Below are 54,196 nucleotides of genomic sequence, written 5' to 3'. Positions count from 1 at the left end.
GGCGCGGCGCGAAGGCCGGGCGCGACGGTGCAGCGGTCACCTTGCCCGGATTGGTCAGCAGGACGACGATAGCCCCAGCGTCACCGGGCAGGGTCGTCATCGAGTGGATCTGCCAGCCGGCTTTGACGAGGCTCTCGACGTGCGCCTGGCCCGCCAGGCGCAGCAGCGAGTCGGTCGGGTTCAATGTGATGAAGCGCACAACGTCGCTTTCGGGAGTGGGGTCCGGGGGGTTCGCGGGCAGCAGACGCTGGATCTTGCGCGACTGATCCAGGATGACGCGGCGCGCATTGACGAGTAACTGCTGCGTGTTGTACAGCTCGCGTTTCGTGGCCGCCAGCTCATGCTCCAGCTTGGCGAGACGATCATCATGCGCGATATCGGCCATCTCTTCGGCGCAGCTCGCACACAGGATGTCGGGCTCGTCCAGCTCATCATCACAGGCGGCGCACCTGACTGCCGGCTCGCCGAGTCCAGATGGACCGGATAGAGGTTCGACTGGCAACTTATTTCCAGTCACCGCAGCGAGCGACGTCGCGCACCGGGCGGGCAGAAGGAGAACTTCAGTCGGATAGTCCATGTGCGGGAATCCTTTCGTAGGCTCGATTACCCGTAAGGTACAGCGCGGTGGGTGCAATATCGGGCGCAGGGTGACCGTAACCGCCCTGCCCCCGATCGTTCGTCAGCTCTCAAAACGAGCCCGGGCAGCCAGCGCCGGTGGACACGGGTAGTGATCTTCAGCCCAGTACGCGCCACCGGCGGCCTCGACCGCGGCCAGGGCCTCCAGTTCCAGCGCTTCCCAGTTCGACGCAATCTCGACGTCGAACGTGCCGTGCGCACCGATCCGGCGATAGCGCGCCACCTTCGCGCGCAGATCCGCAACCAGGATGAAGACACCGCGCTCCTCAGGAACGGGCGGCTCGCCGGGTTCCCAGGCGGGCGATGGTGGTTGATCGGAGGGCGGCGTGCCGGAGGCAGAGACCCATACGACCAGGGCGCGGGAGGGCGGGATGCGCGAGCGCGCAAAGTCATCGATGAGCGCCCAGGCGCGACGGCTGTAGTAGTACGACGCACGCTGCACCGCGTCGGCGATGCGCGGGTCGCTGATCACCGGATTGTTGCCGACGGGGTCGCGGGTGATCTTCGCCTGCAGGCGCTCGGAGCGACTCATGAGGCGGCGCGCGGACTCGAAGGGCATGCCGGCATGGGTGCGCTGGGTGCGCAGCCGGATCTCCTGGCGATTGCGCTGATCAGCCAGATGCTGCTCACGCAAGATCGCACGGTGACGGGGATCGGTGGGGGGCGCGGCGTTGAACGCGTCCACGAGGCGAGCAGAATTCCAATCGACGTATGTCATGAGGTCACCACCTGACTGGTCCCCGCCTCATCATCGATACGATTCATGCTAGAGCATGTGCTCGCCGGTATCGGGCAGTCCGCCTTCGGGCGCTTCCACAATGTGTCGTGTCCGACGGTCGCCGGATTCGCGGCCACCAGGGTCCACCCGCCCAGCGCCATCCAGCGCCGCTCGGCGTGCATCATGCTGTACACCCACTGGTACTCGTACTTGCATGGCTTGTTGATCGGCTGGCCCGTAAGGTCCGGACCAGCCTTTTCGGAGTGAATACCGATGAGCGAGGCAGTCACGAGGCCACCCCCTGAAGGAGAGAAGGCTGGTTGCGCAGCTTCCAGCGGGGCGGCAGCGCGCGGATGCAGCGATCCAGGTAGATCGAGTCCGAATGCCGGAAACCCAAGATGCGCGCAGCATAGTCGGCCTCCGCGGCCAGGACGGTCCACTCGTCGGTGCGCTGCACCGCGGTGAGCGCGTTCACGTAGTAGACGTCCCAGTTCACTTTGAAGAACAGTCCGAAGGAGACACGCGTCACAGCCGTGACACCGGGCAGCGCGGCCAACACCGGCTGGTACTGCTTGGCCAGGGCGCAGGCCTCGTCGAAGGGCGTGTCGGCGTCGAGCGCGAAGGACGCGCTCTCTTCGTCGCCCGTCCAGTGATTGGCCTGGGCGGGGATGCCGTGACGGTCCAGCAAGCGCTGGACAATCACGACCGGTCCACACTGCGTGTCGCGGAAGGCGGCGGTCATGAGGCCACCGCCTGTTTGACCGGCCACGCACGTTCGGCGAAGGAGTAGCGCTCAAGTGCATGGACGAGCGTGCCATCGGTCCAGAGCGTGACGCTGTACCGGGTGTCCGGTACACCGACCGTCAGCCAGCCTTCCATCTGTCCCGCGGCGACGATGTTGTTGTGGAATGTGATCATGCGGGTGAAGCCATCGCGCAAGGAATCCGGCGCGCCCAGGTAGAGCATGCAGGCCTCGACGAGGCCCGCTGTATCGAGGGCGTGCACCCGGTCAGCGCTGACGATCTCGACGCCGCGTGTCAGCGTGACCTCGCGTAGGCGGACCATCTCGCCCATGCCGGGGATGATGCTCGAGGTGGACACTACGGCGAAGTAGTCTCCATCATCGTTGGTCACGCGAACGAGCTGGCCGGAGGCGAAGCGACCGGGAGTCACGTTGGGGACGAGCGTGGTGGGGCGCGTCTGTCGCGGCAGACCGTGAACCTTACGGCTGCGGTGGCGACGGCGACGCCCGCGGGGTAGAATCGAAGGAGACACGTGGATACCCTCCATTTTGTCTATGAACGGCCCACCCGCGCCCTCGGAAGCTACGGTGGGTCGTTCGCTTTATTTATAGCCTCATCTTAGTACTTTCCGTGTAGATTGTCAACACTATCGTGCATATTATATTGACAACAGGATAGGCAAAGTGTAGTATGGTGTACGAAAGGAAGGTGAGAATGAAGAAACCGTCCCGCACCTATGAAACCGGGCTGGAGCAGTGGAAGCGGGAGCTGTCCGCCGAGCTGGGGCAAGATGTGACTTATGAGCAAATCGCCGCGGAAACCGAACTCTCCTACAGCACGCTCATGAAACACGCCCGCGCTCAGTTCCGGCGACCAGACTACGCGACGGCAGCCCGCATCTGCGAGTTTTTCAACAAGCGCTCAAAGAAACAGCGGACGCCGCTCGAATATTTTGTTGAGGTTGAGCCGGGGCAGTTGATGGAGCTGGCGGCGGTCTAACCACCACCAGCTCCTGGCGTGCTCGTGTCCAAGGCACGGGCAGCCACACATCATTGTACGCGCCTTTGAAGGTGCGCGCACCTTAACAACCAAACACTCTTCACGAAAAATTCAGGTTGCGCAAGTTGCCTGCGGGCTTCACCATGTTATGCTACTGATACCTGTGAAAGCGGCATAGTATGGAGGGGTGACATGGAAGATCCTGCAGTGGTTGAGGCCAAGCGACTGTGGGCGCAGAAGCAACCGGGCGAGGCAGTGCGAGTACTAGTAACTCGCATCAACGAATTGAACGCAGCTGTGCCTAAGAGGCAAGCTTTCCCATTCATGTTGGCTGGCCTACTGGGTGGCATCATTATCACAGTACTCGTCGGAGGAATCCTACTGGTTGCGTTCGATCTCCTTGGTGAAAATAACGATCAACCCGGGGCAGCCATTGCATCCAATGTCACCGAAACTTTCACTCCGATATCGCCTACCCGGACCCTTATACCGACCTGGACCCCAGTCCCAACCATCACCACCATTCCATCAAGTACCCCAGCACCGGCGAGAGACACTAGCGATATCTTCGATGCACAAATGACACAACTGTTGGAGAAAGGCTCTTTGCTGGGTGCAATGACTTCACAGGGTGTCAATTACATCAATTACGAACGGCAGCTTGTAGAAGTGAAAGGAACGTATGATTTCATCTCTACCATCTGGCCGTCTGGTTTTGCCCTTGGTGCACAAGAGCAGTTCGACAAAGCTTTCGAAGGCTGGGACTTGGCACTTGAGCTGTGGGGCCTGAAGCTCGACGATATGGACAACCCGGTCGAACCTAACATCAATGGATATCTACGGTACACTGACTATGCGGGTGACGAGTTGTACATAGCCGTTCACCCCTCGAATTTCATCGTGCCGGAGTATCGCGATAAACAGTACCTCCCCTTCGATGAGAATATCGGCATTCTGTTCAGTCTGGGCAGTGAGTATTTCGAAGCTGGTCAGAAAACCGTGTTGACCGAATGGCCGTAGCCCGAGTTTCGAGTACCTCGCTAGCTATGCCATTACTGGCGAACATTAGCAGTCACCATTAAAAACCACTTCCAGTGGTGTTCCCAGCTAAGAACGAATGTGCTAAAGTGAAGAGCGAAGCAAACGGCCCGCCTGGATCTGGACCCAGGCGGGCCGCACGCACCTTAACAACTTCATACTCTCTCGGTCAAGCAAGCGCCTCGGTGCACTATAGCGTTCGGAAATTGCTACCTGTGCGCTATACTCCTAAGATATATGAAAGAATTGATCGGGACTGTTACCAGGCACGCTGAACATCCCTTATAGGGTCAGTGCTAAGAAACTTAAGCGTTGTGTTCGAGGGCACCCACTTTCAGCGCCGGGATATGGTGCGCGATCGCGCTCAGCCCTTGGGCCATCACTGCCCGGTTTCATCCGACACGGTTTCGTTGGCCGCGCGCTACGCATCCCACCCATCGACCGCCCTGGTGAACATCGCAGCATCCCGGCCCGGCACGCACGCTGGCGGCTCTGTATATCGAACGTTTGGCGCGGCGGGATCGCCCCGAAGCGCATTTCCGGCCTTTTCGATGACGCGTTATTTCAGTGAGGCAGCTTGCCTGATTCTATGAATCTTCACGGTCACTCCAACGGCACATCCCCCGATCAGCAAATCAACGTTTTGCTGATCGAAGACAGCTCGGGTGATGCGGCCCTCATCCGTGCGTACTTGCAACGCAACACGTCCCAGGTGTTCAACCTGACCGTCGCCAACCGCGTGAGCAGCGGCATGGCGCTGCTGGCAGGCGGGAATGTGGATATCGTGCTGCTCGACCTGTCCCTGCCCGACAGCGAAGGGCTGGACAGCATGTCGAAGCTGCTCGAAATCGCGCCCACCGTCCCCCTGCTGGTTCTGACGGGCCTGGACGACGACGAGGTAGGTCTTGAGGCCGTCACGCGCGGCGCGCAGGACTATCTGGTGAAGGGCAAGATCAAGGTCGAAAGCCTGCTCCGTTCGCTGCGTTATGCCATCGAGCGCAAGCGCACCGAAGACGCGCTGCGCCGCGCCAACCGCGCCTATCGCGTGCTGGCGGGCGGCAACCAGGCCGTCGCGCGCTCGTCGGACGAATACGAGCTGATGGACCAGATCTGCCACCTCGCGGTACGTACCGGCGGGTACAGGCTCGCCTGGGTCGGGTATGCCCGCGACGACGAGCATAAATCGGTGGAGCTGGTCGCGTGGGCGGGCCACGGAGATGCCTACATCGCGCAGCTTAACGTGACCTGGAGCGACAGCGAGCGCGGGCGCGGCCCCGCGGGCACCGCCATCCGCACGCAGCAAACGGTCATCTGTAAAGATGTCCTGAACGATCCGGCCTTCAAGCCCTGGCAGATCGACGCGCAAACCCACGGGTACAAATCGCTGTTGTCGCTGCCGCTGTCCGATGGCAGGCGTGTCTTCGCGGTGCTGACCGTCTACGCCGAAGAACCGGACGCGTTCAACGACCAGGAAATCGCCCTGCTGGAAGAACTGTCGATCGAGATCGCCCAGCGTGTCATCGCGCTGCGCGAGCGTGCCGAGCGCCAGCGGGCCGAGCTGGCCCTGCGCGAAAGCGAAGAGCGCTTCCGCCGCCTGATCGAGCAGTCGCCGGACATCATCTTCCGCTACCAGATCCAGCCCCACCGCGAGCTGGACTACATCAGCCCGGTTGCCAGCAAGATCCTGGGCTATCCCGCCGAAGTCCTGTACGAACACCTCCCGAACCAGATGGCCGCCGTGCTGCACCCGCCCATGACGCCCGCGGGAACGGTGGATATCGTGCAGGTGGAGGCCCAGGACGGTCGCCCGGTCTGGCTGGAAATGCGGCAGGTCCCCATTTATGACGAGCAGGGGGAACTCGTCGCGGTGGAAGGCATCGCGCAGGACGTCACCGAGCGCAAGCTGGCCGAGGACGCCGAGCGCGAGCAGCGCGCGCTGGCCGAAGCGCTGACCAGCACGGCGGCGGCGCTGAGCAGCACGCTCGACCTGGACGAAGTGATGAAGCGCATCCTGGACAGCGTGGGGCGCGTCGCGCCGCACGATGCGGCCACCATCATGCTGATCGAAGGGGATGAGGTGCGGCTGGCGTATTGGCGCGGTTATCCCGACGATGACCTGAAGCCGTTCGAAACGGTCCGCTTCCCGATCTCGCTGTCGCCGTTCCGCAGCATGATCGAAACGCGGCAGCCGCTGTTGATCCCCGACACGGCGGAAGAATCGGAGTGGGTCCGCCTCCCTGAGACGTCGTATATCCGCTCGTACGTCGCGGTCCCGATCCTGACGCAAAACCGCGTGATCGGCTTCCTCGGCCTGGACAGCCGCACGCCGTGCTTTTTCACGCCGGTCCATGCCGAGCGGCTGCAAGCCTTCGCCAATCAGGTTGCCATCGCCAGCGAAAACGCGCAGCTTTACGACCAGATCCGGCGCTATTCCGCCGAGCTGGAACAGCGCGTCGCGCAGCGCACGCTCGATCTCAGCATGCGCAACGCGGCGATCGAAAAACTGAGCCGCACGCTCGACATCGGCCAGATGCTCAACAGCGTGATCCAGATCATCCTCGACAACATGCCGGTGCGCGGCGCGGGCCTGTACCTCATCAACGAGGAGCAAACCTCGCTCGATCTGGTCGCATACGACGGCCTGCCCCGCGACGCCCTGCTGGACGCGACGGGCATCCCCACCGGCGCGCGCTATGCCGGGTGGGTCGAGGCGCTGCCCCGGCCCGACGCGCAGCCCGACGCGCCCGTTCCGGCGATAGACGGGCCGGAGCCTGACGCGCTGAGCATCCCCTTCTGGCAGCGCAGCCAGATCCAGGGTGTGCTGTCGGTCGTGCACGAAGATGCGCTGCCGTGGCAGGAAGGCGAGCTGCGCATGTTCGACGCCATCGCGCGGCAGATCGGCATCGCCGTATCGAACGCCCGATCCTATCAGGCCGCCGTGCGCGGCGAGGCGCAAATCCGTGCGATTCTGCACAACGTGGCGGACGGCCTGCTGGTGTTCGATCACAGCGGCGAGCTGCTGCTGATGAACCCGGCGGCGGAAGCCCTGTTCGAGTTTTACCCGCCCAGTTTGGGCGGTCCCAGGCACGTCAGCAGCATTCTGTGGCAGTGGCTCCGTGGCGAGGCGAAAAATGGCGATCTGCCGCCCTCGATCGAGTTCATCATGCCTGCGGGCGGCCTCAACGGCGAAGAAGTGCACGAGGCCGTGTACGAATGCGAAGTCCGGCAGTGCCCCAATTATTCCGACGACAAATCCATGCCGTGCTGGCTGTTCGTGCCCAACCAGCCCTTCGGCGCGATCGAGCGCACCTGCCCGATCTACCGCCGTGTGCCGCGCCGGGCCGTGCGCTCGCACATCGCGGAAGTCCGCGACGACACCGGGCAGTTCCTGGGCACGGTGATCGGCATGCACGACGTCACCTATTACCGCGACCTGGAGGAACTCAAAAACCAGTTCGTGTCCACCGTCTCGCACGAGATGCGCACGCCGCTGTCGACGGTCGTGCTGGAGATCGGCACGCTGCTGGCCTACTACGACCGTCTCACCGACGCGGAACGGCGCGAGATGCTCCAGCAGATCCAGGAGCAGTCGCACGTCCTGCGCGACCTGATCGAAGACATCCTGGGCGTGTCCAGACTGGACGCGCACCGCGAGCACCCGAACAAGCAGCGGTTCGATCTGGCGGCACGCTGCCGGATGCTGACCGCCGCGCTGCGCAGCGAGATCCAGCAGAAGCAGCTCCGGGTGGAGCTGGAAGGGTGCGGCAGCGCCTTCGAGGTCAACGCCGACATCGACCAGATCGAGCGCGTCTTCCGCAACCTGATGAGCAACGCCATCAAATACACGCGTCCGGGCGGCGAAATCGTGGTGCGGCTGGCGCGGAGCAGCCACGAAGCGCACCTCAGTATCTCCGATACCGGGATCGGCATCCCGCCGGAAGATCAGTTGTACGTCTTCGACCGCTTCTACCGCGCCGATCAGGCCGCGCTGATGGCCCACGGGACCGGGCTGGGGCTGTCGATCTGCAAAGAACTGATCGAGCTGCACGGCGGGCGTATGGAACTGCAAAGCGAGCCGGGCAAAGGTAGCACCTTCACCATCCACCTGCCGCTGAACTGATTCCCCGCGACGTGTGCTGCACGCAACAACGCGGGCGGTGCATCAGCATCGCCCGCGTTGGTTTTTCCGTCTGCGAAGACCGCGATCCTATTCCTTGAACTCGTCCAGTTGATCCAGCACCTTCGAGCTGACCGAGAGGTGAACCTTGTCTTCGGTCACGGTGGTCACCCACGACGTCGGGACCAGCTTCTTGGTCTTGAAGATCAGGCCCTCGGAGATCACGAAGTGGCTGATGCGGTCGTTTTCGCCCACGAACAGGCGCTCGACATCACCCACATGCTCCCCGTCGCTGCTGAGGACCTTCGCGCCTTCTTCCAGCGCGACCGTGCCAGCGGGGATATTGTGCACCACTTCGACCGGGGTCAGGTACGGCGCGTAGCCGTAATTTCCGGCGTAGCCGGGCGTGCCCCACCACGCCGCCCCCGCGGGCGGATACCAGTAATAGGGCGCGGGCCGGCCTTCACCGAGCGCCTGCCGGTCTTCGACATCTTCCCACGGCACATAATACCGTTCCTCGTAAGGCGGCAGATCGTCCAGATTTTTGATGTCGCTGCGCAGCGTCACCGTGTCCTCGGTCGAGGAGGCGATGTCTTCGATGCGCACGACCTTATCTTCCGGCAGCAAAAAGCCCTTGCGCACCACGACGTGCGTCACTTCGTTCGTCTTGGGATCGAGCACAACCCGGTCGATGCTGCCGACCTTATCGCCAGCCGCCGTCTTGACTTCAGTTCCATCCTTGAATTCCATCTCGACTACTCCTTTAACTGCATCACAGACGCGGCCCGGCGAAAACTGGGCCGATCCATGCAGGGTACACGTCACACTCATAAGGATAGGACGTCTGCGGCGCCGTCACATCAGGAGAGTGGCGCATTTGGACATAGGAGAGGTAGATAGGTCATCTGGCTCATAGGGGAACGGCGAGGGAACGAAAAGGGCCAGAGCTTGCCTGCCCCGGCCCCGATCAGTGCCAGATTGAAGCCAGACTGAAACGCGGTTATGCGCCGCGCAGACCGGCGATCAGCGCGAGCGTGGCGCGCGTCGCGTCTTCGATCGCGGCGAAGTTCCCGGCCTTGACCCAGTCCTTTTTGACGAGGTTGCTGCCCATGCCCACGCAGGTCACGCCCGCGTTGAACCACCCGCGCAGATTCTCCTCCTCCGTGGTGACGCCGCCCGTCGGCATGATGCGCGTCCACGGGCGCGGGCCGAGCATATCCTTCACGAAGCCGGGGCCGCCCACCGCCGTGCCGGGGAACACCTTCACGATCTCAACGCCCCACTCCTCCGCCCGCGCGATCTCGCTCACGGTCCCGCAGCCGGGCATGTAAGCGACCTTGTGCCGGTTGCAGACCCGCGCAACGTCTTCGTTGAAGGTGGGGCCGACCACGAAGTTCGCGCCGTGGGCCATGTAAAGCGCCGCCGTGGGCGCGTCGTCCACCGAGCCGACGCCGATGATCAGGCCAGGCTGCGCCTGCGCGCAGTGCTTGACCAGCGCCGAAAACACCTCGATGGCGAAATCACCCCGGTTGGTGAACTCCAACACGCGCGCCCCGCCGTCGTAGAGCGCGGCAGCGATGTGCTGGGCGGTGTCGGCATCGGCGTTGTAAAAGAGCGGGACCATGCCCCCCGCAATCACGGTATTGAGGACGGTCAATCGATCGAAGCGTGCCACGGTAACAATCTCCTGTTTTCATAAAAGGGCCAGACGCCGCGCGCCGCGACTCATCTGGCCCAAACCATACCCGAATCCGCCGTTTGGAGCCACCCGCCGTCAGTCGAGCGGGGCCATCTCGTAAATCACGATCCCGTCGAACGACGTCTGGCCCACGATGCGATCCTGCCGGTCCACCAGCCAGTTCGACATGTCCGACAGACCGCGCCGCAGCGGATCGAAGTCGCGCACCCAGCCCTGCCGGTGGAAGTCCTCCCACTGGTCGCGGTAGATCACCCAGATCCGCGGCGCGCTGCGCTCGACCGCTTCCGTATCGGGCGTTTCGGTCAGCAGGAACGCGCCGTCCAGCACGTCCTCGCTGCCCTTATACGAATGCTCGAACGCGTCCAGCGTCGTCGTGCGCGCGAACAGCACGCGGTCTCCCGGCGCGAAGTGCTCGTCCATGAACCGCCCCGCGTCGCTCCAGTCGGTGCGCTGGTAGCTGCCGCTGGTGAACAACTGGACCGACAGCAGCGCGCCCGTCAGCACGACCACCGCGACCGCTGCCCGGCTCCAGCGCGGCGCAATCCACCGCCAGCCGACCACGAACAGCAGCATTACCGACGGGCCAAGCAGCAGCATGTAGCGGTCCTTGTACTTGCTGTACACGGTGATGCCCATGATGAACAGCGCCAGCACGGGCACGACGCTCGACGTGATCCAGTACAGGCGATCCGGCTGGGGCCGCCACGTCCGCACCAGCGCGACCACGCCCGCCGCGATGCCGATCGTGCCCAGCACTACGCCCGGCACGACCCACCAGGACCAGCTCCCGTCGAAGCCTTCGAGCAGGTTCAGCAGCGTGATCGGCAGGTCGCTGATCACGGGCGGGTGCGCCATACCCACGTAGCCGACCGGCTCGTATTCGCCGGTTGCCACCAGCATCCACAGCAGCGCCGGGGCGACCGCCGCCGCCTGCGCGATGCCCCACGGAATCCACATCTCGCGCGTGCGCCGCCACAGCACGACCAGCAGCAGGCCCTGCGCGGCGGGCAGCGCCAGCGAGGAATAGTGCGTCATGTAGGCAAACATGCTGCACAGCCAGAACGCGATCCACACCCGGCGCGTGCGCTGGCCGCGCAGCAGCAGGATGAACAGGTAGGTGAACAACATGCTGAACACGAACAGCAGCGTATAAAAGCGCGCCGTGCGCGAGAGGATCACGTGCAGCGGGTTGACCGCCAGCAGCGCGCCGACCTCCAACGCCAGCAGGCGATCGCCGTACAGGCGCGTGATCATGAACATCAGCAGGGCGATGTTCACCACGCCCAGGATCATGGCGGGCAGCCGCAGCAGCACGTCCGAGCTGTGCGGCAGCACCTGCATCATCATGTAATAAATGGGCGCCTGGTTGCCCGCGCCGAGGATCGAATCGATCGCTTCGTCGAGCGGCACATTGGCACGCAGCGAGGTGAGCACCTCGTCCGTCCAGAAGTCCGCGCCGCCCAGGTTCCACGCGCGGAAAGCGAGGCCCACCAACAGAATAACCACGACCGCCGCCCAATAGCGCGATGTCGCCATCGCGCTGGGCCGGATCACCGCGTGATCGACGAACAGCGGGGACGCCGTGCGCGCAGCGACAGCGTCAGCCTGTGAAGTTGCCGGAGGCATAAAGGTTCCTTCCTTGAAGGGGGATGTGTGGGTGTGTGAATCCCTGATGCTCCAAAAAAGCCCGTCCCCATTTTAACTGATTGCGCTGTTAGATGGTACGGTGTTGGGCGCAAAAGGTTCCGGCGGCGATAGGTGGCAGGGTGGCCCAGGCGCACCCGTGCCATGTGGCTGCTTCCAAAATGCGCCACGTGCCTCATTTCGCGGCGACGTGGATGGGCTAAAGTGGAGGCATATCAGCAAATGACAGACATGACAGATTCGTGGAGGACACAATGTCCGAATATCACCCTAAAGGGGACGATCACGACGAGCACGACGACGATTACCAGGAAGAATATGGTCCTGGCTACAAGTACAGCGGCGGCGATTACGATCCGCGCAAGGTGAGCACGCGCGACCGTGAGTATTACGCACAGTCGTACGAGCAGACGGAAGGCGGCGACACAGGCGCGCTCGAAACGGCTCGCGTCGAAGACCCGATGGAGTTTGCCCCTTCCACCGACCGGCGCGACGACGCGCGCATCCTCGAAGATGTGATGGAACTGTTCGTGCGCGACGACCGGCTGGACGGCGACAAGATCCACGTGGCCGTGGACAACGGCCAGGTGATCCTGCGCGGCAGCGTCCGCAGCGATCCGATCAAGGTCCACGCCGGGCAGGCGATCCAGCACATTACGGGCGTTCGCAAGGTGCACAATGCCCTGAACGTCGAGGGCAAAAACGCTTAACGCGGTTTATTCTACTTAGACTTAACGGCTGGCGGGGTTTTCATCGCTCCGCCAGCCTTTTCTATTTTTAGACCGCTACTCCCACGGATTTTCCATCGTCTGAATCAGCACGGGGCGACCGATCTTCACGTTGTCGCGCCGCGTGACCAGCCACAGCACCAGATCGGCAATATCCTCCGGCAGCAGGCACTTGTTCTTGTTCAAACCCACCGCGTCCTCGGACATTTCGGAGATCACCATGCCGGGGCAGATCACGTGCACATGGATGTTCAGATCCTGGTTCTCGCGCTGGATGTACTCGGAGAGGGCGTTCAGCGCGTGCTTGGACACACCGTACGCGCCGCTGCCAGGGTAATATTCGAGGCCGGATTCGGAGCTGATGTTGATGATGTGCCCGCGCCGCCGCTCGCGCATAGAGGGCAGCACGGCGCGCGCCATCAGGAACGGGCCGCGCAGGTTGATCCCCATGATCTGGTCCCAGTCCTGAATGCTGTGCTTGTGGATCGCACCGCCGCCGCCGATGCCCGCGTTGTTCACCAGGATATCCACCGGGCCGAACGCCTCGGTCGTCTCTTCGATCAGGCGCTCCACGTCCATCTCGTCCGCCACCGTCGCCTGAATCGCCAGCGCCTGCCCGCCTTCGGACTCGATCTGCGCGACCGTGTTTTGCAGCGGTCCCAGCCGCCGCCCGCAGATCACGACCTGAGCGCCTTCGCGGGCCAGCGCCAGGGCGATCCCCTGCCCGATCCCGGTGCCGCCGCCCGTCACCAGCGCGACCTGATCATCCAACTTGCCCATGACCAACCTCCTGTTCGCAGTCCGGCTCCACAGCCGGTAGTACGAGTCTAAATGACCCACCTGTCCAATCCAAAACCCGCCACCTGCCTCATATCAGGCCCTGTGGAATCCGGTAAAGTGGAGGGTGGGTGTCAGACTCGGGGAGACGGAATCCGATAGGGTCGTGTTGTATTGGTATTGAAGTGGGACGCGTTAGCTGCCCCGAGTGCTCCACCCAACCAAGATTCTCTACAATTCTATAGAGGAGGATTCGGCGATGCACTTCTATCCTAAGTGGATGCTGTCGCTCGCGCTGATTTTGGCCGCCAGCCTGACGGGGTTTGGCGCGGGCAGCGTGACCGCCCAGAGCGATATGCAGGTCGCGGCATCGGCGCAGTTGACGGACTCTGCCGGGAACCCGGTTGGCACGGTGCGTTTCATCGACGAGCAGGAATATGGCACGATCGCCATGATCGTCCAGGTGCAGAACCTGACGCCCGGCTTCCACGGGTTCCACCTGCACGAAACGGGCCAATGCGATCCGGCGGGCGATCCGCCCTTCGGCTCGGCGGGCGGGCACCTGAACCTGACCGGCGCGGCGCATCCGTCGCATGAAGGCGACTTTCCCGCCCTGCTCGTGATGCAGGACGGCACCGCCGCCATGTCGTTCCGCACCGATCGCTTCACGATCGCGGACGTGCTCGACGCGGACGGCTCGGCGCTCGTCGTGCACAGCGGGCCGGACAATTACGCCAATATCCCGGCGGACTACCTGCAAGAAGGCGAGCAGCTTCTTGAGAGCACGGCCAACAGCGGCGACAGCGGCGACCGGATCGCGTGCGGCGTCGTGGCGCAGGGCGACATCCCGACCGAGCAGCCTGTCCAGCCGCAGGGCACCGAGCCCGCGATGAGCGAGACCGCCGAACCAATGGCGACCGAGGCGATGGTCGTGCCAATGGCAACCGAAGCCATGGTGGAACCGGCAGCCACCGAACCGGCGGGTTAACCCGCGCACCAGTACCGCTTAAGCATGACATTGAGGCGGCCCGGCGATCGGGCCGCTTCTTTTTTGCGCGTTTTTGCGCGTGCTGCCCGCCGCCCCACCGGGTTAAATTCCTTTAATCACAGCCAACGCCCGCACGATTTCACATTAAACAACCTTAACCGCGAATCGTTCGCTGTGTGGGGCGTTTGTGCTACGATTGGAAGCGGTTTTCCACTCGATCCCCCAACCCAGGAGCAGGCATGTCCGCCACCGTGTTCACCGATTCGTTTGAGGGCCTCGACGACGCCACCTACCAGCGGCGTAAGCGGGCCTGGGCCATGTATGATTGGGCGAACTCGGCCTTCGCCACCACCGTACTGGCCGCCGTGCTGCCCGCCTATTACAGCTCCGTCGCCGGGGCGAACCTGCCCAGCGAGGCGACGGCGACCGGCTATTGGAGCATCACGCTGGCGATCGGGCTGTTCATCGTCGCCATCCTCTCGCCCATCCTCGGCACCGTGTCGGACATCGTGCGCGGCAAGAAGAAGTTCCTGTCGCTGTTCGTGGGCATCGGCGTCGTCGGAACCGGGCTGCTGGTGCTGGTCGGCACGGGCGACTGGCTGCTGGCCTCGATCCTGTTTGTGGTCGGGCGCGTCGGCTTTTCCGCCTCGCTGATCTTCTACGACGCGCTGCTGCCGCACGTCGCCAGGCCGGACGACGTGGACCGCCTGTCCACGACGGGCTACGCCATCGGCTACCTGGGCGGCGGGCTGCTGCTGGCGATCAACATCGTGATGATCTTCACCCTGGGGGCCGAATGGGGCGCGCGCTGGTCGTTCGTCAGCGTGGCGATCTGGTGGGCGGTATTTTCGATTCCGCTGTTCGTGACCGTGTCGGAACCGCCCGCCGCAACTGCCGCGCTGGGACCGGGTGAAAGCGTGATCCGGGCCAGCTTCACCCGCCTGGGGCACACCTTCCGCGACCTGCGCCAGTACCGCGAGCTGTTTAAGTTCCTGGTCTCCTTCCTGATCTACAACGACGGCATCGGCACGATCATCGGCATCGCCGTCATTTACGGCGCGGAACTGGGCTTCGGCACGCTGGAACTGGTCGCGGCGCTGCTGCTGGTCCAGTTCGTGGGCATCCCGTTCAGCTTCGTCTTCGGGCGCATCCCATACAAAACGGAGCGCAACCGCGCGTTCTTCCTGGCGTTCATCCTGTGGAACCTGATCATGCTGCCCGCCGTAGGGCTGGTGGGCCGCGCCGTGCTGAGCGAGGACCTGACGGGCGCGTCGCTGCCCGATTACGCGGCGGTGGGAGCCGTGCCGGGCACAGGCGAGTACAGCCCCGCGGACGAGACCATCGTGACGCGCGGCACCGTGACGTTCACCTCCGGCGAGGGCGCGCCCGTTTTCGAGGCGTCGGGCGCGGACTGGCAGGCCACCTTCGAGCCGGACGCGGAATTTGACGACGAAGCGCTCACATACCTGTCGGCCATGGAGCCGGGCACGGCGTACCAGATCGCCTATCACGGCACGTCGGTGAAGCTGCTGTATTCGGAAGGGCCGGATCGCGGCATCTTCCGCGCCTACCTCGACGGGGAACCGTACGACTTCGACTCGGACGACGACGATCTGGCCGTGGGCGAGGTGAACGCGTACCGGCGCACAGTGCGCTGGAACAACGCGCTGACGATCGACGCGGAAGACGCGGGCGAGCATACGCTGCTGGTGGTGAACACGGGCGCGACCGACAACGATGCCGACGGCACGCGCATCGATGTGGGGCGCGCGGAAATCCTGCCGCCGCCGCGCGAATCCAACCTGGGGCTGATTCTGGGGCTGCTGGCCGCGATCGAGCTGGGCGGGCTGGCGCTGTCGTGGACCGTGGGCAAGCGATGGGTCGTCGCGCTGGCCGATACGCTCAACACGAAGCGCTCGGTGCTGCTGTCGATCGGGATCTACAGCGTGATCGCTATCTGGGGCTACTTCATCGACTCGGTGCTCGAATTCTGGCTGCTGGCGTGGATGGTCGCCATCGTGCAGGGCGGCAGCCAGGCGCTCAGCCGCAGCCTGTACGCCAGCATGAGTCCGCGCGCCAAGAGCGGCGAGTTTTTCGGCTTCTTCAGCGTGATGGAGAAGTTCGCGGGCATCATCGGGCCGATCATCTTCGCGGCGGTGATCGCGGTGTTCGGCAACAGCCGCCCCGCTGTGCTCAGCCTGATCATCCTGTTCATCATTGGCGGGCTGCTGCTCACGCGCGTGAACGTCGAGGAAGGGCGCGCGATCGCCAGGGCCGAAGACGAGGCGCTGTTCAACAGCGGCGCGGTCAAGGGCGGCACGGAGTCGCCCGCGGGGTAAAAAGCAGACCTCACCCCCGGTCCTTCTCCAATTGGATTGGAGAGGGGAGACAAACAGCGCCCAATGGAGTTTTGTAGGGGCGGGTTTGTAACCCGCCCTGGTTTTCCGGAGCGCAAAACATAAGGGGCGTACCGCGTTGGCGATACGCCCCTACAAACTGCGTCAGGTCAAACGGGCGGGTCAGGCCGACTGGCCGCTGCTTGCGGTGGAGTTCGCGGGCTGAGCCGGTTCCTCGTTGCTGTCAGAGTTTGAAGGCGTGTTCGGCTGGTTCTGGCGACTGCCCATGTTCGGACCCTGGTTCTGGTTCCCGCGGCCCGGCATCTGGAACGACGGACCGCCGTTCTGGCGACCGAAGTCGCTGCGGAACTCGAAGCGCATGCCGTTCGAGCGCGCGCCCAGCGTCACATCGATCGACTGCGACTCGCCATCGCGCACGACGGTCAGCGTCACCGTATCGCCCTCTTCGTAGGCGCTCAGGCGGTCGCTGAGGGTATGCTCGGCGTCCACGTCCTCGCCATCGACCGCCGTCACCACGTCACCTTCTTGCAGGCCCGCGTTGGCAGCGGGAGTATCCGCATACACCTGCTCGATCAGCGCGCCTTCTTCGAGGTCCAGGCCCTCTTCAGCGGCGACGTCAGCGGTCAGGACGCGGTACTGCACGCCAAGCTGCGTCGGGGGCTGCATCATGCCGTAGCCATAGCCGTAGCCCTGGCCCATCATGCCGTGGCCCATGAACGGCATCATGTGGCCGAGTGAGAAGTCGATATCGGACAGGTTGATGTCGATAGTCTGTTCTGCGCCGTCGCGCTCCACCGTCACGGACAGCGTTTCGGTGTCCGTGAGTTCGCTGACGATCGACTCGACCGCGCTGAGGTCCATGTCGGTCAGGGCCGTGCCGTTGACCGCCGTGATCACGTCACCTTCCGCGAAGCCGAGATCCACCAGCGGCGAATCGGCGTCCAGCGTGGTCAGTTCCAGCCCGGCATCCGTCCAGGTCACCTCAACGCCCAGACGATTCTGCATCGCCGCGCCCATGCCGCCCATCATACCGAAGTGCAGGCCGGGGAAGTCGGGCAGATCGAGGTTAGACAGGTCGATGTCGATGGTCTGTTCTTCGCCGTCACGCAGCACGGTCACGGTCACCGTTTCGCCGTCCTGCACAGCGCTGAAGATCGAGTGGGCGGCTTCCAGGTTCAGGTCGGACAGGGCCGTGCCATTGACCGCCGTGATCACGTCACCTTCCGCGAAGCCGAGGTCGGCCAGCGGCGAGTTGGCGTCCAGCGCGGTCAGTTCCAGGCCCTCATCCGTCCGGGTTACCTCGACGCCGAGCATCCCGTGCAGGTACTGACCCATGTCGCCCATCATGCCGTGTATGTCGAAGTCGAAGTCAAAGTCCATGTCGGGGACTTCGATATCGCCCAGGCCGGGCAGCGCGATCTCAAGCGTCTGTTCCGCGCCGTCGCGCTCGACGACGACTTCCAGCGTACCGCCCTGCATGAGCATCTGGATCACGTCGCGCGGGCTGCTGATCTCGCTCACCGACAGACCGCCGATGCTGGTGATCACATCGCCTTCTTGCAGGCCGGAATCCGCCAGCGGTGAATCGGCTGCGATCGAGTTGACGTGCAAGCCGTCCGCTTGCGCGGTGAGGTTCAGGCCCAGGAAGTCCAGCGCGCCAAACTGAAAGCCCTGATCCGGCTGGTTGGGCGTGGTGGGCTGCGTCTCAAGATCAGCAGGACGCTCTGTCAGCGTGACTGCGTGCTCGCTCTCGACATCGTGGTAGGTCGTGGTCAGGGTGATCTCGTCACCGGGCGCGTAGTCCGCCAGCACCGACAGCAGCGTATCCACGCTGTCGATCTCGGTGTCATCGATCATGGTGATGACGTCACCCACCCGCACACCGGCTTCATCGGCGGGCGAGCCATTAGCAACTTCCATCACGAGCACACCATCGGGCGAGTCCTGCACCCCGACGCCAAGCCACGCGCTGCCGGTTTGCTGCGCCGACATCGTGACAGGCGTCTGCTCAGCCGCGTTCACCGATCCCGATAGTCCCAGCGCGCCAACCATCAACGCGAGCGCCGCTGTGACAATGATTGTCGTTCTTGCTATCAAACTTCCAGTACGCACAGTTTTTTCCTCCGAGAATTGACCATCTTTCCTATGTAAGTCTTAACAAAAAATGTAAACGATGTGTAACGGGCAGGTAAGATTTGGGTGAATTACAAGACCGTAATTGGGAATGGGCTTTGCAGGGGCTCAGAGCATGTTATGAACTTATAGTCCCCCATCCCCTATACCCGTCCCCCACGCAAGCGGAGGGAAGGGGGGAAAACCGGGCGGGTTTGAAACCCGCCCCTACAGTTCGCAGGTTCACGAGAGTATGAGAAACCAGTTTTTTCCCTCGAAAAGTGCATAACAGTCTCTAGGGACGGCTGAACCGGGGGACGCGCGTGCGCCTGCGCGCCGGACTGTCGTCGGGTTCGACGTCCGGCACGACCGGATGAACCAGCGGCAGCCACAGCGTGAAGGTCGTGCCGGATCCCACATGGCTGGTCACGTCCAGATCGCCGCCGTGCGCGTCCGCGATCCACTTGGCGATGGACAGGCCCAGCCCGGTCCCGCCCTGCGCGCGCGAACGGGCCTTATCGACGCGGTAGAAGCGGTCGAAGATGTGCGGCAGATCCGTTTCGGGGATGCCGATGCCCGTATCGCAGACGGTCACGAGCGCGCGGTCGCCGTCACGGGCGAGCGAGATCGTCACGGAGCCACCTTCGGGCGTGTATTTCAAGCCGTTCGAGACGAGATTCAGCAAAAGCTGCTTCAGCCGGTCCGCGTCACCCAAAACCTGCGCCTGATCGAGATCGCCCAGGTGCAGCGCGACGCCGTGCGCCAGCATCTGCGCCTGGTTATAGACTTCCAGCACCATCGTATCGAGATCGACCACGCCCTGATCGAGCGGAAGCCGCCCGGCGTCGGCCTTCGCCAACAGCAGGAGATCGTCCACCAGCCGCGTCATGCGCCGCGACTCGCTCTCGATGGCCTCCATCGCCTCCTCGTCGTAGCCGATGCGGCGCATCAAGTCCAGGTTGCCCTGAATCGAGGTCAGCGGCGTGCGCATCTCGTGCGAGACGTCCGCAACGAAACGGCGCTGCACGTTAAAAAGCTGTTCGAGGCGCTCTAGCGTCTGGTTGAAGGTAGTGGCGAGGCGGCCAATTTCGTCCTGGGGGCCGTGGTTGGGGATGCGGCGGCCCAGGTCGTCGGCGGCGGTGATCTGGCGGGCGGTTTCTCCGATCGTCTCGATCGGTTTGAGCGCGCGCCGCGCCAGCAGATCACCGAGCAGCAGCGACGCCAGCAGCGTGAACGCGCCGCTGATGAGCATGATCTTCAGCAGGCGGTCGATAGCCGCGTCCACCGTGCGCAGCGAGGTCGCCACCTGGATATAGCCGTACAGGTCGCCGCCGATGCGCAGCGGCGAGGCCGCCACGCGCAGATGCGCGCCGCGCACGTAAACGTCGCTGTAGACGGGATCGTTGCTGGTCAGCACGGCGGGATCGAGCGCGAGATCGTTGCCCATGCTCAGGGAGGTTTCATACAGGTACGGCTCTTGCGACTGCTCGTCGTGGCTCCAGATCTGCACGAACACGCCCGACGACAGCAGGTTGTTGAACTTCCAGGCCATCCAACTGTTGCCGTTTTGGGAGCTGCTGGTGAGCGCGCTGGTCTGCATATCACCCAGCGCTTTATAGAGGCTCTCATCCACCTGGTTCCGCAGGGTCCAGTTCAAAATGCCGGACGTTGCGGTACTAAACATGAGGATGACGATTGCCAGCAAGCTGGAGTAGAGAAATGTAAGGCGCGTGCGAATCGTCATAAGGCCGTCAGTAACCACTCGATGCCACCGGCAGGCAGCGGTTGATGTCGGCAAAATTGTAGCATTTGAAGGTTAACGTGTGATGAGAGTTCGCTACACGTCACAGCAGCGCGGGCGCGATCCGGCCCCGCTGCTCCCTTGAGGCGCGCCGCTGACCCCGGCGGGACAGATGGCGGCTGCTCAAACGCCGGGCGCTACTCCTCGCGCAGCACGTAGCCCACACCGCGCACGGTATGGATCAGGCGCGATTCGCCGTTTTCTTCCGTCTTCTGGCGCAGATAGCGCACGTACACCTCGATGATGTTGCTCTCGCCGCCGAAGTCGTAGCTCCACACGCGGTCGAAGATCATCTCGCGGGTGAGCACGCGGCGCGGGTTGTGCATGAACAGCTCCAACAGCTCGTACTCTTTGGCAGTCAGATCGATGAAGCGCGTGCCGCGCTGCGCGCGATGCGTGCCGGTGTCCAGCGTCAGGTCGCCGAACTTGAGGACTTCCGGGCGCGACGAGGGGGTACTGCGCCGGAACAGGGCGCGAATGCGCGCCATCAGCTCGTCGAAGGAGAAAGGCTTCACGAGATAATCGTCCGCGCCCGCGTCCAGCCCCTGAACGCGATCCTGCACTTCTTCCTTGGCGGTCAGCATGAGGATCGGCACGTCGCCCGCCGCGCGCAACCGGCGGCAGACCTCGATGCCGTCAAGACCGGGCAGCATCCAGTCCAGGATCACCAGATCGGGCGGCATATCGCGCGCCATCTCCAGGCCGCTGGGGCCATCGTAAGCCACATCCACGCGGTAGCCTTCGTAAATCAGGCCGCGCTTCAAGAACTGCGCGATGCGTGCTTCGTCTTCAATGACCAGGATGCGTTCGGGCATCGTGACAAATCCTTTCGCCTCCACAAACCGACCTTTATTGTACTTTACTCCGCCCGGTTTCAGATAGTCGGGGCTGAGGGTGGTCGTCAGCAAGCGCAACAGCAACGGCAGACCTCACCCGCGGCCCGTCTCCAATCAATGGGAGAGGGGAGACAAGCAGCGCCCAACGGAGTTTTGTCGGGGCAATTCATGAATTGCCCCTACCGGGCGGGTTTCTAACCCGCCCCTACAGGCTGCATGAGCACCCGTTTGCTGCCCTATTTTCCCGTCAATTTAAACTTGTCGGACTACTAGCGCATGTCGGGGAATTCGATGAAGTCGGTGGTGTCGGCGTCCGTGTCCAGCAAGCAGATCGAGCGGGACTGCGGGCAGCTTCCGCCCAGCGCGCCGGGGTTGATCACGCGCACGCTGTAGGGCCGCCGGAACTCGTTGCGCCGTTCGTGGGTGTGGCCGTGGCAGACGTAGGTGTATTTGCCCGCCATGATCAGCCCGGTCAACATGCCGAAGTCGTGGCCGTGCGTCACGCCGATGAGACACTCCCCGGCGCTGATCGTGGCGCTGTACTGGGCGCGCGGCGCGCCAATCATGCGCATGGCGGCCATCAGCTCGTCGCGGGACGAATCCATGTTGCCCCACACGAACGTCACGTTCCACCCCGCGAACAGCAGCAGTGTCTCGGCGTTGGTCACGTCGCCGCAGTGAATCAGGCGCTCGACGCCGCGCTCGCGGAAGACATCGAGCGCGTGCCGCGTATTGGCCGCGTTGTTATGCGTGTCCGACAGGATGCCGATTTTCATAGGTGGCGGTTTACGGTATAGGGCAATCCGGCGTAAGGCGCTTCCAGAAAGCCGGTGATGGGGCGCAGCGAGGCGCGGTCGAGGGTCATGATGTCCGCAAAGCCAAGCGTGCTCCAGGCCTCGTAGGAAGGCATTTCGTGCAGCAGGTAGGCCACGTACAGGGTCAGCACGGACGCGTGCGACACCACCGCCAGCGTATCGGACATGCTGTGACGCGACAGCACGTGGTCCATCGCGGCGGAAAACCGCGTCTGGGCCGCGTAGGCCGATTCCCAACCAGGCAGCGGCGCCGTATACACGCGCGAGAAAAAAGCCGCCTGCGCCGCGCGGAATCCTTCCGCCGGGACCCATTCATCGCGCCGCGCTTCATCCAGCCCCTCGATAGGGGTATAGGGGATGTTGTGGGCGGCGCGCACCGCTTCGCCCACAACCGTCGTCTTATACTGGTAGCTGGTATACACGGCGCTGACGCCCTGCCAGAAGCGCGCACCGACCAACGCATTCACCTGGGCGCGGCCTTCGTCGCTGAGCTGCCACTGCGAGGCCGGAACCGCCGGGTCAGGCTGCGTCCGTGGATGACGGATCAGGTACAGGAAAGCCACTTACTCGTCCTTCACTTCGTAACGGCCTTCGATGACGTTCTGATCCTGCTCGCGCTTCACCTTACGCTTGCTTTTGGTTCCCTCCGCGGGCGGGACCTGCCCGCGATATTCAGCGATCACGGCGGGCGGCGCGTTGTGAATGAACATCTGCAAGCCGAACACCAGCACGCCCAGGTCGTCCACGATGCCAAACGGCAGCAGCACGTCCGGCAGCAGGTCGATGGGAGACAGGATATACAGCGCCGCCAGCAGCGGGATCAGCTTGGCCCCGGCGCTGACACGGCGGTCGAGCAGGAGCCGACCGGAAAGGATCACGTTATTGAACAATCGCGTGAGCAGGTCGGGATCGTAGTTGGACTGCTTTTGTTTTGCCATACCTATTCGCCTCATTCCAGTGGGTCTATTCTACCTCGGGTTCTACTGAAATATACGCAGCATGAGCTTCCGGGTTCCGCTCCGGCGACAGGCGCGGGATCAGCCGCGCGAACAGGAACGACACGACGATCCCGGCGATGCCCGCCCAGAACGGCCAGCGCGGATCGATGCCGTAGAGCGCGCCCGCCGCGACGTTGCCCAGCAGATAGGCCAGCCCGGCCAGCGTATCGACCAGCGCGTAGGCCGTGCCGCGTAGATGCTCCGGCACGCGCTCGCTGATGATGCTCACCGCCAGCGGTCGCGCCGCATTATACGCGCCGAGCAGGAAGTACGCGACCACGACCACCGGCCACGCGCCGGAGACCAGCAGCAGCACGAACGACAGTGCTACAAGTAAGAGGCTAGCAAAAAACGCCCGCCACGACGACAGGCCGCCCAACCCCAGGCTGATGACCGCCGTGCCCAGCGCGTTGAGCGATCCGAACGCGCCGATCGACGCGCGCGAGAAGCGATCGACTTCTTCCAGGTATTGGGACGACAGCGTCTGCCCAAGATAGAGCGCGACGAACACCAGCGTCACCAGGATGAACGGCGACAGCAGCGGCCACTGGCGCAGCGCGGCGCGATTGGTGTGCTCGTGGGCGGGCCGGACGGGCGCGGGGTAATCGGTCGTGCGCAGAATGGCCGCGGTGCTCAGCGCGAAGCCAACCGTGCTGCATATAAACACGGCGCGCAGACCGATCGCGTCCCCGATCAGGCCGCCGACCGTGGGCGACACGACCAGCCCCGCCGAATAGGCCGCCCACAGCGCCGTCAGCGACGCCTGGATGGGCAGCGTCGGGTTGCGCGTCGGATCGTGGCGCAGGCTTTGGGTCAGGTACAGGTTGGTGATGGGAATCGCCACCGCCGACAGGCCGTACAGGAAAAAGCCGGGAATGGCCCACCGCCAGTCTGGCGCGATGGCGATCATCAGCACGCCGACCAGGCCGGTATACCAGCCGGGCAGCATCAAACGCCGCGCCGAGGAGCGATCGGCCAGGATGCCGACGGGCAGAATGAAGATCAGGCGCGCCATGCCCCACATGCTCAGCACGACGCCGGTTTGCGCGGGCGTCGCGCCCAGCGATTTCACGTAGAGCGGCTGCATGTAGAGCCACAGGCCCTCGCCCACGCCCCACAGCCAGTAGGACACCATCACCCAGCGGGTGTCGCGTCCCATGTCGCGCCAGAGATTCAGCACACGGACATCCTTTTGCAGCGAGCAAGAACCAGCGAGCAGCGGTTAGCGGTTAGCCAGAAACAAGAGCACAAACACAGGGCAGCGGCGCACGCTGCGGGTCGATCTCATATCCGGTAAACCTGGGGTGGATTCATGCGGTTGGACAAGCAAGAAACCTCACCCCCGGCCCCTCTCCAATCAAGTTGGAGAGGGGAGACAAGCAGAGCGCCCAACAGGTTTTGTAGGGGCGGGTTAGATGCAGTTGAATAAAATAATCCAGTCATCACCGCGACCTCACCCGCGGCCCCTCTCCAGTCTGGGCTGGAGAGGGGAGACAGGCAGTGCCCAACAAGGCTTGTAGGGGCGGGTTTCTAACCCGCCCTGGTTTTTCTATCCATCCAGACGCGGCTGGAGGAACTCCCAGACCAGCCGGTACACCGTGTCGCGCTCGACGTCCTGCGTCAGCACGTGGCCGCTGCGTTCCAGGGTGTGCTGCACCACGTCGGCGCTGCGCACGTGCCGGACGATATAGTCCAGGCTGGCGTACGGCGCGGTATCGTCCGCGCGCGAATAAACCAGCAGCAGCGGCGCGGTCAGCTGCGACAGGCGGCGGCGCACGTCGCGCATCAGGGCGGAAAGCTGCACCACGGAGGCCGTGGGCCGGATGCCGTAATCGAGACGGCCATAATCGTCCAGGCCCAGCGCCCGCTGCGCCGCCCGCACGGCCTCGTCCAGCGCGCCGGGCCAATCGCCCTTGCGCGTATAGGGCCGGACGAAATCGATCAGCCGGGCAAAACGCGCCGCGCGCTGTTCGATGAACACCGGAGCCGCCAGCGCGATCACGCCATCCACCAGCCCATCCTCCCCTGCGCGCAGGCTGAGCAGCCCGCCCATCGACAGGCCCACCGCGAACACCTGGCGGCAGCGCGCGCGCAGCAGCGCGATCGCGTCCAACTCGTCCTCGTACCAGTTCAGCCAGTGCTGGCGGCGCATGATCGCGGGCTGCGTGCCATGCCCGGCCAACCGGGGCACATACACCGTCAGGCCGCGATCGTGGAGGTAGGTCGCCAACCAGCGCATTTCCTCCGGCGAGGCGGTGAAGCCGTGCGTGCATACACAGCCTACCTCGCCACCGTCCAGCAGAAACGGCTCCGCGCCGCGCTGGATACGCACATGATCGGGATCGAGCCGTGAGCTTGCCAAATGAGTATCCATAAGGCCGATAGTCTACCACGCCGGACGCGTTCCTTCACCGCGAAAATCGCGCCCCAATGCGGCGGAACGGCAGGGGTGCGGAGCAGGCCAACAGGATGGAAAACGTGCCTCCGGCGCAGGGCGCGCAGTTGGCAGGGGTAAACACAGCGTTGTTATACTGCATGCAAGACTTTCATGAAGGAAAGGACCAGACATGTACCGCCTGCGCCCGTTTCTCATCTCGCTGATTCTGATCGCCCTGCTGGCTGCGCCGCTGCCCGCGCGCGCCCAGGAACCGGTTTTCCCGCTGCCCGCGCCGCTCTATATCCTGACCTCCGAGCAGCAGCTCATTGCCATCAATCCGGTCACGGGCGAGCAGACGACCGTTTCGCCCGTCGGTCAGCCCGTGGCCGACTTCGCCATTTCGCCGGACGGGGCGTGGTACGTCTACCGCACGCCCGCCAACGGCCCGCTGACGATCGTCAGCGACCGGATGAGCGGCAGCGGCTACGTGCTCGACTTCGAGGCCGGGCTGCCGCCCGAAGGCGCCACAGGGCCGACCATCGCCTGGGCGGAGGACGTGGCCATGATCGCGTATCTAGTCCCGGAGGGCGTGCGCATCGCGCGGCTGAGCGGCAGTGACAGCATGGCCGACATCCAGACCGTGCCAGGCGGCCCGTGGGACAGCGTGACCTGGGCCGGGCCGGATACGTGGGCCGTGACGGGCAGCAGCGGCGGCCTGCGGGCGTTCAAGTGGGAAAACGAGCGCTGGACCAGCGTGCAGCTTGCTGCGACGCCGAGCGCCGTCCCCGCCCCCGCCGAGGCTACACTGACGCCGGACGGCGTGAGACTGAGCGATGGGCAGGTCGTGCCGAGTACGGCGGGAACGATCGCGTTTGCGTGGGGGCCCGTCCCGCCGCCCACGGTCGCGGGCACGCCGCTGCCTGACAGCCTGTACTTCCTGGTGCAAGACGAAAACGACATCGATCAGGTGTGGCAGCTTCCGGCGGACGGATCGGCGGCCCACCCGGTGACCGCGTCGGGCACGGCGGTGGCCGCGTATGCGGTCGCGCCGGGGCAGGATCGCATGGCGATCATCGTCGGGGGCACGCTGAGCGTGGTCATGGTGAGCGATGGCAGCACGAGCGATCTGGCCCAGATCCAGACGGACAACGGGCGGATCAGCCTCGCGTGGAACGCGGACGGCGCGCAGATCGCGTTCAGCGATGCGCGCGGCATGTGGCTCGTCCCGGCAGATGGCAGCGCGGCCCCGCGCCTGTTGATCCAGAACAACTTCAACGAGCAGAACATCCAGGCCATTCACGTGTACTTCGATCCGCGCTGGTCGCCAGAGGGCACCCGGCTGCTGGTGACGGTGGGCCTGTACGAAGGCAGCATCTTCGGCGTGGTGGACATCGACAGCGGTACGCTGACCGAGCTGAGCCAGCTCACCGGGACTGGCGCGCGCTGGGTGGACGAGAATCGCGTGGCAGCGTGGACGGCTTCGTTCGGCTACCAGACGCCGGGCCTGTATCTGGCGGACCTGTCCGCGCCGACCGTCGCGCAGACGATCCTGGGGATGCAGTACCCGGTCTTTGACGTGCGGCAGAATCCAGCGGGGCAGTGGCAGATCCTGTACGGGTCCGCGCCCGGCCTGGGACCGCAGCTGCTGCGCGTCCTGGCTGCGCCGACCATCACCGGACCGTACGATCCCGCGTTCGGCAGCGCGACCGGCGCGTACGCGGACCAGCCGCTGCTGGGCCTGGCGGGCCAGATGGGCACCCAGTTGGTCGTCGCCGGGCTGCGCGATACGCGCTACGACGATCAGGGCCGTGCGCGCGGCACGCTGATCGTGGCGGATCTGGGGCTGGGCACCACGGTGCAGGTCGAGACGCCGGGGCCAGTATGGTCGCTGGCGTGGGGCGGCACCGGCAGTTGACCACCGGACGCCAAAAGGGGCGTACCACGCGGTACGCCCCCTCCCGGTTGGCGCGCATTATTCTGAGGCCGCGTCGATTTCTTGCAGCATGTCCAGCAGCTTCGTCGTGGTGTTCCAGTTGCGGATGGTCATGGACTTGTAGAGCGGCGAGGCCATGATTTTGTTCAACCGGCTTTTGGTGCGCTGGGCGCTGAGACGCTGCGAATAGATCACGCCCTCGCCCGGCCAGACCTGATCGACGCCTTCGCGGGGATCGAACACCGGCATCGCCTGGGCCGACTCCACGCCCATCAAAAAGATCGCGTCGCTGTGATAAGTGTCCGGTTCTTCACCGAAACCGTCGGGCTTGTTCTCGACAACGGCCTGGAACTGCGCGCGGGTCAGCACCAGGACGTTGATCGCGGGGCTGTCCAGCGTAAATTTTTCGACCAACAACGTTTCGATCTGGGAGCCCACCGTTTTGGCGTCGAGATCCGACTTCAAGATCACGTTTCCGCTCTGGATGTAGGTGACGACGTTCTCGAATCCCTGCTCCTCAAGGTAACGTTTTAGCTCCTTCATCGGGATTTTGTTTTTGCCGCCGACATTGATGCCGCGTATGAGGACCACATAGGTATTCATCGCATTTCACCCCCTGATAAATCGGTACGCTTTCATGGCGAAAGCACGGCAGGTCGTTTCTGATAGAGAGGTGGGACAAGCACGGCTCCGCCCACCTGCAAGCTGCCCAGCAGCGCGACGGTCGCGCCGCCCGCATCATCGAGCGCAATCCGCCAGCGCCACCCCAACAATCCATCGCTGCATCGTAACACTCCTCAAACACTCGATCAGCAAAGGGGTGGGGCATCTACCAGTTTTTAGTGCAACCGGCGGTCAAGCGGCCATCAGAGGAAGGCAGGCCGGGCGCTTCGCGGGCGAGGTCACGACGCGGGGATCTCTTTTTCCATCACGAGACCCGTTTCCCCATCGCGGTAGTAACCGGGGCGGCGCTCGATGATGGTATAGCCGGTGTGGCGGTAGAGGGTCAGCGCGGGAACGTTGCCTTCGCGCACGGTCAAGCGGACGTACGGCTCGCGCAGGCGCTGTTCGGCGCGGGCCAGCAGCACGCGACCCAGGCTCTGCCGCTGGTGCTTCGGATGCACGCCGAGGGTGATGATCCAGCCGCGCGCACGCAGCGGCGAACGGATCGCGGAGACAAACGCGGCCAGCGATCCGTCCGGCGCGACGATCTTCAGGTTGATGATGCTGGGCCACAGGAACAATAACAGAAGATCGGCGTACGGGTAGGCGTCGCGCGGGAAGATGCGCCGCTCCAGCGCGTGGATGGCCCGCAGATCGAGCAGCGTGGCGCGCGTGATGCGGTAGCCGTCGGGAAGGGTGGACAAACCAGTCACGGGATCGCCCGGCTAACGACGGCCTGTCGCGGTGTAGCTCTGCACCTCGTCAATGGCCGAGATCGTGTCTTGCAGCGAAAGCACTTCGTCTTTGATCTCCTGTTGGAGTCGCTGCGCGCGGGCGCCGTCCGTATCTTTCGTGTCGATCAACTGCACCTGCGCGTAAACCGTGCCCAACGCCGACAGGGTGTGATCGAGCTGGATATCGGCGCGCTTGATCGAGTTTTCGAGGCTGCGCAGGTTGGCGATCTGCGCTTCCTTGGTCTGGATCGCCTCTTCAAGTTCCGCTTTGACGCCGGGATCACTTTCCACTTCCAGGCGGCGGCGCATCGTGGTCAGTTCCTGGGGGGCCATGCGGCGGTCGCGGTTGATGATCGCGTTTTCCTCGAAGGCGTCCATGCGGCGCGCGAGCAGGTAAATTTGCTCGATCCAGTCGGTGATTTCGTCGGCGGTCTGCTGCAGGCTGACGCGCATCGCGCCGCCGCGCTGGTGGGCGGTTTCTTCGATCAGGCGGCGATATTCCAGCGCGCGCTTGAGCCGGTCGCGGGCGATCAGGTTACGGATGTCGCCGGGATCGAAACGGTCGGAGAGCATGTGATCGACCGCTTTCGCCGCCGCGTTCGGATCGGAGATGGTGGCGATCATGTAGGCGGTTTCCGCCACGAGGCCGAACACCAGCCAGTACCAGTTTTCCCAGAAGCCAAACGGCGCATAGCCCAGGCCAAACAGGACCAGGGCCAGCGCGATGATCACCGCGCTCTCGAAGCTGAAGAAGGCCGTGCTGACGATCGCGCCCCAGGCGCGGTCGCGCAGATCGTTTTTGGCTTTCGACATACGTCACCCTTTTCGGTGAAGGGCGGCTGCGCCGGGTGACGCAGGGACGCCCAAATAGGGGCGCACGGCGGCGCCCCTACCCTGATTCTTCCGTTGAGAACCCGCAGCGCGGGTATGTCCCTAGCCGCCCTCGCTGCCCAAACCGAGCCGCTGGCGGCGTTCCTGAAGCTGAAGCTCGATCTCGCTGGTCCCGATCGCTTCGTCGATCTGATCGCGGACGTTGGTGGTCGCCATTTCGAGGCGCGCCTCTTCGCGGTCGAGACGGGCGCGGATCTGGTCGCCCAGGCGCTGCACGTCTTCGTCGCCCACCCCGGCCAGATCGTCCAGGTTCTTGACCGTCTTGGTGGTCAGTTCCTTCGCCTCGACCAGTTCCAGCAGCGCCTTGAGGTGTTCGCGCTCCTGCTTGATGGTCGTCAGCTTGGCTTCCAGCTTGAGCTTGGCGTCGAGCATGCGGCGGTATTCCTGCTCCTGCGACTGCCACTGCTCGTAATATTCCTGGGCGAGCTGCTGCTTCTGGTTCAACTCCGCCTGCGCCGCCGCCGCCAGATCGGCCTTGCCACGTACCAGGAGGGTATCGATATCGCGGTCCAACTTTTCAGCCGCCGCTGCAAACTCTTCGTACTTGCGCTTGAGCGTCTTGACCGTGCCGCCAATGGTTGCCGCCGAGTCGTCCAGCGCATCGAGGTTGCGCTCGGCCTGACGGACGTACTCGTCCATCACCTTGACCGAGTTCGCTTCCAGCGCCTGATCTACCAGCCCGTGAATGTTGGCGGAGATGAGGGTATTGATCTTCTGTAACAGCGAAGCCATAAAGGAGTTCCTCCTCAGTGCTATGCCAGGCCAATACAGCAGCAGAAACCAGGATGCAGTCCGGCGGCGAGGTAAACCGGGGAGGTCTTCGCAGCAAAGCCGCCGCGCCGCCATTGAGAAGCCGCGTTTTCCCTCATGGTAACATGAAACACGCGGATCCCCTGACGGCCTCCTGACGATCTTCTGACAGGTGCGCGGTGCGGCGTTTTAGGCCTGGCTTTCGAGGCCGTCGTTCACTACCGGGAGGTACACGACGAACGTGCTGCCTTCACCGAACGTGCTCTCGACATCGACGGACCCGCCGTGCAGCTTCACAACGCCGTCCACGATCGCCAGCCCTGAACCGGCTCCCTGGTCCTCGTATTTCTCGCGGTTGATCTGGTAGAACGTGTCGAAAATGTTCTCCAGTTCCTGGGGCGGGATGCCGCGTCCTTGATCCCGCACCGCAATGGCAACCGCGTCGCCTGTCTGAAATGCCTGGATCTGCACCGGGTAGCCGGGCTTATCCGAAAACTTGACCGCGTTGTCCACCAGGCATTCCAGAGCCGCCGTGAAGTAATCCAGGTCCACCACTACGGGCAGCAGATTTTCCTCTACCGCCACTTCGACCTCAACGCCGTGTTCCTGCGCCAGATCGAAGTACTTGCTCTGGATCCCGTACAACAGCGCTTCGTAGCTGCTGAACAACCGCTTACGCCAATTATACGTATTTTCGGCCTCGCCGGTTTCAAGCTCCACCAGCAAAATGAAGTTTTCGACCAGACGGCGCAGCCGCCCCGCCCCGGCATTGATGCCGCGCAGGAAGGCGCGCATGTCGTCTTTGCTCAGATCGTCGGCGTCGCGGTGCAGCATATCGGCATAGGCGACGACGTACGTCAGCGGGGTGCGCAGCTCGTGGTTGAGGATGGTCAGAATGTTGTGCTTGATGTCCGACACTTCACCGTGCCAGGCGTTATCAAGCTGCTTCTTACGGTCGAGCTTGGCCGATACCGCGACCAGCAGGTCGTCGGCGTCGAACGGCTTGACGACGTAATCCTCCGCGCCCATGCGCTTGCCACGGTGGATATCGTCGCGCTCGCCTTTTGCGGTCAGGAAGATGAACGGGATCGTCACCCAATTTTGACGCGCGCGCACGGCGTTGAAGAAATCGTAGCCGTCCATACGCGGCATCATAATGTCGGACACGATCAAATCCGGCGGCTTAGGCTGCGCGTTGAGCACTTCCAGCCCGGCGACGCCGTTCGTGGCCGTGAACACCCGGTAGCCGTTGAGTTCCAGGATGTCCCGGATGCCTTCCATCAGGTGCATATCATCTTCCACTACCAAAATCGTAGCGGTGTTACCCGTTCCCATTCCCATCCCTCCAGTACACGGACTGCTCTTGCGGTTCGTACACGGGCAACTTTAACCGGAAGGTGCTGCCGCGCCCCTGTTCGCTTTCGACTTCAATGCTGCCGCCGTGAAGCCCCATGATCTCTTTGATGATCGCCAGTCCCAGTCCCGTGCCAGGCACATTCGGATTGACATTGGACCCCCGATAGAACCGGTCGAAGATATTTGGAATCTCATCGGCAGGGATACCAATCCCGGTATCCACCGTCTCAATAATAACCCATTCCGGTTCTCCTTGCTCGGAGCGCCCTACGGCGCTTCGCACGAGGATCTGTCCCCCTGGCGGCGTGTAGTTGATCGCGTTGCTCACGAGGTTGGTCAGGGCGCGTACCAACTGGTCGGGATCACCATAGACCATTGGCAGTCCGCCGTTCAAACTTTCGTAGCGCAGCTCTTCTTCGGCGCTTTCGGCCCAGGCGATGTTGTTCTGCACCACGGTATTGATCACCGCCTGCACGTCCACCACCTGACGGACCTGCGGGCGCTCGGCGCGCTGCTCGCTTTGCAAGCGCGACAGATCGAGCAGCTCCACGATCAGGCGTTCGAGGCGCTCCACTTCGCGCCCCATCACTTCGAGGTAGCTCGCGCGGCGCTCCGGGCGGCCCTGCTGAAGCAGAGACAGGTAGAGCTTGAGGTTCGCCAGCGGCGTACGCAGCTCGTGCGAGACGTTCGAGACAAAGTGATCCTTCATGCGATCCAGCTCTTGAAGCTGGGAAATATCGCGCAGGACTACCACCGATCCGAGCGTCTGGTCGCCTTCGAGCACGCGCGCCGCCTTCGCCTGAAGCGCGGCGCTGCCGATCTCGATGATCTCGGTCGCGTCGTTCGTCTCCGTCTCGTTGTAGAGCACACGGTTGACCAGCGCACGAATGCGCAGGCTGAGGTCCATGTTCAGGTCGTGCTGCTCGAACAACTGGTTCGCCATGGGGTTGGTCAGCACGACGTGGCCGCTGAGGTCGAAGACGATCACCGCGTCCGCCACGGAACGCAGGATCGCCTCGGTGCGCTCCTGCTGCTCGCGGATCTCGGACGTGCGCTCGACCACGCGCGCTTCAAGCTCCAACGTCTGTTGGCGCACGCGCTCGAACAGGCGCGCGTTGGACACCGAGATCGCAAGCTGCGCCGCGAGCGGTTCCAGCACGTTGAGGTCCTCGGGCGTGATGCTGAAGTGGCGCTGGCGCTCCACGATCAGCACGCCGATCACCTCGTCGGCCACGATCAGCGGAATGCCTAGCGAGCAGCGCTCGCCCGTCCCGCTGCCGTTCTGCGCGGTCAGGTCGCTGGAGATGCGGTTTTGCAGCACCGGCTCGCTCTGCTGCATAGCCTGCCACGCCACGCCGTCTTCGGACAGGTAATAACTGTCCAGGGAGCCGTCCACGTAAACGGCGCTGCGCCCCATGAACAGCGAATGGATGACAAGCTGGTCGTCTTCGACTTGCAGCAGGCCGATCACGTCGTAGTGCAGGATGTCAAACAGCTTGCGCGCGACGCCTTCGATCAGGTTCGGCAGGCTGAGGATCGCCGTCGCGTAGCGCCCCACCTCGTTGACGAGCCGCAGTTGATCGAGATGGTGGCGAATCTCATCGAACAGGGTCGCGTTCTGAATGGTCAGCGCGGCCTGCACGCCCAACAACCGGATCTGTTCGGTCAGCCAGTCGGCGTAGGCGTCCGGGTTTTCGGTGTTCACCAACAGCAGCGTGCCAATGGGCACTTCGGCCTTGACCAGCGGCACGGCGATCACGGCCTGGGCGTGCGTCATCTCGATAAATTCGGGCGGCAGCATGGTGGACTGGGCCACGCGGTTCACGAAATGGGGCCGCCACTGGTGGATCACGTAGGACGGCAGAAGCGTCTCATCTTCGAGCGAGCTGCTGCTGCCGACAAAACGCTCCGCGCCCGGCCCGTGGGCCGACGCCCCCACCAGCCGGTCGCCTTCGATCAGCCACAGGTACGCGCCCTGCGCGCCGAACACGCCCGCGCTTTCCTGGCAGATCAGGTTCAGGACCGCGACGCTGTCAAGCTGTGAGCTGATCGCCAGCCCCAGCCGCCCCATATCGGTCGAGAGCGCTTCCCGCCGCAGGGTATTTTCAAAGAGCACGGCGTTATCCATCACCACGCCAAGCTGCTGGCCGATGTTCGCCAGCAGATGTTTGACCTCGGCGCTGAAAGGCGTCTCCGGCTCGCAGACGCTCAACAGGCCGATGCCGGTCCCGTGCGAGACGAGCGGCACACTGTAGAAGGTGATGGTCTGCCCATCCGCCAGCCGAATCGACGGCAGCGCGGCGGCATCGGGCACGCAGGCCAGCCGCGCGCGGATCTCGTCGGACAAGCCGGAAGCGGCCAGCAGGCGCAGCTCGTTGGTCGCCGTATCGCGGTGGTGGATCGTGCCGCCGCTGATGTTGAGTGTTTCGAGCACGCGCTCCAGCGATACCACCACGAGGTTGTTCTGAGTCAGCACCTCGTTGCTGGCGGCCAGGATCGTGTTCAGCGCGCTGAGGGCGCGGTTCTGGCGGCTGGCTTCTTCGAGCAGACGGAAGTTTTCGATCGCCGCTGCCACCTGATTGGCGAAGGTCTGCACCAGTTGGAACGAGTCGGTGGTGAACTTATGCGGCTCGTAGCTGTCGATGTGCAGGAAGCCGATCACGCTGTCGCGCACGACGAGCGGCGCACCGATCCAGCAGCGCACTTCCTGGTAGCTGAACTGGCCCGTGCGCCACCAGCGATTCTGGCGCGTGTCGGTGACCAGGATGCCGCGCTTCGTCTCGAAGATGCGCTGGCTGAGCGGATACACCGAGAGCGATACGGTCGTTTCCGCGGGCAGCGGGGTCGCTGGCGGGTAAATCGCGCGCAGCGTCCACTGGCGGTTGTCGTCGCTCAGCAGGCCGATATGCGCCTGATCGAAATCGAGCATCTCGTTGAGCGTGTTCAGCGCGAGGCTGAGCGCGCTGTCCAGATCAGCGCTGGATACGAGATCGTACGAGGCGTGCTGAAGCATTTCGGCCTGCAAACGGCGCTGCTGCTCGTTTTCAAACAACTGCGCGTTTTCGACCGCGATCACCGTTTGACCGGCAAAGGCCGTGGCAATTTGCAGATCCGCATCCGTGAAGTGGCCGGGATGGGTGTGGGCAATGCTCAGGCAGCCCAGCACCTGATCGTGGATGATCAGCGGGACGCCAATCCACGAGCCGTGGTGATAGCCGGTATGAATCCACTGGGCGTCACTGACCGTATCGGACACCAACTGCGGCGCGCGCTGGGTAAACATTTGCAGCATGTACGGGTAGCGGGCGATCTCGATCCGCACGTCCGACAGCGGTTTGTCGTCCGAGCTGGGGGTAAAACCGTGATAGGCACGGATGCGCAGCCGCCCCGGCTCGGCCAGGAGCAGCACCGTCGAGCGGTCGAAGTCGAGGATCGTGCTCAGGCGTTGGAGCATGGCTTGCAGCGCCTCGTCCAGCTTCATGCTGCTGAGGATGCTGGCGACCTCGCGCAGCGCTTCAGCGACCTGCCGCTGATGGCGCTCCTGGCTGTGCAGGCGCGCGTTATCGATGGCGACTGCGATCTGGCGCGCGACGCTGCTGAGCATCGCCACCTCGACCTGATCGAAGTTGTGCGCCTGCTCGCTGCCCAACTGGAGCACGCCAATCACCCGGCTGCGCGTCACCAGCGGCACGGTGATGCCGGAGCGCATGTTGAACTTGCGCAGGTGAGCGCTGAACGTACCGGTGTCGTCCGTGCTGGCCGTGACGACCGTTTCGTGCGTCCTGATCACCTGGCCTGCCGTGCTCTCGTCAATGACGAGCGTCTCCGGCGCAAACCCGAGGTTATCGGGCGCGGTGGAACTGCCCGCCAGAATCAACATGCCGGGCTGGTGCTCGTCCAGCAGATACACCACCGCGTTATTGAGCCGCGTAATCGAGAGCACCTGACTGAGCGCGCGCGCGATGACCTGATCGAGTTCCAGCGAGGCAGAAATGTCGGCGCTGATCGCGCTGAGCGCCATCAATTCCTGGCTGCGCTCGTTGAGGTTGTGCCGGATGCGCGAAGCGGTGATGTCGCGCAGGGTCAACAACTGCGTGCCGGGCGGCGCGCTGGCGTGATCCATCGCCGTCAGGCTCAGCCGCACGACATACTCCTCGCCGCCGCGCTGGACCTCACACTCGGTCGTGGAAAACTCGTGGCGCAGCATCCGCTCAACAGGCTCCGCGAAATCCGAGCCGCGCACCAGCTCCAGAGCGTGAACGGGAGCCAGCCCGCTCAAGTCGCGCGCACCGATCCACCGCATCGCGGACGCATTTTTGCGCACCACGCGATCGTCCGCGTCAAGCACCAGATAACCGTCGCTGAAATCGCCCACGAGCGAATCGAGCAGGACGCCAAACGAGGCTTCATGCCGCCCCTTCAGCGCCAGGATCGAGACATACAGCACCGGCAGCGCAAGTCCGAGCGCCGTCACGAAGGCGATACCCCGCCAGCCCACCAGGGGAGACAGGATAGGAATAAGGACGCTCGCCAGTGAGATGAGCTGGAAGGGCAGCGCGGTGCGCCAAAACCGGATGCGTTTCTGCTTGAGGGCCAGGACCAGCACCGGGATCAGCAGAAGGTGGCTGGCAAGCGCCAGCACCATGATCAGCGGCCAGAGCTGCGTCAGCTCGACGATGATCCACGCCGGGGCAAACCCAACCTGATCGCGCGCCAATACCAGCGGAACCGAGGTCCCCCCCATGCCGACCAACAAAATCACATCGCTCACGACGTTGATCGCAATGGCGGCGGCCAACACACGGGCGCGGTAAAGGCGGAACCAGGATTCGTAGTACAGGCCCAGCAGCGTCAGGGGCAGAAGCACGAAGTAAATCCAGATCGAGGCAAGGATCACCGTGACGAATGCAATCCGCGCCAGATCGGGATTAAGCGTCGTGTCTATGATGAACGTGCACGCGGTGGCGACAGCGACAACAAGGAGGTACGTTGTCAGGACAAGACTCGCTAACCCCCGTGGTTGGCGTTGAAACACCACGGTAGCCAGAAAGATGTAGAGGCAAATCAGAGGAATAAGTAGATACGCCATTCGGTCGAATCAGCCCCCACCGCGACACTGCCTACAGTATAACATGTACCACCCGTTTATGATGGCGATGCAACAGCCAGAGAGATTTCTCTGGACAGAGCCCCTGTAACACTGCGAGCGCCCCCGGTCCCGCACCGGTTCTACGCATGGTGTAACTGTATTGGCATTATGCCAGGTTCGACGCACTCTGAACGCTGTTGAGCTTGTACCCCCGTCCGCGAATCGTGCTGATGAACTGGGGCTTGGACGGGTCCGGCTCGAGCTTGGAACGCAAGCGGCTGACCAGCTTTTCGATCCGCGCGTCATCCACTTCGCCCATGTATTCCTGGCCCCATACCGTATCCACGATTTGATACTTGTCGCAGATCTTGTCCAGACGGCCATATAACAGCAGCAGCAGCCGGTATTCCAGGTCGGTCAGCGCCTCAACGCGCCGTCCATCGACCCACACCACACCTGCGTCAATATCGACCCATACACCCGCCGGGACTTCCTGCTGGATCAGGCGCTGCCGCCGAGCGTAGTTTTCAAACAGCCGCCCGAACAGACGCGGCCCCTGATCATCGCTGACGAGCACGCCGCGCGCCAGCAGCGCCGTGCGTTCCACATCCGAAAGCGCATCCACACCCTGGGTCGCAACGAGCGTCGCCCATTCGCGCTCGGCAGGCACAAGCTGGTTCCAGAGCTTGATCATCTCACTGCGGACCAGCCGGTGATTTCCCAGCACATCATTCGCCACCTGCAGCGCCTGCTCGGTATACGTCACGGGCGCGCCGGATTCGACCTCCATGACCACGTGGGCGACGGCATGGATCAAGCCCGGATGGCCGCCCGCCTGGTTCAAAATGAAGTCGCGCTCCGCCGGATCGAGCGAGTCGTGCGCCTGGTGGAAAATATCGGCGGCCAGCCGCTCGGCATCGGACGGCGCGAGCGGTTCCAGGTAGTGCTTATACGCGCCGAACGGCTCCAAAAACTCGGCCAGATCGTCGCCCACGTCAAGCGAGGTCGTCGGGCGCAGCGTGGCGATGATGTAGTTGAGCTGTGCGGAGTAGCTGTCTTTGAGCGCGCGCATGTTCAGGAATACGCGCTCGTCCAGCCCGGTCAGCACCGCGTCGAACTCGTCCAGCATCAGGATCACTTCCTGCGACTCGTCATCCTGAATCAGCGCCAGCAGCGCGTCGTTGAACGCCAGCGGAATCGTGAACGAGTTCTGCGACTGTACCACCGTGCGGTACAGATCGTCCAGGCGCTCCATCAGCGCGTGGGGCGCGGGCGTCTGCGCGGAAAGCATCTCGGTCGCCGCCCGGAGGATCACTTCGTAGAAGCCCTGCGCGCTCATCTCCAACATGCGGTTACAGTCCACGTACACGAACAGGGCCGGATGCCCCACGCGCTGTTCGTAGGACCGGGCAAACGCGGGCTGGGCCATGTGGCGCAGCAGGGTCGATTTGCCAAAGTTGCTCAACCCGACCAGCGAGATCGGCTGACCAACCACCAGCATATCCAGAATGTCCGCCGCATCACGAGGCCGGTAAGGCGTCAATGGGTGTCTTTCAGACATGATATTGTTCCAACTCGCACCAACGTGGTGGGGCGCGCATCGCGGCCCCTATAGAAAAAGAGGTTGCCTGGAGGCTGTCAAAACACCGCCGACACTCGCCCGGCGGCTCTGTTCCCCCTTCGCATCCATCCCGTCTGCGCACCCAATCACAACAACGCAGCGCCCCTTCCCTCCACTACTGGCGAGAAAGGGCATCAGGATGGGGCGGCTCGCCCTAAACATCGAAGAGGGGCAATACGATGACTGCCCCTGCTTGTAATCCGCTTAACTGGATGCTCCGCCAGCGGTTATGCCGACGTACGGAGCTTGCGCGCGATGACCACAACGGCCACCAGACCCGCCGCCGCAATCGCCAGCAGCGTCAGCCCGCTCGCGCCGCCGATATCGCCCGCCTGATCCGCGATGTCCGAGAAGAACCCGGTCGTGGGCAGCGCGGACGGCATCGCCGTAACTTCGAGCGCTTCTTCGGTGCCTACCTCCGACGGCGTGGGCGACACACCCGACACCGCCAGCGCCGTCATCGTCGCGCTGATGCCTTCCAGGTCCGGCGTGGACGTGGGCGGAATGCCGACCGTGAAGGTGACTTCGCCCGTCGTCGGGACGTTCACCTGGATCAAGACTTCATCGGTGGGCGGGATCTGCGCCTGGATGTCCGGGGGCAGCGAGGCGTAATCGACCAGCAGCCAGTAGACGCCCGGCTCCAGCGCGCCAAAGTCGAAGTCACCCGCTTCACCCGTGATGATCTCCCCGATGAACTCGTCACCGATCTCGATCGTGGGGGTCGGCTGGAGGCCCTGGCGGTTCCCGCTGACCAGCACGATCTGGCCGTCGGACGGGTGATAGGCTGCGCCACCCGCTTCTTCGGTCGCCGCGTCGGTCGCTTCCGCCGTGGCGGCAGGCTCGGAGCCCCCGCTCACGGGATTGTTGGGCGTGGTCAGGGTCAGCGTATAGTCGCCAGGACCGGACACGCTGCTGACGCGGATCGCGTAGGTTCCGGCGGCGGGTAGCTCGAAGTTTTCGATCAAGGCGTTGAGACCTTCGCCGCTGTCGTCGTCTTCGGCCACGATCGTGCCATCCGGCCCGACGATCTCGACGAACATATCCATGTTGACTTCATCACCGGCCACCGCGCTGACGGTTACCACGTCGCCCGCGCTGCCCGTAAACTGCCACTCGACAGGGGTCGTATCTTCGAGCGTTTCGTTCAGGGCTTCGCCGTAGGCGATAGACGGCGCGGCTTCGGGCGCTTCGGCAGTGGACAGCGGGACGCCGGTCGCTGCGGAAGGCGTGCCGCTCTGCGGGATGGTCACGGTGGTCACGTCGGACGGGGTAAACACGCCGTCGCCGTCGTCACGGTAGAGGCGGATCGTCACCCCGGAGAAGGGGTTGTTCGATTCATCCACCAGACGCCCGTAAAGACGGGCGGCTTCGGCCACTGCCGTCTGCGTCGCGCCGTTGGACTGCGCCACGGCGGTCCCGGTCGCGCTGTTCGCGTCGGCCATCGCCGTCTGGGTCGCCGCGAGAGCCACCGCCGTCGAGGCGGAGTCGTTCGCGGCGTTGGTCGCCGCCGCAGCCGCCGTCTGGGACATCTGCGCTTCCGCCGTCACCGTGGCTGCCGCGTTCGCCGCCGACTGAGTCTGCGCCTCGAACACGGCGTTTTGCGTCACGGTCGCGGCCAACTCAAACTCGCGCACGGCGGTCTGACTGGCTTCAAACGCGATCTGCGCCGCCGTCTGCGTATAGCCGAAATTCATCGCCACGGCGGTATTGGTCTGGATGACGGCTGTCGCGGTCAGCTCGTTGGGGCTTACCTCGTCACCGCCGCCCAGCGCCAGGAAAATCAAAATTCCGACGATGGCGATGACCGCCAGCATGAGCAGCGCGCCGACGATCTTAAACGTCCGGCTGACGCCACCTTCATCCGGTTCTTCGAAGCCCGGTAGATCCAGGTCTTCTTCGAACGGTGGCATCTCGTCCAGTTCGCTCAGGTCGTCCAGGTCTTCGAAGCCCATAATTCCCTCCGCGATTGTGTGGCGTAAGTTCTTTCGCCTGGCCCGGCAAAGCGCCTCAGCCGAGCAGTTCCAAATTGACCAAGGCAACGGCGATAATACGACCGCTCGGCAGTTTTACGCGGGCGCTTGGCAGCCGCAGCCCACTCTCGGTGACCTGCGGCATAGATGGCAGTTCAACCACGTCAACTACGAGGCCATCCCACGGCGCGCGCACGATCCGCACGCGGTCCCCCACTGCTAAAGCGCGATCCACTGAGGGCGTTGGCGGCATGGCGTTCCCGGAAGGCAGGGGGATGAAAATTTCCGGGCGCGCGCCGGTCCAGCGATCGGGCACAGCGGCATTAAACGCGGCCTGACGGCCCACGCTGCTGCCGAGTAACTGGTAGATTGCTTCAGTCGGCCTGCGCTGACCAAATCCCTCGGTCAATATTACAGGGAATGTAAGCCGCAACGCCAATTCGCGCAAGTTTGAAGGCATGCTTGGCGCAACGACGCCCGCCACTTCCTGCTGCTCCGCAATAGCGAGATCGCGCTTGGTGATCGGATCGGGGCTGATGACCACGACGCGCCGGTATTCGGAAATGCGCACGTCGATCTGGCTCAAGCCGGTAAAACCGCCTTCGGGCAAAAAGCGGAACGTCTCGAAGCACAGCGGGCCGTTGCCCCATACGCACTGGATCAGCGCGCCGGTGGCCGAAATCAGCACGGTGTTGTTTTCCGCATGCTCGACCTGACCCGGAATGCCCGCGAAGACCTCGACCGAGCGCTCGATCGCCTGGATGACGATCTCCGTGCCCTCGATGCGCGCGATCTGCCCGTTGACCGGCGAGATGACGGTCTTCACGCGGCGGCCACGGCCTTTCCGCGCGAGAATCTGGCCTTCCTCGACGTGCTGGCCTTCGCGCACCTCGATATAAGAGGCGATCTGTTCGGGGTCGGTGACCTTTTTCACCAGGGCGGCGGCATCGACCTTATGCAGCGGGCCTAACACGTCGCCCTGAAGCACCGGCTGGAACGCCTCGACTTCCATGCGCTGATTCACCGGCATCTCGCGCACCACGACGCCGGGCGGCAGCTTACGCTCACGCTGAACCCGCGCGAGGCCCATCACCACCGAGGTTTCAGGATAGTACGGCATGGGCCGCGTCCTCCTGTGCGATTACGTCATCTTCACGCGCGCTGTCTTCGTCCGGCGCGCTGTCCGCACCCATCATCGCCGCCAGCCAGCGCTCGAAGCGGGCCATGCGATCCTTCGGGCGCGGCATGACCAGCGGACGCCCGCGCGCATCGAAAATGATGCCTGCCGAGCCTGCCATCACGTTGAGCTTGAGACGCTGCTTGCCGTTGATCGACAGGCCGCGCCGCAGCTTGACCATGACCTCGCAGGACATGCCGGGCGAGACGGGCGCCATCCAGATTTCGCCGCCGCGCACCGCGTGTTTGATCGTGCGGCCCGACGCCGTGCGGATCTGGACGTTCATCGCGTTCTGGCCACTGCGCGCGCTGCCCATCGGGCTGAACGCCGTCGCCAGCGACGGCAGCGCGCCGCCGTCGAGCATCTGCACGGTGATCAGCGGGTTGAGATAGGCCGCCACGCCCAGGCCGGAGAGCATGTTGTAGGGATCGAGCCGCAGATCGGTCACGCCGACCGGCTGAAGCGCGTCCAGCAGCAGCATGGCGGAGACACCGGGGTGCTGGGCCTCGGTGAGCACCGCGCCCGCCGCGATCACCGGGCCGAACTCAGGCAGCAGGTCGCCGCGCCCCACCCCCCACTCGTCGCGCGCCTCGCGCAGCATCAGCCGCACGATCTCACGCGCCGCGGCCTGCTCGATCATCAAATCGCGCGGGCTAGCGGGCACGGTCGCCGGGCGCAGTTCCTTGTTATAGGCATAATCCCACAGCTCGTCGTCGGTCACGTCCGGCGGGAGCCATTTGCGCAGCGTGTCCGGCTTCAAGGCGTCGAGCGCGCCCGCCAGATTGTGCCCGATGCCGAGATCGGTGCGCACGGAAAAGCGCGCTTCCCCGTTCACGCCCGCAACCATCAGGCTGTTGGCGCTGCCGACATCGACCACCAGCGGCCCCAGGCTGCTCTGCGGCTGATCGGCCAGATAGCGCACGGCGCTGATCGTGCCCTGGATCGTGGGGACAACCCCGATCGGGCTGCGCCGCGCCACTTCAATAAAACCGCCCTGCTGGCGGCTGCGGAAATCGTCATAGGCCAGCGCCAGCTCAATCTGCGCGGGGAACACCTGCTCCTCGCGCATGTCGGGGCGCACGTTGCGCGCGTAAAACACCGTTGTGCGGGACGACAGCAGACGTTTGATGCTCTGGCGCAGATCGCGGTTGCCCGCAAACAGCACGCCGGGCGTCTGGCTGCGGAGCGAGGTCAGCGCGTCGCGCACGGACATCACCAACTGGAGCAGGATCGCGTCCGCACCGTCATCCGTGCCGCCCACGATCAGGATCAGGTCGGGGTGGGCGCTGAGGATGGCGCTCACACGCTCGTCGGGCGTGCGGCGGTCGTACGGGCTGAGCGTCTCGACGACGGTCACCGTAGTGCCCGCCAGGACGTGCTGCGCGCTGGCGAGGCTCATTTCGGGCGTGACGCCGACCAGCAGCACGCGCATCGGGCGACCAGCGCTGGCCGTCGCCAGAAACTGGTCGATGCCGTGGCCGTTCGTCTCGGGCATGATGAACAGGCTTTCCGAATCGGGCGCGATCAGCCTGCGCCCGGTGGCGTCGGTGATCTGCTGCGCGGCGCGGTCGAGGCCGAAGCTGACGTTCCCCATCGGCGCTTCCGCCGTGGTGCGGGCGCGCCCGCCCGCCACAAACCGGTACTGGCCCTCAACGACATCGATCAACGCCAGGCGCGTATGCACGCTGCCGATATCGGCCAGCAAAATCGAGTGGACGTGCTCGAACGCCATGCGCGCTTAGCCCCCTATCCGGTCGAGAATGAATTGAAGCTGCTGGCGGGCGACATCGCTGAAAACGGTCATGCTGGTCAGGATCGCCCCGGCATAGAGAATGCCCAGCGTCACCGTGACGAACACCTGCCCGACCGTGCCCAGCACGCGGAACGGCCACGGGCGGCGGCCCGTTCCCGCACGGCGCGCGCCGATGTACTGGAAGTAGAGCAGCGTGGTGATCACGCCGACCAGCACGATCGCGCCTTCTACCACGTCGTCACTGATGATCGTGCTCGTTTCGTCCGCGAGCGGGATGATCGTGCCCGCGACCGCGCCGACCAGCGCGACCGCCGTGCCCACGCCGATCACCACCGCCAGCCCCAAATTGCCGACCGGGGCCAGACGCGGCGACGCTTTGAGCAGCAGCAGCGCGCCAAACACCAGCGGGATCGCGCCCGCCGCGCGCAGCGCCGTCACTTCCGCAAGCGTGTGGTCGCCCTGAGCGGCGAACACGGTATGGTCGAACCAGGGGACCAGCACCGTCTCGACGGCGACGACGGCGACATAGCCCGCCGCCACGCCAACCAGGACGTGCACCGCCAACCGGTAGAGGACGTTGTCACCGAGCAGGTAGCTGAAGACCAGCACGGTCAGCACGAGTGAAACCCACCCGGCAATGAGATCGAGGTCCGCAGGCGTCACTGGCGTCCCCTCCGAACGAGCGCACGGAACAAGTTAACGATCATGCCCAGCGCGATCAGCCCCGCAGCCACCGCCGCGCCCAGCGCGGTGCTGTTCCACTGCCCCGCGTCGAGATCGGGCAGGTCAAAGCCCAGGTCGTCGGGCGGCGTATAAGGCGTGCGCGTTTCGGCGTTCTGCGTCGTGTCATAGCTGCGCGTGTCGCGGTATCCGGCCAGATAGCCCTGATAGCCGTCCTCGTTGACGTAGCTGGCGGCCAGCGGCTCGATGGCGGCGGTCACCAGCTCGACCATCGGCACGCCCGCGCCGCCCATCTGCTCGGCCCACAGGCGCACGTCGTCGGACGACTCGCCCACGACCACGATCAGCGCCACGTCGCGCGTGATGTTCAGGTTGAGATCGATCGTCTCGCCGTCGATATCGGTTGTAAACGGCGAGGGCAGGGTCAGCGCGTGATCCTCGTCCGCGCCGCGCAGGGCGCGCACGCCGGACGCGTCGCCGGGGATAAAGCCGAGCAGGTAATAGTCCTGCCCCGGCTCAAGGATCGTTTCGTTTTTGCTGCGCGCGGCCAACAGCCGTTCGTCCGAGGTCAGCGGCGCGATCACGGCGCGCGCGTGCAGCGCTCCCGCGATGCTGGTTCCGGTCGTCAGCGGGATGGCGCGGTGCGCCAGAACGTCGCGCACGACCGCTTCGGCCAGCGGATCGAGTTCTCCGGCGGCGGTGGGGCCATATTCCATCGCCACCAGCACGTAATCGCCAGCGTCGAGGGCGTTTACCGCGTCCGCCACGGCCAGCCGGTCGCCGCTGAGCGCGGGCGGATCGGCGGCGAAGTGCAGCACGTCGGTGGCAAAGGGCGCAATCAGCGCGACCAACAGCAGCAGGGCGATCAGCACGCGGTCGAGCTTCAAGCGGCTGGACCGACGCGAACGCACGCGCGGCGCGGCCTGTTCGGCCTCGACTTCCTCGTCGCCACCGGGGAACATCTCCGGCTCGCGCAGGTCGTCGTCAATGACGTCGCCGTCCGCCGCCGCGTCGAGCATGTGGCGCAGGCGATCGGCGCGGGCCTGCTGCTCGCGCGTGATGGTCAGCCCCGTGACGGGCGCGACGCTGCGCGGAATCGCCACATCCAGCGGCGCGAGCGCCCCGGCGATCCCGGCCAGCGGCCCCGTTTCGGGGGCGGGCGTGGGCGGCTCGGACTGTTTCAAATCGCGCAGGGCCGTCTCGCGGAAGACCTGGAGCTGATCGGGCAAATCGATCACCGAGCGCTGTTCGACATCCACCGCGATGCCGCCCGCGCGCACCGTTACCGGCAGTTCGGTCGGGCGAAGCTCGGATACCCACTCCGGCTGGAAAGCGTCGGGAATGGCGGGTTCCGGCGGCGGCGGTTCGGTCGGCGGCGCGGCTTCCAGGCCAGACAGCGGACGGGCCGGGGCGGCAGACTCGGACTCGTGGCCCGGCGGCAGCGGGAACAGATCATCGACGGTGGGCAGCGAGGCGTCGTCCAGCAGCGCCTCGAAATTCGGCTCGACGCCTTCTTCCAGCGCATGCGGATCGGGCGTGCCGAAGATCTCCCAGACGTCGGTCGGCTCCTCGATTTGCAGCTCCGGCGGCAGCTCGTCCTGCGCAGCTTCCTCTACAGGCTCCGGTTCGGGCAGCGGGGCAGGCTCCGGCGGCGGCGTGTACAGGCTCAGCAGGCTGTCGATGTCCATCGAGTCGGCATCCTGCGGCGCTTCGGCCTTACGCGCGCCCTGATCCGGCTGCGCGGCAGGCCCGGCGTCCGCCTCGGGCACGACATCTTCGGACGAAATGCCGGAGAGCCAGTCGAGGCCGCCCTCGTCGCTGCCGGGCAGGGACGATACCGCGGGCTGCTCGCTCGTGGCGCGGGCGGGTTCTTCACCCTCCTCAAACGAGCGCAGCCAGTCGGGCGCGTCTTCGTCCAGGGGCGCGATCGACGCATCTTCCGCGCCGGGATCGAACCGCTCCACGAAGTCGCCCGACGGATCGATCGACGCAGGGCCGGGCGTCACGAATTCGGCCATCCACTCTTCGAGCACCTCATCGGTATCGGCGGTGGGCATTTCCTGGTCCAGCTCGAGATCGGGGAACGGGATGTCTTCGGGCGTGGCCATCCGGTCCGTGCCGAGGAAGGCCGATTCCGACTCTTCTTCGAGCGCATCCGGTTCTACCTCGACGCCAAACATCGCGGCGAAGCCGCCTTCGGGCGGTGCGTCCGGCTGTGATTCAGGCTCGCTGCCAAACAGCGCGTCGAAATCGACTTCCGCTGCGGGCGCTTCCGGTTCCAGTTCCGGCGTGGACCCGAACAGGGCAGCGAGATCCGCCTCGGATTCCAGCCCAAGTCCGGCGGGCGCCTCGGATTCCAGACCCAGACCGGCAGGGGCTTCAGGCTCCGCTTCCGGCTGCGATTCGAGTTCGCTGCCGAACAGCGCGCCGAAATCGATTTCCGCCGCTTGCGCCGCAGGCGCTTCGGGTTCCGGTTCGGCCTCCGGCTCAGGCTCGGAGCCAAACAGCGCGGCCCAATCGGTCTGCGGTTCCAGCTCGGCGGGCGCTTCGGGTTCGGCTTCCGGTTCGATGTCCAGCAAGACGTCCGGTTCGATCTCAGGTTCGATCGCGGGCGGCTCAACGGGCGGCAGCGGGGTCTCGCTGGCGGGCGGCTCGTGATCGGGCCGCGTCGAGAGGCGCTTCAGCGACGGCGCGGCGGGCGGTTCCGGCTCGGCAGGCGCGCCGAACATCGACCAATCCAAATCGCCGGTTTCGGGCGGGGTCAGACCCTTGAACCAGTCGGGCACTTCGCTGGGAACGGGCGGCGGCTCGGTGGGCGCGGCGGGCATTTCCGGCGCGGGCTTAGTGAGCGCTTCGCCCGAATAATCGATCTGCTGGAACCAATCGGGCGCTTCCTCGACGTCCTGCTCTTCGAGGCCCATGAACCAGCCCGGCACAAATTCCTGCTCGCCCCCGGCGGCGGGCGCTTCGGGCGGTGCGGGCTGCGCCGACTTGTCTCCCAGGCCGGAGAACCAGTCGGGCACTTCCTCCATCATGCGCTCTTCCGGCGACTTTTCGGCTTCGTGCTCGTCCTCGATTTGCTGCTGTTCCCAGGCGTCAAACGAGAGGTCCGGCGACGCAGGCGCTGCGGGGAGATCGGTATCGGAGGCCAGCACCCAGTCGGGCAGTTCCGCGCTGCCGGAAGGCTCCGGGACGGGCGCATCATCGGGCGGCGGTCCGGCGGGCGGCTGCACCCAGTCGGGGACTTCAGGTTCCACCGGCGGCTCGGCGCTGCCTTCCATCCACCCCGGCAGGGACGCATTTTCGCTCGCGGCGTCGTCCAACGGCTGGGCATCGCGCAGCCAGTCGGGCAGACCGCTCGCCGCAGGCGCAGCAGGCTCCTCGTCAGGCTCAGCGCGCAGCGCGTTCAGGTCACCCAAGTCGTCGTCCTCAGGCCAGGGCAGATCGGCGCCTCCGGCCAGGGCATCCGCAGCGGACGGCGGCGTCAGGTCGCCGGACTGGAATTCCGGCATGGCACTAAAGGCATCCACCTGAAGCCAGGAGGCGGAAATATCGGGTTCAGGGGGTTCAGGGCTGGCGGGCGGTTCCGGCGTGGGGGCCATCTCAGACAGCCAATCGGGCAGGCCGCCGGGCGGCGGCGCAGCAGGCTCCTCGGCGGGTTCCGAGGTCGAGCCGATGCCGGACAGCCAGTCGAGGTCCTCGTCAGACGCAGCGGGTGCGGTGGGCGCTGGCGGCGGCGATCCGCCCAAGCGCTCGTCCAGCGAGATCGCGTCGCTGCCCCATTCTTCCAGCAGATCGTCGAGATCCCCGGCGTCGTCCGGCTCAGACTCGGAAGACAGGCTGTCGTCCAACCAGGGCAGATCGGAAAGCGCGTCCCGCCGTAGATCGTCTTCGGCGCTACCTGGGGACTGGGTCCGGCCCGGCTCGCGCGCCCATTCCGACGCCGGAGGCAGCCCCTGACCGGCCTGCGAAGCATCATCCGGCGCGCTCTCGTCCGAGTCGTCTTTCATCCAATCCGGAAGAAGGCTGTCGTCGTCAAAAGGATTAAAGTCGTCCGGCATAAAGTCCTGCTCTCAAACGGGCCACGCCCGGTTAACTGCGGTAGGAGCGATCCTGGCCCATCAGGACCCGCACGCCGACCGTCAGCGTGCCGAGGGCGACGCCGATCAAAATCCCCCGCGCACCTGCGCCCGCCGGTACGCGCACGAGCCAGTCGTGCACGTCGGCCAGCGTCCCGGCGTCTTCCAACGGAATCCACGTCACCAGCACGGCGATCACGGCGAGACTGAACAGCACGCTCCAGATCGTCACGCGGCGGCGCATCAGACGATAGGCCGCGTACACCAGAAAGAACAGCAGCAGCGCGGCCAGCGCCGATTCCAGGCTGACCTGGACCGACTCGAACACGCGCACGCTCATCCGCTCGCCTTCCAGATCGCCCGACCAGAGGTCCAGACGATCCAGCACGCGCAGCGCGATCACGCCCGCCGCCGACAGCACGACCACGAGGCTGTACGGCCAGCCGTGCCGCCGCGCGCCCATGCGCCCCAGGTGCACCGCGAACAGATTGAGGACCCCGATCAGGACGGCAATCGCCCCGACGACCGCGACGATCTGCACCAGGAACGACGCGACGCTGGCTTCCGCCGAGTCCAGCGCACTGAGCAGCCCGACGAGCGTCACGAGCCCGGCGCTGATGACGGCGACCGTCGCCAGCAGGTTCACTAAGCAGTGGGGTTTCCTCACACCTGACCTCTTTTATTCGCTTTATCGCTGCGTTCAGCGACGCGTTTAACTCTGCGCCACTACAGCGCCGCCTGAATCGCGGCGACGATGATGGCGACAATCACGACCCAGCGCAGCGCGTCCTGCGCGACCACGCCGCCCACATCCACGGGTCGCCCGTCCATATAGGCCGCACCCGCGTACAATTCTTCCCCGATCAGCACCCGGTCGGCCTGGGCAAAGGCGACGGCCTGCCCTTCGACCAGATCGCTGTGCGCGATCAGGCGCTGGTCGTGGCGCACCGCGCTCGCGCCAAACAGCGCCAGCTCTGCGCCGAAGCGCCCCAGCAGGATCGAGGTGCTCACGTCCGCATCGGCGGCCAGGCTGCTCGCCCCCGCGGCGAACGCCAGCGAGCGCCGTCCCTGAGGGAACCATGCCGCCGCGCGCACGCGGTACGCCTGTTGGCGCTGGCGGTAGGTGTAGGCCCGGCGCAGCGTATCCTGCGCCAGCAGCAGCGTCACCGGATCGCTGAGCGTGATCAGCGGCGACCGCTCCCCGACGGCCAGCCGCGACGCCAGACGGTAAATCAGCTCGGCGGAGGCCAGCGCGCTGACGGTGCTGGTCTGGCCGAGCGCCGCGCTGCCCGTCGAAAAATGCACGCCCTGATCGCTTTCCACCGCATCGGCCATCAGGTCGGGCAGCAGGGTATAGGCCGCGATCGGGCGCAGCGCGAACGAGCGCCGCCGCGCGATCAACGCGCCAACCAGCGTCACCGCCACAGCAGCGGCGAGCAGTACCCAGGTGATTTCACTATTCGTCATCGTCATCTGGCCCGAACCCTACGGTGTCCCCTTCGGTCAGCAAGTGGCGGCGAACCTGTTCCAGTCCGCCCGGCTGCTCCAGCAGGCGCGCCAGCGCAGCGACATCATCACGCGGGACGAACAATCCCAGCGTCGGCTGGGCGACCCACAGCAGATGCGCCCCCAATGGGGCCAGCGGCGCGCCCGCGTCCAGGAGGGCGCTCACCACGCCGTCCAGACGTAAACGCCGCAACTCACCGGACCACCGCGCCCAACGGCGCGTCCAGCGTTCATCGTCGAGCGGCACATCTACCGGTTCCATGTTGGTCAGTATAGCACAGCGCATTTCTGGGCGGAAATCGTACAGATAGCCTATGCGACGTGCCGTGACCGACGCCCCATAATAGGCACGATGCTCTCTTACACTCAGCCTTGACACTGCCTGCCCATTGCGCTATCCTGAGAAGGTCAATCAAATGCCTTGAAAGCAGCGATCGGGACGAGTACTGGCTCGTTGCGGTCCCAGGGAGAGCGGGTCACAGACTGAAAACCCGCTTGACCGGCAGACCAGGAAAACCCCCCGAGAGTGCGCCGCTGAACGGCCCTTACAGGCTCAATAAGCTGCGACGGCTGGCCCCGTTACCGGCCTCATGAGGATATCGCTTCACAGCGTGGGGCGGCATCGAATTGGGTGGAACCGCGTGGACCTGACAGCCCTCGCCCCAAACATTTGGGGGAGGGCTTTTTTTATTGGAATAGAAAATTTGGGCCAAATTCGTTGTAAGATGTGTGTAGTCGTAGAGGTAGGACAGGATGTCAGAGGAATTTGCCGTGTTTGTCAAACGAGTGTGGATCGAAGAGGAATCCTATGCCGATTCCGATCCCGTTACTGACAGCGCCGATGTGTTGGTCGAGATGGACGACGGGCGGTTGTGGCAGGCGCATTTCGTCACCCCGTTGTATCTCCAGCGCGAGATGGAAGTGAGCCTGAGCGTTGCCCGTGACTATCACCGGGCGCTCGCGCCGACACCGTTTTTAACGATGGAAACGCCGCATATCATCGTCGAAGATCTGGACCAGGACACCATCGAGGACGTAGTCGATAACCTCGTGGTGCTGGGCATCTTCGAAAGTGCGTTTTCGATTTGCGCGGCGGATAGTGAGCTGCTGTTGCAGCAAGTGGAGGTCTGATGCACGAAACAGTCCCTGATACGGCAACCGGAGGCACTACCGGGCGGCCCGGGTAGGGACGATCTGCGCCGATCCCTGCCCGGATGCCGCGCATCTGAGGCAGCAGGGACCGGCGCAGATTGCCCCTGCTGGCCGCTTGCACACCCGTTTTTCATCGCTCCGGCGATGCCTTACACGCAAGCTGACAACAGGAGGAATCCGCTATGGCTTCCGCGATTCAGGCGCGGCCTGCCGAAGAGCAGGCGCGCCGCGAACAGATCGAAGCTGAATGGGCCAATGTTGGCTGGTGCGTTGGCGCAGTGCGCCCGCCCAGCTCCCACGATCCGGCGCGCGCACCACGCGCCGCCCTCCCGGTGGATCGAGACAACTGGCAGCCAACCAACCAACGGTGCTGCCCGTAAACGCCACCCGGACACTCACGGAGAAAAGGGGCGGCAGTCCCACGGGACTGCCCCCTTGTTTTTGAACGGCACTCATCGTCGATCCGGCTGCGAAGCAGCCAAGGAGTCACACGGTACGGATCATGGAACGCTACCAGGACAGCAAGCTCTACCGCATCCGGCATACGGCGTCGCACGTCATGGCGCAGGCCATGCTGGAAAAATTCCCCGAGGCGAAGATCGCCATCGGGCCGCCCATCGAGGACGGGTTCTACTACGATTTCGACCTGCCCCGTTCGCTGACCGAAGAGGACGTGGTTGAGGTCGAACAGCGCATGCGCGAGATCATCCGCGAAGGGCACGAACTCGTTTGCCGCGACGTCAGCGCCGACGAAGCGCGCGACCTGTTCAAGGATCAGCCCTACAAGCTGGAACTGATCGACGGACTGGAACACGGCGGCGAAGACGAATACGGCGAGAAGACCTTCGAGCCGATCAAGATCACGACCTACCGCCAGGATACCTTCGAGGACCTGTGCCGGGGGCCGCACGTCGCCAACACGAAGGAAATCAATCCCGACGCGCTGAGCATCACCTTCAAGGCTCCGGCGGGCGCGTACTGGCGCGGCGACGAGCATCGCCAGATGCTGACCCGCATCTACGGCACGGCCTGGGAAACCAAAGAACAGCTTCAGGAATACCTGGACCTGCTCGAAGAAGCCAAGAAGCGCGATCACCGTGTGCTGGGGCCCAAGCTGGGCCTGTTCGTGATCGAGCCGCTGGTGGGCAAGGGACTGCCGCTGTGGAAGCCGAAGGGCGCGACCGTGCGCGAGACGCTGGAGCGTTTCTTGCGGCAGGCGCAGTCCGATCGCGGCTACGAGCCGGTCGTGACGCCGCACATCGGGCGGCTGGAACTGTACCGCACCTCCGGGCACTATCCTTATTATAAGGACAGCCAGTTCACGCCCATCGAGGTCGAAGGCGAAGAGTACCTGCTCAAGCCGATGAACTGCCCGCACCACATCATGATCTATAAGAGCGAGATGCGCTCCTACCGCGACCTGCCGATCCGCTACGCCGAGTTCGGCACGGTGTACCGCTACGAGAAAAGCGGCGAGCTGACGGGCCTGACCCGCGTGCGCGGCTTCACGGTGGACGACTCGCACCTGTTCGTGACGCCGGAACAGCTTCAGGATGAGTTCATCGAGGTCGTCAAGCTGATTCAGTACGTGTTCGGCAGCCTGGGCCTGAACGACTTCCGCGCCCGCGTCGGCACGCGCGATCCTGAGTCGGACAAGTACGTGGGCAATGACGACGTCTGGGAGAAATCGACCCAGGCGATCATCCAGGCGTGCGAGACGCTCGGCCTGAACTACACGGTCGAAGCAGGCGAAGCGGCCTTCTATGGGCCCAAGCTCGACTTCATCTTCCGCGACGTGCTCAAGCGCGAATGGCAGCTCGGCACGGTGCAGGTGGACTACAACCTGCCGGAACGCTTCGACCTGGAATACGTCGGTGAGGACAACGAGCGCCACCGCCCGGTGATGATCCACCGCGCGCCGTTCGGCTCGCTGGAGCGCTTCGTCGCCATCCTGATCGAGCACTACAACGGCGCATTCCCGGCGTGGCTGGCCCCCGTGCAGGCCGTGATGATCCCCATCGCGGACCGGCACGTGCCCTACGCGCAGGAAGTCGCGGCGCGGCTGCGCGCCGAGGGTCTGCGCGTGGACGTGGACGACTCGCAGGGGCGCGTCGGCGCGAAGGTGCGCGAAGCCTCGCAGATGCGCATCCCGTGGATGCTGGTGGTCGGTGACCGCGACATCGAAAAGAGCGCAGTCAGCGTGCGCCTGCGCACGGGCGAAGACCTGGGCGCGATCCACGTGGCCGAGTTCATCAACCAGGCCAAGCTGATCGTGGACAGCAAGTCCATCGAACTGGCATAAGCCACCCAACCCGCACACGAGAAATCCCGTAGGGGCGTGCGATACGCCCCTACGCTGTTTTTCCAGTTCGCGTTACAAAACCGCCTGCTCTCCGTATAAGAGTGCTGGCGGCTTGTGTTTTTGTGCCGCGCGTGCGGACACCTTTCCCTCGGCAAAAGGATGCAATCCAATGGGCGAGTATATCGGAGAGCTGGCGGCTCTCGGAACCTCGGTGTGTTGGAGTTTTACGTCGATCCTGTTTTCCGTCTCCGGGCAGAAGGTTGGCTCGCCGGTCGTCAACCGGACGCGCCTGCTGCTGGCGGTGATCATGGTCAGCCTGCTGCACTGGGTGCTGGAAGGATCGCTGCTGCCCATCCATGCCGAAAGCTGGCGATGGGGCTGGATGGCGCTGTCGGGCCTAATAGGGTTCGTGCTGGGGGATGCGTGTCTGTTCCAGGCGTTCGTGATGATCGGGCCGCGCCTGTCGATGCTGCTGATGGCGCTCAGCCCGGTGATGGGCGCGTTCATGGGCTGGGTGCTGCTGGGTGAATCGCTGGCGGCGGGGCAGATCGCGGGGATCGCGCTGGCCATGGCCGGGGTCGCGTGGGTCGTGGCGGATCGTACCAACGCGCCCGCCGCCGCGCCGAGCACACCGCCGCGCCATTTCCTGCTGGGCGTGCTGCTTGGATTGGGCGGCGCGTTGGGTCAGGCCGGAGGATTGGTCGCGTCCAAAGAGGGGCTTCAAGGCGATTTTCCGGCGCTTTCGGGCAATTTGATGCGGCTGGTCGTCTCCACCCTGGCGATCTGGCTGATCGCAGCGGCGACCGGCAAAGTGCGCAGCAACTTCTCCACGCTGCGCGCGCAACCCGGCGCCATGCTGACCATTCTGGGCGGATCGATCGCGGGGCCGCTGCTGGGCGTGTGGCTGTCGCTGATCGCCGTGCAGAACGCGGAGGTCGGCATCGCCTCGACGCTGACCAGCCTCAGCCCGATCTTTCTGCTGCCGCTGACCTACGTGCTGTTCCGAGAGCGCATCACGTCGCGCGCCATCGTCGGGACGCTGCTGGCGGTCGTGGGGACAGCGATCATTTTCCTGAGCTGAGGCGGGGGAAAAGGGAAAAGCAAGGGCAAAAGCAGACCTCACCCCCGGCCCCTCTCCAATCAAGTTGGAGAGGGG

Annotated in this window: 44 protein-coding genes; 11 read left to right on the top strand and 33 right to left on the bottom strand. The window is 64.3% G+C overall.

Features of this window, described 5'->3' with window-relative positions:
- The 5 genes from V7116_RS10495 to V7116_RS10475 form a co-directional block, all read right to left on the bottom strand.
- Positions 1-577: hypothetical protein (locus tag V7116_RS10495; protein ID WP_324391873.1), on the bottom strand; the 577-nt coding region annotated here is incomplete at its 3' end.
- Positions 578-679: 102 nt separating this feature from the next.
- Entirely contained in the window at positions 680-1,354 is a 675-nt protein-coding gene (locus tag V7116_RS10490; protein WP_324391872.1) for a hypothetical protein, read from the bottom strand.
- Complete coding sequence (locus tag V7116_RS10485; protein WP_324391871.1) at positions 1,351-1,644, bottom strand: hypothetical protein; 294 nt, start codon at positions 1,642-1,644, stop codon at positions 1,351-1,353. The genes V7116_RS10490 and V7116_RS10485 overlap by 4 nt, the downstream gene beginning before the upstream one ends.
- On the bottom strand, positions 1,641-2,123 hold the full coding sequence (locus tag V7116_RS10480; protein WP_324391870.1) for a hypothetical protein: 483 nt from the start codon (positions 2,121-2,123) through the stop codon (positions 1,641-1,643). The genes V7116_RS10485 and V7116_RS10480 overlap by 4 nt, the downstream gene beginning before the upstream one ends.
- Positions 2,093-2,629: a hypothetical protein gene (locus V7116_RS10475; protein WP_324391869.1), complete on the bottom strand. Its 537-nt coding sequence runs from the start codon at positions 2,627-2,629 to the stop codon at positions 2,093-2,095. The genes V7116_RS10480 and V7116_RS10475 overlap by 31 nt, the downstream gene beginning before the upstream one ends.
- Before the next feature lie 182 nt (positions 2,630-2,811).
- On the opposite strand from V7116_RS10475, the gene V7116_RS10470 reads away from it, so the two are divergent.
- The 3 genes from V7116_RS10470 to V7116_RS10460 all read left to right on the top strand — a co-directional run bounded on the left by V7116_RS10470 (position 2,812) and on the right by V7116_RS10460 (position 8,254).
- Complete coding sequence (locus V7116_RS10470) at positions 2,812-3,096, top strand: hypothetical protein (protein WP_324391868.1); 285 nt, start codon at positions 2,812-2,814, stop codon at positions 3,094-3,096.
- 192 nt (positions 3,097-3,288) lie between these two features.
- Positions 3,289-4,116, top strand: coding sequence for a hypothetical protein (locus V7116_RS10465; RefSeq protein WP_324391867.1), 828 nt, complete (start codon positions 3,289-3,291; stop codon positions 4,114-4,116).
- Between the two features lie 607 nt (positions 4,117-4,723).
- Entirely contained in the window at positions 4,724-8,254 is a 3,531-nt protein-coding gene (locus V7116_RS10460) for a GAF domain-containing protein (RefSeq protein ID WP_324391866.1), read from the top strand.
- A gap of 87 nt (positions 8,255-8,341) precedes the next feature.
- On the opposite strand, the gene V7116_RS10455 is transcribed toward V7116_RS10460, so the two are convergent.
- The 3 genes from V7116_RS10455 to V7116_RS10445 all read right to left on the bottom strand — a co-directional run bounded on the left by V7116_RS10455 (position 8,342) and on the right by V7116_RS10445 (position 11,576).
- Positions 8,342-9,001, bottom strand: coding sequence for a PRC-barrel domain-containing protein (locus V7116_RS10455; protein ID WP_324391865.1), 660 nt, complete (start codon positions 8,999-9,001; stop codon positions 8,342-8,344).
- Between the two features lie 250 nt (positions 9,002-9,251).
- Positions 9,252-9,926, bottom strand: coding sequence for a bifunctional 4-hydroxy-2-oxoglutarate aldolase/2-dehydro-3-deoxy-phosphogluconate aldolase (locus V7116_RS10450; protein WP_324391864.1), 675 nt, complete (start codon positions 9,924-9,926; stop codon positions 9,252-9,254).
- Positions 9,927-10,025: 99 nt separating this feature from the next.
- Positions 10,026-11,576, bottom strand: a complete 1,551-nt coding sequence (locus V7116_RS10445; RefSeq protein ID WP_324391863.1) for a glycosyltransferase family 39 protein — start codon at positions 11,574-11,576, stop codon at positions 10,026-10,028.
- 272 nt (positions 11,577-11,848) lie between these two features.
- Between V7116_RS10445 and V7116_RS10440 the strand changes: the two genes are divergently transcribed.
- Positions 11,849-12,304, top strand: a complete 456-nt coding sequence (locus V7116_RS10440; RefSeq protein ID WP_324391862.1) for a BON domain-containing protein — start codon at positions 11,849-11,851, stop codon at positions 12,302-12,304.
- Positions 12,305-12,379: 75 nt separating this feature from the next.
- Here V7116_RS10440 and V7116_RS10435 read toward each other — a convergent pair whose 3' ends face one another.
- Complete coding sequence (locus V7116_RS10435; RefSeq protein WP_324391861.1) at positions 12,380-13,102, bottom strand: SDR family oxidoreductase; 723 nt, start codon at positions 13,100-13,102, stop codon at positions 12,380-12,382.
- 256 nt (positions 13,103-13,358) lie between these two features.
- Between V7116_RS10435 and V7116_RS10430 the strand changes: the two genes are divergently transcribed.
- Together V7116_RS10430 and V7116_RS10425 are read left to right on the top strand one after the other, a co-directional pair.
- On the top strand, positions 13,359-14,087 hold the full coding sequence (locus V7116_RS10430) for a superoxide dismutase family protein (RefSeq protein WP_324391860.1): 729 nt from the start codon (positions 13,359-13,361) through the stop codon (positions 14,085-14,087).
- A 239-nt stretch (positions 14,088-14,326) separates the two neighbouring features.
- Positions 14,327-16,426 (top strand): MFS transporter, encoded by a 2,100-nt coding sequence (locus V7116_RS10425; protein WP_324391859.1) that lies wholly within the window; start codon positions 14,327-14,329, stop codon positions 16,424-16,426.
- A 180-nt stretch (positions 16,427-16,606) separates the two neighbouring features.
- Here the strand turns inward: V7116_RS10425 and V7116_RS10420 are convergent, their stop codons facing one another.
- From V7116_RS10420 to V7116_RS10385, 8 genes are all read right to left on the bottom strand, one after another.
- The gene (locus tag V7116_RS10420) at positions 16,607-18,556 is read right to left on the bottom strand and encodes a PDZ domain-containing protein (RefSeq protein WP_324391858.1); all 1,950 of its coding nucleotides are present in this window, start codon (positions 18,554-18,556) and stop codon (positions 16,607-16,609) included.
- A 295-nt stretch (positions 18,557-18,851) separates the two neighbouring features.
- Positions 18,852-20,300, bottom strand: coding sequence for a sensor histidine kinase (locus V7116_RS10415; protein ID WP_324391857.1), 1,449 nt, complete (start codon positions 20,298-20,300; stop codon positions 18,852-18,854).
- A 194-nt stretch (positions 20,301-20,494) separates the two neighbouring features.
- The gene (locus tag V7116_RS10410) at positions 20,495-21,172 is read right to left on the bottom strand and encodes a response regulator transcription factor (protein ID WP_324391856.1); all 678 of its coding nucleotides are present in this window, start codon (positions 21,170-21,172) and stop codon (positions 20,495-20,497) included.
- A gap of 290 nt (positions 21,173-21,462) precedes the next feature.
- On the bottom strand, positions 21,463-21,969 hold the full coding sequence (locus V7116_RS10405) for a metallophosphoesterase family protein (RefSeq protein WP_324391855.1): 507 nt from the start codon (positions 21,967-21,969) through the stop codon (positions 21,463-21,465).
- Entirely contained in the window at positions 21,966-22,571 is a 606-nt protein-coding gene (locus tag V7116_RS10400) for a histidine phosphatase family protein (protein ID WP_324391854.1), read from the bottom strand. Before V7116_RS10400 ends, V7116_RS10405 begins: the two co-directional genes overlap by 4 nt.
- Positions 22,572-22,946, bottom strand: a complete 375-nt coding sequence (locus V7116_RS10395; protein WP_324391853.1) for a YkvA family protein — start codon at positions 22,944-22,946, stop codon at positions 22,572-22,574.
- Positions 22,947-22,971: 25 nt separating this feature from the next.
- On the bottom strand, positions 22,972-24,186 hold the full coding sequence (locus V7116_RS10390; RefSeq protein WP_324391852.1) for an MFS transporter: 1,215 nt from the start codon (positions 24,184-24,186) through the stop codon (positions 22,972-22,974).
- Between the two features lie 369 nt (positions 24,187-24,555).
- Positions 24,556-25,368, bottom strand: coding sequence for an alpha/beta hydrolase (locus V7116_RS10385; protein WP_324391851.1), 813 nt, complete (start codon positions 25,366-25,368; stop codon positions 24,556-24,558).
- A 205-nt stretch (positions 25,369-25,573) separates the two neighbouring features.
- Between V7116_RS10385 and V7116_RS10380 the strand changes: the two genes are divergently transcribed.
- On the top strand, positions 25,574-27,298 hold the full coding sequence (locus V7116_RS10380; protein ID WP_324391850.1) for a hypothetical protein: 1,725 nt from the start codon (positions 25,574-25,576) through the stop codon (positions 27,296-27,298).
- 57 nt (positions 27,299-27,355) lie between these two features.
- On the opposite strand, the gene V7116_RS10375 is transcribed toward V7116_RS10380, so the two are convergent.
- The 16 genes from V7116_RS10375 to V7116_RS10300 form a co-directional block, all read right to left on the bottom strand.
- Positions 27,356-27,919, bottom strand: coding sequence for a DUF1697 domain-containing protein (locus V7116_RS10375; RefSeq protein WP_324391849.1), 564 nt, complete (start codon positions 27,917-27,919; stop codon positions 27,356-27,358).
- Between the two features lie 32 nt (positions 27,920-27,951).
- Entirely contained in the window at positions 27,952-28,110 is a 159-nt protein-coding gene (locus V7116_RS10370; RefSeq protein ID WP_324391848.1) for a hypothetical protein, read from the bottom strand.
- A 108-nt stretch (positions 28,111-28,218) separates the two neighbouring features.
- Positions 28,219-28,692 (bottom strand): GNAT family N-acetyltransferase, encoded by a 474-nt coding sequence (locus V7116_RS10365; protein ID WP_324391847.1) that lies wholly within the window; start codon positions 28,690-28,692, stop codon positions 28,219-28,221.
- A gap of 12 nt (positions 28,693-28,704) precedes the next feature.
- Entirely contained in the window at positions 28,705-29,526 is an 822-nt protein-coding gene (locus V7116_RS10360) for a hypothetical protein (protein ID WP_324391846.1), read from the bottom strand.
- Between the two features lie 120 nt (positions 29,527-29,646).
- Entirely contained in the window at positions 29,647-30,336 is a 690-nt protein-coding gene (locus V7116_RS10355) for a PspA/IM30 family protein (RefSeq protein ID WP_324391845.1), read from the bottom strand.
- Positions 30,337-30,543: 207 nt separating this feature from the next.
- Positions 30,544-31,689, bottom strand: coding sequence for a hybrid sensor histidine kinase/response regulator (locus tag V7116_RS10350; protein WP_324391844.1), 1,146 nt, complete (start codon positions 31,687-31,689; stop codon positions 30,544-30,546).
- Positions 31,676-36,799 (bottom strand): GAF domain-containing protein, encoded by a 5,124-nt coding sequence (locus tag V7116_RS10345; protein ID WP_324391843.1) that lies wholly within the window; start codon positions 36,797-36,799, stop codon positions 31,676-31,678. Before V7116_RS10345 ends, V7116_RS10350 begins: the two co-directional genes overlap by 14 nt.
- A 166-nt stretch (positions 36,800-36,965) precedes the next feature.
- Positions 36,966-38,360 carry a helix-turn-helix domain-containing protein gene (locus tag V7116_RS10340; RefSeq protein WP_324391842.1) on the bottom strand — a complete coding sequence of 465 codons (1,395 nt, stop codon included), beginning with the start codon at positions 38,358-38,360 and terminating at the stop codon, positions 36,966-36,968.
- 287 nt (positions 38,361-38,647) lie between these two features.
- Positions 38,648-40,372 (bottom strand): PPC domain-containing protein, encoded by a 1,725-nt coding sequence (locus V7116_RS10335; protein WP_324391841.1) that lies wholly within the window; start codon positions 40,370-40,372, stop codon positions 38,648-38,650.
- Positions 40,373-40,427: 55 nt separating this feature from the next.
- Positions 40,428-41,510, bottom strand: coding sequence for a hypothetical protein (locus V7116_RS10330; protein ID WP_324391840.1), 1,083 nt, complete (start codon positions 41,508-41,510; stop codon positions 40,428-40,430).
- Positions 41,494-43,299: a glutamate mutase L gene (locus V7116_RS10325; RefSeq protein ID WP_324391839.1), complete on the bottom strand. Its 1,806-nt coding sequence runs from the start codon at positions 43,297-43,299 to the stop codon at positions 41,494-41,496. Before V7116_RS10325 ends, V7116_RS10330 begins: the two co-directional genes overlap by 17 nt.
- Before the next feature lie 6 nt (positions 43,300-43,305).
- On the bottom strand, positions 43,306-43,983 hold the full coding sequence (locus V7116_RS10320; RefSeq protein WP_324391838.1) for a hypothetical protein: 678 nt from the start codon (positions 43,981-43,983) through the stop codon (positions 43,306-43,308).
- Positions 43,980-48,062 carry a hypothetical protein gene (locus V7116_RS10315; protein ID WP_324391837.1) on the bottom strand — a complete coding sequence of 1,361 codons (4,083 nt, stop codon included), beginning with the start codon at positions 48,060-48,062 and terminating at the stop codon, positions 43,980-43,982. Before V7116_RS10315 ends, V7116_RS10320 begins: the two co-directional genes overlap by 4 nt.
- Before the next feature lie 31 nt (positions 48,063-48,093).
- Positions 48,094-48,747, bottom strand: a complete 654-nt coding sequence (locus V7116_RS10310; protein ID WP_324391836.1) for a hypothetical protein — start codon at positions 48,745-48,747, stop codon at positions 48,094-48,096.
- A 59-nt stretch (positions 48,748-48,806) separates the two neighbouring features.
- Positions 48,807-49,547, bottom strand: coding sequence for a DUF6754 domain-containing protein (locus V7116_RS10305; RefSeq protein ID WP_324391835.1), 741 nt, complete (start codon positions 49,545-49,547; stop codon positions 48,807-48,809).
- The gene (locus V7116_RS10300; RefSeq protein ID WP_324391834.1) at positions 49,537-49,848 is read right to left on the bottom strand and encodes a hypothetical protein; all 312 of its coding nucleotides are present in this window, start codon (positions 49,846-49,848) and stop codon (positions 49,537-49,539) included. The genes V7116_RS10305 and V7116_RS10300 overlap by 11 nt, the downstream gene beginning before the upstream one ends.
- A 509-nt stretch (positions 49,849-50,357) precedes the next feature.
- Here V7116_RS10300 and V7116_RS10295 point away from each other — a divergent pair.
- From V7116_RS10295 to V7116_RS10280, 4 genes are all read left to right on the top strand, one after another.
- Complete coding sequence (locus tag V7116_RS10295) at positions 50,358-50,717, top strand: hypothetical protein (protein ID WP_324391833.1); 360 nt, start codon at positions 50,358-50,360, stop codon at positions 50,715-50,717.
- Between the two features lie 203 nt (positions 50,718-50,920).
- Positions 50,921-51,118, top strand: coding sequence for a hypothetical protein (locus V7116_RS10290; protein WP_324391832.1), 198 nt, complete (start codon positions 50,921-50,923; stop codon positions 51,116-51,118).
- A gap of 122 nt (positions 51,119-51,240) precedes the next feature.
- A complete protein-coding gene (thrS, locus tag V7116_RS10285) occupies positions 51,241-53,040 on the top strand; it encodes a threonine--tRNA ligase (RefSeq protein ID WP_324391831.1) in 1,800 nt (599 codons plus the stop codon).
- Between the two features lie 169 nt (positions 53,041-53,209).
- A complete protein-coding gene (locus tag V7116_RS10280) occupies positions 53,210-54,121 on the top strand; it encodes a DMT family transporter (RefSeq protein ID WP_324391830.1) in 912 nt (303 codons plus the stop codon).
- Positions 54,122-54,196: the final 75 nt, after the last annotated feature.

It is taken from the genome of Aggregatilinea sp. (assembly GCF_036822615.1).
In the GTDB taxonomy this organism is placed as follows: Bacteria; Chloroflexota; Anaerolineae; order Aggregatilineales; family Aggregatilineaceae; genus Aggregatilinea.
Note: the sequence above shows the minus strand (reverse complement) of the source record. Positions and strands in the feature narration are given on the sequence as shown.

Coding starts and splice junctions, on each gene's coding strand:
- V7116_RS10490 (WP_324391872.1), bottom strand. CDS start 1,354: ATGACATACGTCGATTGGAATTCTGCTCGCCTCGTGGACGCGTTCAAC.
- V7116_RS10470 (WP_324391868.1), top strand. CDS start 2,812: ATGAAGAAACCGTCCCGCACCTATGAAACCGGGCTGGAGCAGTGGAAG.
- V7116_RS10465 (WP_324391867.1), top strand. CDS start 3,289: ATGGAAGATCCTGCAGTGGTTGAGGCCAAGCGACTGTGGGCGCAGAAG.
- V7116_RS10460 (WP_324391866.1), top strand. CDS start 4,724: ATGAATCTTCACGGTCACTCCAACGGCACATCCCCCGATCAGCAAATC.
- V7116_RS10455 (WP_324391865.1), bottom strand. CDS start 9,001: ATGGAATTCAAGGATGGAACTGAAGTCAAGACGGCGGCTGGCGATAAG.
- V7116_RS10445 (WP_324391863.1), bottom strand. CDS start 11,576: ATGCCTCCGGCAACTTCACAGGCTGACGCTGTCGCTGCGCGCACGGCG.
- V7116_RS10440 (WP_324391862.1), top strand. CDS start 11,849: ATGTCCGAATATCACCCTAAAGGGGACGATCACGACGAGCACGACGAC.
- V7116_RS10435 (WP_324391861.1), bottom strand. CDS start 13,102: ATGGGCAAGTTGGATGATCAGGTCGCGCTGGTGACGGGCGGCGGCACC.
- V7116_RS10430 (WP_324391860.1), top strand. CDS start 13,359: ATGCACTTCTATCCTAAGTGGATGCTGTCGCTCGCGCTGATTTTGGCC.
- V7116_RS10425 (WP_324391859.1), top strand. CDS start 14,327: ATGTCCGCCACCGTGTTCACCGATTCGTTTGAGGGCCTCGACGACGCC.
- V7116_RS10415 (WP_324391857.1), bottom strand. CDS start 20,300: ATGACGATTCGCACGCGCCTTACATTTCTCTACTCCAGCTTGCTGGCA.
- V7116_RS10410 (WP_324391856.1), bottom strand. CDS start 21,172: ATGCCCGAACGCATCCTGGTCATTGAAGACGAAGCACGCATCGCGCAG.
- V7116_RS10405 (WP_324391855.1), bottom strand. CDS start 21,969: ATGAAAATCGGCATCCTGTCGGACACGCATAACAACGCGGCCAATACG.
- V7116_RS10395 (WP_324391853.1), bottom strand. CDS start 22,946: ATGGCAAAACAAAAGCAGTCCAACTACGATCCCGACCTGCTCACGCGA.
- V7116_RS10380 (WP_324391850.1), top strand. CDS start 25,574: ATGTACCGCCTGCGCCCGTTTCTCATCTCGCTGATTCTGATCGCCCTG.
- V7116_RS10375 (WP_324391849.1), bottom strand. CDS start 27,919: ATGAATACCTATGTGGTCCTCATACGCGGCATCAATGTCGGCGGCAAA.
- V7116_RS10360 (WP_324391846.1), bottom strand. CDS start 29,526: ATGTCGAAAGCCAAAAACGATCTGCGCGACCGCGCCTGGGGCGCGATC.
- V7116_RS10355 (WP_324391845.1), bottom strand. CDS start 30,336: ATGGCTTCGCTGTTACAGAAGATCAATACCCTCATCTCCGCCAACATT.
- V7116_RS10350 (WP_324391844.1), bottom strand. CDS start 31,689: ATGGGAACGGGTAACACCGCTACGATTTTGGTAGTGGAAGATGATATG.
- V7116_RS10345 (WP_324391843.1), bottom strand. CDS start 36,799: ATGGCGTATCTACTTATTCCTCTGATTTGCCTCTACATCTTTCTGGCT.
- V7116_RS10340 (WP_324391842.1), bottom strand. CDS start 38,360: ATGTCTGAAAGACACCCATTGACGCCTTACCGGCCTCGTGATGCGGCG.
- V7116_RS10335 (WP_324391841.1), bottom strand. CDS start 40,372: ATGGGCTTCGAAGACCTGGACGACCTGAGCGAACTGGACGAGATGCCA.
- V7116_RS10330 (WP_324391840.1), bottom strand. CDS start 41,510: ATGCCGTACTATCCTGAAACCTCGGTGGTGATGGGCCTCGCGCGGGTT.
- V7116_RS10325 (WP_324391839.1), bottom strand. CDS start 43,299: ATGGCGTTCGAGCACGTCCACTCGATTTTGCTGGCCGATATCGGCAGC.
- V7116_RS10315 (WP_324391837.1), bottom strand. CDS start 48,062: ATGCCGGACGACTTTAATCCTTTTGACGACGACAGCCTTCTTCCGGAT.
- V7116_RS10305 (WP_324391835.1), bottom strand. CDS start 49,547: ATGACGAATAGTGAAATCACCTGGGTACTGCTCGCCGCTGCTGTGGCG.
- V7116_RS10300 (WP_324391834.1), bottom strand. CDS start 49,848: ATGGAACCGGTAGATGTGCCGCTCGACGATGAACGCTGGACGCGCCGT.
- V7116_RS10290 (WP_324391832.1), top strand. CDS start 50,921: ATGGCTTCCGCGATTCAGGCGCGGCCTGCCGAAGAGCAGGCGCGCCGC.
- thrS (WP_324391831.1), top strand. CDS start 51,241: ATGGAACGCTACCAGGACAGCAAGCTCTACCGCATCCGGCATACGGCG.
- V7116_RS10280 (WP_324391830.1), top strand. CDS start 53,210: ATGGGCGAGTATATCGGAGAGCTGGCGGCTCTCGGAACCTCGGTGTGT.